General features: G+C 49.7%; 40 protein-coding genes and 2 tRNA genes (1 of these 42 cut by a window edge). 31 read left to right on the top strand and 11 right to left on the bottom strand.

Translation table 11 applies throughout. From position 1 onward, the window contains the following. From H8S75_RS08115 to H8S75_RS08105, 3 genes are all read right to left on the bottom strand, one after another. Positions 1-235 (bottom strand): hypothetical protein (locus tag H8S75_RS08115; protein ID WP_187020587.1); only part of this gene is annotated, 235 nt, incomplete at its 3' end. A 190-nt stretch (positions 236-425) separates the two neighbouring features. Next, on the bottom strand, positions 426-1,298 hold the full coding sequence (locus tag H8S75_RS08110) for a GNAT family N-acetyltransferase (protein ID WP_187020586.1): 873 nt from the start codon (positions 1,296-1,298) through the stop codon (positions 426-428). Positions 1,299-1,487: 189 nt separating this feature from the next. Next, positions 1,488-1,688: an N-acetyl-gamma-glutamyl-phosphate reductase gene (locus H8S75_RS08105; RefSeq protein WP_187020584.1), complete on the bottom strand. Its 201-nt coding sequence runs from the start codon at positions 1,686-1,688 to the stop codon at positions 1,488-1,490. A 159-nt stretch (positions 1,689-1,847) separates the two neighbouring features. On the opposite strand from H8S75_RS08105, the gene H8S75_RS08100 reads away from it, so the two are divergent. From H8S75_RS08100 to H8S75_RS08085, 4 genes are all read left to right on the top strand, one after another. Beyond that, the gene (locus H8S75_RS08100) at positions 1,848-2,102 is read left to right on the top strand and encodes a helix-turn-helix domain-containing protein (protein ID WP_055653166.1); all 255 of its coding nucleotides are present in this window, start codon (positions 1,848-1,850) and stop codon (positions 2,100-2,102) included. Between the two features lie 125 nt (positions 2,103-2,227). Further along, the gene (locus H8S75_RS08095) at positions 2,228-4,705 is read left to right on the top strand and encodes a hypothetical protein (protein ID WP_187020583.1); all 2,478 of its coding nucleotides are present in this window, start codon (positions 2,228-2,230) and stop codon (positions 4,703-4,705) included. A gap of 108 nt (positions 4,706-4,813) precedes the next feature. Then, entirely contained in the window at positions 4,814-6,106 is a 1,293-nt protein-coding gene (gene murA, locus H8S75_RS08090; protein ID WP_110321643.1) for a UDP-N-acetylglucosamine 1-carboxyvinyltransferase, read from the top strand. 157 nt (positions 6,107-6,263) lie between these two features. Beyond that, positions 6,264-6,336, top strand: a tRNA-Ala gene (locus H8S75_RS08085). A gap of 205 nt (positions 6,337-6,541) precedes the next feature. On the opposite strand, the gene H8S75_RS08080 is transcribed toward H8S75_RS08085, so the two are convergent. Next, positions 6,542-9,814 (bottom strand): DUF5107 domain-containing protein, encoded by a 3,273-nt coding sequence (locus H8S75_RS08080; RefSeq protein ID WP_187020581.1) that lies wholly within the window; start codon positions 9,812-9,814, stop codon positions 6,542-6,544. Positions 9,815-9,945: 131 nt separating this feature from the next. Here H8S75_RS08080 and H8S75_RS08075 point away from each other — a divergent pair, with 131 nt between their 5' ends. The 13 genes from H8S75_RS08075 (at position 9,946) to H8S75_RS08015 (ending at position 17,925) form a co-directional block, all read left to right on the top strand. Continuing rightward, entirely contained in the window at positions 9,946-10,827 is an 882-nt protein-coding gene (locus H8S75_RS08075) for an AraC family transcriptional regulator (RefSeq protein WP_243270199.1), read from the top strand. A 24-nt stretch (positions 10,828-10,851) separates the two neighbouring features. Beyond that, entirely contained in the window at positions 10,852-11,202 is a 351-nt protein-coding gene (locus H8S75_RS32640) for an AraC family ligand binding domain-containing protein (protein WP_349768882.1), read from the top strand. A 126-nt stretch (positions 11,203-11,328) separates the two neighbouring features. After that, the gene (locus tag H8S75_RS08065) at positions 11,329-11,544 is read left to right on the top strand and encodes a helix-turn-helix transcriptional regulator (RefSeq protein ID WP_120409313.1); all 216 of its coding nucleotides are present in this window, start codon (positions 11,329-11,331) and stop codon (positions 11,542-11,544) included. After that, entirely contained in the window at positions 11,531-11,977 is a 447-nt protein-coding gene (locus H8S75_RS08060) for a hypothetical protein (protein WP_187020579.1), read from the top strand. Before H8S75_RS08065 ends, H8S75_RS08060 begins: the two co-directional genes overlap by 14 nt. Positions 11,978-12,160: 183 nt before the next feature. Further along, a complete protein-coding gene (locus tag H8S75_RS08055; protein ID WP_187020578.1) occupies positions 12,161-12,604 on the top strand; it encodes an RNA polymerase sigma factor in 444 nt (147 codons plus the stop codon). Then, the gene (locus tag H8S75_RS08050) at positions 12,591-12,791 is read left to right on the top strand and encodes a helix-turn-helix domain-containing protein (RefSeq protein WP_187020576.1); all 201 of its coding nucleotides are present in this window, start codon (positions 12,591-12,593) and stop codon (positions 12,789-12,791) included. The genes H8S75_RS08055 and H8S75_RS08050 overlap by 14 nt, the downstream gene beginning before the upstream one ends. Positions 12,792-13,165: 374 nt before the next feature. Further along, a complete protein-coding gene (locus tag H8S75_RS08045) occupies positions 13,166-13,567 on the top strand; it encodes a plasmid mobilization protein (RefSeq protein WP_187020575.1) in 402 nt (133 codons plus the stop codon). Further along, the gene (locus tag H8S75_RS08040) at positions 13,539-15,158 is read left to right on the top strand and encodes a relaxase/mobilization nuclease domain-containing protein (protein WP_187020573.1); all 1,620 of its coding nucleotides are present in this window, start codon (positions 13,539-13,541) and stop codon (positions 15,156-15,158) included. Before H8S75_RS08045 ends, H8S75_RS08040 begins: the two co-directional genes overlap by 29 nt. 40 nt (positions 15,159-15,198) lie before the next feature. Then, a complete protein-coding gene (locus H8S75_RS08035; protein WP_187020572.1) occupies positions 15,199-15,720 on the top strand; it encodes a DUF5720 family protein in 522 nt (173 codons plus the stop codon). 210 nt (positions 15,721-15,930) lie between these two features. After that, positions 15,931-16,119, top strand: coding sequence for a hypothetical protein (locus H8S75_RS08030; RefSeq protein WP_187020570.1), 189 nt, complete (start codon positions 15,931-15,933; stop codon positions 16,117-16,119). After that, entirely contained in the window at positions 16,109-16,897 is a 789-nt protein-coding gene (locus H8S75_RS08025) for a phage replisome organizer N-terminal domain-containing protein (RefSeq protein ID WP_187020568.1), read from the top strand. The genes H8S75_RS08030 and H8S75_RS08025 overlap by 11 nt, the downstream gene beginning before the upstream one ends. Next, on the top strand, positions 16,894-17,730 hold the full coding sequence (locus H8S75_RS08020) for an ATP-binding protein (RefSeq protein WP_187020566.1): 837 nt from the start codon (positions 16,894-16,896) through the stop codon (positions 17,728-17,730). The genes H8S75_RS08025 and H8S75_RS08020 overlap by 4 nt, the downstream gene beginning before the upstream one ends. A 12-nt stretch (positions 17,731-17,742) precedes the next feature. Next, positions 17,743-17,925, top strand: a complete 183-nt coding sequence (locus H8S75_RS08015; protein ID WP_187020564.1) for a transposon-encoded TnpW family protein — start codon at positions 17,743-17,745, stop codon at positions 17,923-17,925. 76 nt (positions 17,926-18,001) lie between these two features. Here the strand turns inward: H8S75_RS08015 and H8S75_RS08010 are convergent. Both H8S75_RS08010 and H8S75_RS08005 read right to left on the bottom strand, forming a co-directional pair. Beyond that, positions 18,002-18,076, bottom strand: a tRNA-Cys gene (locus H8S75_RS08010). Between the two features lie 13 nt (positions 18,077-18,089). After that, positions 18,090-18,365, bottom strand: coding sequence for a hypothetical protein (locus H8S75_RS08005; RefSeq protein ID WP_187020563.1), 276 nt, complete (start codon positions 18,363-18,365; stop codon positions 18,090-18,092). A 202-nt stretch (positions 18,366-18,567) separates the two neighbouring features. Between H8S75_RS08005 and H8S75_RS08000 the strand changes: the two genes are divergently transcribed. The 7 genes from H8S75_RS08000 (at position 18,568) to H8S75_RS07970 (ending at position 29,438) form a co-directional block, all read left to right on the top strand. Next, a complete protein-coding gene (locus tag H8S75_RS08000; protein WP_187020561.1) occupies positions 18,568-20,184 on the top strand; it encodes a recombinase family protein in 1,617 nt (538 codons plus the stop codon). Between the two features lie 88 nt (positions 20,185-20,272). Continuing rightward, positions 20,273-20,830: an AraC family transcriptional regulator gene (locus H8S75_RS33320; RefSeq protein ID WP_349768881.1), complete on the top strand. Its 558-nt coding sequence runs from the start codon at positions 20,273-20,275 to the stop codon at positions 20,828-20,830. A gap of 131 nt (positions 20,831-20,961) precedes the next feature. After that, positions 20,962-23,787 carry a DUF8487 domain-containing protein gene (locus H8S75_RS07990; protein ID WP_187020559.1) on the top strand — a complete coding sequence of 942 codons (2,826 nt, stop codon included), beginning with the start codon at positions 20,962-20,964 and terminating at the stop codon, positions 23,785-23,787. Between the two features lie 448 nt (positions 23,788-24,235). Further along, positions 24,236-25,591: an ABC transporter substrate-binding protein gene (locus H8S75_RS07985; protein WP_187020558.1), complete on the top strand. Its 1,356-nt coding sequence runs from the start codon at positions 24,236-24,238 to the stop codon at positions 25,589-25,591. Positions 25,592-25,767: 176 nt separating this feature from the next. Next, positions 25,768-26,703, top strand: a complete 936-nt coding sequence (locus H8S75_RS07980) for a carbohydrate ABC transporter permease (RefSeq protein ID WP_002605041.1) — start codon at positions 25,768-25,770, stop codon at positions 26,701-26,703. Continuing rightward, positions 26,687-27,526 carry a carbohydrate ABC transporter permease gene (locus tag H8S75_RS07975; protein WP_187020556.1) on the top strand — a complete coding sequence of 280 codons (840 nt, stop codon included), beginning with the start codon at positions 26,687-26,689 and terminating at the stop codon, positions 27,524-27,526. The genes H8S75_RS07980 and H8S75_RS07975 overlap by 17 nt, the downstream gene beginning before the upstream one ends. Before the next feature lie 37 nt (positions 27,527-27,563). Beyond that, positions 27,564-29,438, top strand: a complete 1,875-nt coding sequence (locus H8S75_RS07970; protein ID WP_187020555.1) for a glycoside hydrolase family 2 protein — start codon at positions 27,564-27,566, stop codon at positions 29,436-29,438. Between the two features lie 75 nt (positions 29,439-29,513). Here H8S75_RS07970 and zwf read toward each other — a convergent pair whose 3' ends face one another. From zwf to H8S75_RS07955, 3 genes are all read right to left on the bottom strand, one after another. Further along, complete coding sequence (gene zwf / locus H8S75_RS07965) at positions 29,514-30,911, bottom strand: glucose-6-phosphate dehydrogenase (RefSeq protein ID WP_187020553.1); 1,398 nt, start codon at positions 30,909-30,911, stop codon at positions 29,514-29,516. Then, positions 30,901-32,352, bottom strand: coding sequence for an NADP-dependent phosphogluconate dehydrogenase (gnd, locus tag H8S75_RS07960; protein WP_187020551.1), 1,452 nt, complete (start codon positions 32,350-32,352; stop codon positions 30,901-30,903). The genes zwf and gnd overlap by 11 nt, the downstream gene beginning before the upstream one ends. 105 nt (positions 32,353-32,457) lie before the next feature. After that, positions 32,458-33,447: a lactonase family protein gene (locus H8S75_RS07955; protein WP_187020549.1), complete on the bottom strand. Its 990-nt coding sequence runs from the start codon at positions 33,445-33,447 to the stop codon at positions 32,458-32,460. Positions 33,448-33,614: 167 nt separating this feature from the next. Here H8S75_RS07955 and H8S75_RS07950 point away from each other — a divergent pair, with 167 nt between their 5' ends. The 4 genes from H8S75_RS07950 to H8S75_RS07935 are packed head-to-tail and all read left to right on the top strand — an operon-like array spanning position 33,615 to position 36,551. Further along, complete coding sequence (locus tag H8S75_RS07950) at positions 33,615-34,262, top strand: ABC transporter permease (RefSeq protein WP_117502830.1); 648 nt, start codon at positions 33,615-33,617, stop codon at positions 34,260-34,262. Continuing rightward, positions 34,259-35,161, top strand: coding sequence for a glycine betaine ABC transporter substrate-binding protein (locus H8S75_RS07945; RefSeq protein WP_002605034.1), 903 nt, complete (start codon positions 34,259-34,261; stop codon positions 35,159-35,161). The genes H8S75_RS07950 and H8S75_RS07945 overlap by 4 nt, the downstream gene beginning before the upstream one ends. A 15-nt stretch (positions 35,162-35,176) precedes the next feature. Next, entirely contained in the window at positions 35,177-35,950 is a 774-nt protein-coding gene (locus H8S75_RS07940) for an ABC transporter ATP-binding protein (protein ID WP_187020548.1), read from the top strand. After that, entirely contained in the window at positions 35,943-36,551 is a 609-nt protein-coding gene (locus tag H8S75_RS07935; RefSeq protein ID WP_002605032.1) for an ABC transporter permease, read from the top strand. The genes H8S75_RS07940 and H8S75_RS07935 overlap by 8 nt, the downstream gene beginning before the upstream one ends. 14 nt (positions 36,552-36,565) lie before the next feature. On the opposite strand, the gene H8S75_RS07930 is transcribed toward H8S75_RS07935, so the two are convergent. Continuing rightward, the gene (locus H8S75_RS07930; protein WP_002605031.1) at positions 36,566-37,504 is read right to left on the bottom strand and encodes an AraC family transcriptional regulator; all 939 of its coding nucleotides are present in this window, start codon (positions 37,502-37,504) and stop codon (positions 36,566-36,568) included. Between the two features lie 530 nt (positions 37,505-38,034). Here H8S75_RS07930 and H8S75_RS07925 point away from each other — a divergent pair. The 3 genes from H8S75_RS07925 to galE are packed head-to-tail and all read left to right on the top strand — an operon-like array spanning position 38,035 to position 41,107. Then, entirely contained in the window at positions 38,035-38,964 is a 930-nt protein-coding gene (locus H8S75_RS07925) for a nucleotidyltransferase family protein (protein ID WP_055653181.1), read from the top strand. After that, positions 38,964-40,070 (top strand): phosphotransferase enzyme family protein, encoded by a 1,107-nt coding sequence (locus tag H8S75_RS07920; RefSeq protein ID WP_187020546.1) that lies wholly within the window; start codon positions 38,964-38,966, stop codon positions 40,068-40,070. Before H8S75_RS07925 ends, H8S75_RS07920 begins: the two co-directional genes overlap by 1 nt. Before the next feature lie 20 nt (positions 40,071-40,090). Next, entirely contained in the window at positions 40,091-41,107 is a 1,017-nt protein-coding gene (gene galE, locus H8S75_RS07915) for a UDP-glucose 4-epimerase GalE (RefSeq protein ID WP_055653183.1), read from the top strand. Positions 41,108-41,159: 52 nt separating this feature from the next. Here galE and H8S75_RS07910 read toward each other — a convergent pair whose 3' ends face one another. Continuing rightward, positions 41,160-41,229: the 3' portion of a hypothetical protein gene (locus H8S75_RS07910; protein ID WP_187020545.1), read on the bottom strand. 1,373 nt of this gene lie beyond the right edge of the window; the window shows 70 of its 1,443 coding nt (coding positions 1,374-1,443); the start codon falls outside the window, past its right edge — the gene reads right to left on this strand; it ends in the stop codon at positions 41,160-41,162.

Genomic DNA, 41,229 nt, shown 5'->3' with positions numbered 1-41,229 from the left:
CCGCAGCCGCCGCGCCCGCCGCAGCCACCGCAGCCGCCGCGCCCGCCTCAGCCACCGTGGGGCCCGCCGCCATGGGGACCGCCGCCACGTCCGCCGCAGCCGCCGCGCCCGCCTCAGAATCCGGGAAATAATTGGCTGAATGATATTGTAAAGATTCTGCTTTTGAATGAGATGCATCGCAGACGGTGCCGTACAGGGTTCTGTTTTTAAAGCTTTGCTTTTCTGAAAGAGTCACATCCTGGACTGACCTTGGATAACGGACCAGGGATTATGGCAGCAGGATATGGGATAAGGCCCGGGATTTCCTTTTATTACAGGATATCCCGGGCCTTATTCCGTTTCACGTCTGGGAAGCTGGTCGCAGATCTGCTGCGCCGTCGTTGTCACTGTCACGTCTCTGGCGGAAAGCATTATTCAAACATGCTCTAAGTATGAAACAGGTGCGGGAAGGTGAGCTGCCTTCCCTTCCATATATTCTCTTTTCCTTTCAGCAAAAAGAGCGTGTCCCCCTCTTCTTCTGCGGGAACGCAGGTGTCCCCGGATACTGGCGAAAAGTCCAGATCTGCAAATGCAGTGTCTTCTTTTGCCGCCGCGGAGAGAATGGCATCCAGTTCCTGATGGGGATCGCAGAAGATATCGTAACACGTCATTACCATATCCTTATACTCCGCTATTATAACCGCATCAAATTTTTTCAAATAAAATATACAGTTTTTCATAAAACTGATAGAATAAAACATTAGAAGATCAAAATTATTTACGACTGTCAGCTGTGAAAACGGATTGGATTTCAAATAGCAGGAACGAAGCAGTTCCCTGTCGGCACTGCATTCCATATCCAGCCTTCTCATGCCGCCGGGGTTGGGAATCACCGGCCGGCGGAACTGGTACGTGGATTCCCTGATAAAGCCAAATCTGGGATAGAAGTCCAGAACGGAGTCATTGGCAAAGAGAAGCATGGCATCGCACCGGTCCTTCCAGTCTTTTAAAATCTCACTGATCAGAAAACGCGCCAGCCCTCTGCCACGGTATTCCGGATCCGTCATGACAGTCCCCAGCTGCACATACCTCCGCATTTCCCCATTCCACAGGATATCCATGGGGTTGACGGATACATTTGATATCACTTTCGTCCCGTCGCGCAGCGTGTAAGGGACGTTTTTATCAGTCCAGAACCCCTGGCGGTACCATTCTTCAAACGTAAATCCGAATGTTTTCGCCGTCAGTTCATTGTAGGACGCCCGAACCGCGTCGTTTGTCCTCACAGACTTGTCCAGTACATAACGGTCAGTCATCATCCCATCCTTTCCGCGCAGTGCAGCACAATGGCACATGCGCCGGATTAACTCGTTGTTATCAACCGCGCTTCAGAAACCAGAGTCAGTTTTTTGCTGCGGCTTTCAGACTTATAGTATAGAATCCGGATCATGTGATGTCAAATATTTTATGTAGTTGGAATGTAAAATGGCCATCCGCTGCAGAATTCACTATTTTCCAAATCTTTTTCTTAATTCCTCCCTGATTTGTGGAACAATGTTCCTTTTTTTCATCTCTTCAATTATTTTTTCGAATTCACCTTTTGGAGCAGGCGGTATCACTGAGTCACAATACCTGTCCACACGTTCAAATTCCTGCAGCAGCTCCCTTTCTTCTTTTGGTGTGAGTTCCCCCGTGTTTTTTCTTATCATGCCGTATCAATCCTTTCTATATCACTAATATATTACATAAACGGACAAAATATGACTGGATTAAAATAGTAAATGAATAATGCTCCGTATATAGAGCAATTATAGAACCAGGATAAGATAGAATCAATTGAAAATGTTCGTTATAAGGAGCAAAATGAGATGGAGCAGAAGATTAAGCAGGATATTGTAATCGGTTATAATATCAGAAAATTACGGAAACGGGCGGGGCTTACGCAGGAACAGACTGTGGCGCGGATGCAGCTGATGGAGTGCAATATAACAAGGGGAAGCTATGCGAAAATCGAAGTCGGCCTGGCAAATATCCGGGCCACGGAAATGATGGCGTTAAAACGAATATTCGGAGCTGACTACAGTGAGTTCTTTGTACCGATTCCGGATCAAAGAAAATCCTGATATTTTCGGAGAATGCCGGCTTTATCTCCCTTCCCGGCTGCAGGTTAATAAACTTTTAAGTTGTAGTTTTGTTGGATATTGTATAGAATAAAAGGGAAACATAGGGAAAATAGAGGAAGTCTGACATGAAACGATTAGGAAAAAAGATAGGAATACTATTTATTATATTTATTGCGGCGATCGCAATCTACTTTGTGTGGAATCAGAAAAGAACGGAAAAACCTGACTCCATTGTTTACACTGCCATGGATGAGGCGGCTCTTCCGGTGGTCTCGGCTACCATGTTCGGGAGAGACGTTAATTTTCTGCACGGTTATACACAGGATATGAAGCAGGCGGTGGCGAGAGATTCGCTTACCGTCCTTCCGTCTGACCGCGCGTTAAATATCAGGATCGCGGACTTTGGCGGCAGCATACGCGGGATCAGTTATGAGGTGAGAAGCTTAAATCTGGAGCGCCTTGTGGAACGCACCAGCCTGACTGAATGGGATACGGCGGATGGGAAGACGACGGCTGTGCTTCCTATTCAGAATCTTCTGTCCAAGGACAGGGAATATTTGCTGATCCTCTCTCTGGACACGGCGGAACAGGGCGAGGTCCGCTATTACACCCGTATCCTGTGGACGGACAATGAGAATGTTAAGGATATGATAGATTTCGCCGTAAACTTCACCACGAAGACCTTTGACTACGATCAGGCGAGAGAGCTGACGACGTATCTGGAGACAAATGCGACGGAGGACAACAGCTCTCTGGGTCACGTGACCATACGATCCAGCTTTTCCCAGCTTACCTGGGCCGGCCTGGACGTAAAGCCTGTTGGGGATATCCGTGTGACGCTGAAAGATTTAGACGGAATTATGTGTACTGTCCGCCTGGATTACCAGATAACGAGGACTGCGGAAAATGGAATCAACGAGCTTTACGAGGTGGAAGATGATTTCACTATGAAGTGGGACAGCAAGCGCATTTATCTGATGGATTTTGAGCGAAATACCAACCAGATTTTTTCCGGACAGCGCGATCTGTTTTCCGGCAAGCGTATTATGCTGGGGATCATGAATGACAGTGAAGTCCGGACGGAAGCGAGCCCGGATGGACGCCATATCGCATATGTGGTCAATAGAGACTTGTGGTCCTATGACCAGTCCTCCGAGAAGGCAGTCAAGATATTCTCCTTCCGCAGCGGCGACGAAGATGAGATCCGTAACGGCTACGACCAGCACGATATCAGGATTCTCTCCATCGGCGATGACGGCGATGTGAATTTTATCGTTTACGGATATATGAACCGGGGGATTCATGAGGGGGCCATGGGAATCGCCATGTACCAGTACAGCAGCGACGAGAACGCCATCAAAGAGAAATTCTTTACGCCCGTGACCCAGTCCTTTGAGATGCTGAAAGGTGATATCGATAAGCTGGCTCATCTGGGAAGCAACGGTATGCTGTATATGATGGCGGACCACGCCGTCTACGGCATCGATTTAAACAGCAACGAATACATGGTTCTGGCAGATTCCCTGACGGATGGAAGCTTCGCGGTGAGCAGAAGCGAACGGCGTTTCGCATGGCAGGAGGGCAGTGATCCCTACGGCTCCAGGGTGATCCATCTGATGGACTTAGATACGGGAAGCAAGAAGGAGATTACCGGGGAAGACGGCAGTCTCTGCCGGCCTCTGGGCTTCGTGGGCGATGATTTCATCTATGGCCTGGCGAGGGAAGGCGATATGTGGATTGAAAACGGACGCGTAAAGGATGCCCCCATGTACCGCCTGGAGATCATGGACGATACGGGAGCGATCGTCAACCAGTACGAGTATCCCGATACGTATATTGCCGATGTGGAGGTAGAGGAGAACCGGATTCGTCTGACGAAGATCGCGGGGACCGGAGACCAGTCCTATACGAAATTAAAAGATGATATTATTGTCTGCAATGAGGAGCTGAAGGAAGATCCGTTAAAGGGGATCGGCTGGTATGCATCTGAAGACCGGAGAAAGCTGTATTTTGTGCAGCTCGATAAGGAGGCTGCATCTCACGATGTGAAGGTTTCTGTACCGAAAAAGATGGCGTATGAGTCCGCCGAGGTAGTGGAGTTAAAATCAAATGCGGGGCCATCGGAAAGCCTGTTTTACGCCTATGGCGCCGGCCATTATCTGGGAAGTAGCCGGAGCTTTACGGAGGCGCTGAATCTGGCATACGATAAGATGGGCGTGGTGACGGACAAAAACCAGGAGATCGTCTGGAACCGTGTAAACCGTTCGCCAGCCCGCAGCATCAAGGATCCGGAGAACAAGGGAGCCCTGCTGATCCGCCATATGGACGAATTCAGCGGAAGCATGCATTACGATGATGGAATCCTGATGCTGGATGCCCGCGGCTGTATTTTAAATCAGGTTCTGTACTTTATCAGCAGGGGCTGTCCGGTGGCCGTCTATACGGAAAACGGCGGTTACGAGCTGATCAGCGGATACGATCAGTATAATGTAACCATTTACAGCCCAACGACAAAGGAAGCCCGTAAAATGGGCTTAAACGACGCCTCTCAGTATTTTTCAAATGTCGGAAATGACTTCGTCTGCGGCGTTTTTACGGAATAAGAAAGTGCGTTCTCTTTACAAATCCGCAGGATATGTTATAATCATTAAAGACACAAAAGAAAAACTTAATAAATTTGTAATAGATTAGATCATAATCAGAGGTGTGGAATGGAACAATATATTATGAAAGGCGGCAATCCGCTGGCTGGAGAAGTAACCATCGGCGGAGCCAAGAATGCTGCCCTGGGTATTCTTGCTGCTTCCATCATGACGGACGAAGACGTTGTTATCGAGAATCTTCCTGACGTCAGGGATATCAATGTATTACTGGAAGCCATCGAGGAAATCGGAGCTGATGTTGAGCGTATTGACAGACATACCGTCCGTATTAATGGGAAGTACATCCACGAAGTTTCCGTGGATGACGAATATATCCGTAAAATCAGAGCCTCTTATTATTTTATTGGGGCTATGCTGGGCAAGTATAAGAGCGCTCAGGTGCCGCTTCCGGGCGGCTGCAACATTGGCAGCAGGCCGATCGACCAGCATTTAAAGGGCTTTCGCGCGTTAGGTGCGGAAGTGAAGATCGAGCGCGGTGCGGTGATTGCGCATGCCATTGATTTAGTTGCCAGCCATATCTATCTGGATGTGGTCTCTGTGGGTGCGACCATTAATATCATGATGGCGGCAACCCTTGCAGAAGGACAGACCATATTGGAGAATGTGGCTAAGGAACCCCATGTGGTTGACGTGGCGAACTTCTTAAACAGTATGGGCGCCAACATCAAGGGAGCCGGTACGGATACCATCCGTATTAAGGGTGTAAGAAAGCTTCACGGCACGGAGTATTCCATTATTCCGGACCAGATCGAGGCGGGCACCTTTATGTGCGCTGCGGCGATTACCCGCGGTGACGTTACCGTAAAGAATGTGATACCGAAGCATTTGGAGGCTATTTCAGCCAAGCTTCTTGAGATGGGCTGTGAAGTGGTGGAATTTGACGACGCGGTGCGCGTGGTAGGCAAGACCCTTCAGAGACATACCGATATCAAGACACTGCCGTATCCTGGATTTCCAACCGATATGCAGCCGCAGATGACGGTAACGCTTGCGCTTGCGGAAGGAGCCAGTGTTGTAACCGAGAGTATCTTTGAGAATCGTTTCCGCTACGTAGATGAACTGTCCCGTATGGGCGGCAACGTAAAAGTAGAAGGCAACGTAGCCGTTATCGACGGCGTCAAGAAGCTTACCGGTGCATCTGTAAACGCGCCTGATCTGCGTGCGGGAGCCGCGCTTGTGATCGCGGGACTCGCGGCGGATGGCTATACAATTGTGGAAGAGATCGGATATATACAGCGTGGTTACGAGTGCTTTGAAGAGAAGCTTCAGGGGCTCGGCGCGATGATTGAAAAAGTGGATTCCGAAAAAGACGCGAAGAAATTCAAATTGAAGGTCGGATGAGTGAGTTAAAACAGCAGTAAGGGAAAAGGGAGGAGCGCTGTGTTGAAAACAGGTCATTGGATTTTCAATACGGCCGCTCTTGTTATGAATCGATATAAAAATCGTGCAGAAACAGGATTGCAAAATTTGGATAATCGTGCTATACTGTGCAAGGTAAGGGGCATTGGCGCAGCTGGGAGCGCGTTCGCTTCGCATGTGAAAGGTCGTGGGTTCGAATCCCATATGCTCCACGGTAAAGGTCTGGTAGATACCAGGCCTTTTATTTTTGTGCTGAACTTTTTAACAGTAGGTTCGGATTTTGCTTTTTCTGCTTTACGTGAAATGGTCCAATTTTTCTTGCCTGTGCAGAAAGCTATACGTGGAAATGCCTTTCTGTGCATTGCAATAAAGAGAGTGTCACATCAGCCGATATCGTTGACGTGACACTCTTTTTGTCTACTCCACTCTGGCAAGCAGGGCCAGTGCGCCCTGATAGTCGGCCTGTTTCTCCAGCAGCTCCCGGAAGAGTCCGGCTGCTTTCTCCTTTTCACCCAGTCCCAGAGCTCCGAGCGCCCGCAGATAATTGCAGTACTGCGTGCTGCGCAGCTGAATATCATCCTGGAAAACCTCAATTTCAGGAAGGGAAACGGCAAAAAAGTCATAGGCTGCCTCATCAAATAAATGTTTTTCTCCATAAAAGATCAGCTGATGGAATGCTTTTCTGGCTGCTTCGGGCCGTCCCAGTTCCAGATTTGCCAGACCCTGATAGAAAATAAAGTCTGAAGGCTGATCGTTATAGTATAGTACGCTTCCCGGTTCTGAAGGACCCGAGGCGGCCAGGAGAAAATACTCAGTGGCTTTTTCTTCTTCTTTCATTTGACGGTAAGCGATTCCCATGTAATAGTGGGCTTCATTGTCAGGCACGTTGGGCAGCTTTCCCTCACCCAGGTTTTCCGGATAGGAGAGTGTCGCCGTCAAACAGGTCAGGGCATCGTGAGGGCGTCCTGCCTCCAGCTCACGCTGAGCCAGCCGGATCAGCGCATAGCGATACTGAGCGCTTGCCTTGCCTTCTCCGCCTTCCCATGGATGGAAACGGTGGGTGCAGAGCGCATCCAGGGCAGCCTCCCATTTTCCGGTGCAGTTCAGCAGGGTAATATAGCGCAGATACAAATCGTCCCGGTCATGGACCAGATCAGGGTGGGACTCCAGCCGTTCCAGCCTCTCTGGGTTAGACTGGTTCAGTCTGGCCGCCAGCTGGTCGTATTCCAACAGAAAACGCGGATAGTCAGGATCAATGGCGCAGGCCCTTTTCATCTCCTTTAAAGCCCTGGCCCCATCCTGCAGCTTGTTATAGCAGGCAATGGCCAGATTCCGGTGGGCTAAGGCTAAACCGTCTTTCTGTTCCACGGCTTTCTCCCAGTGTGCGATCGCGGATTCATACTGTTTCTTATCGTATAACAGGTTTCCAAGGTAGTAGTGAGCCATGGGCGCCTCAGGCAGTAACCCGACCGCTGTTTCCAGAATACGTATTTCCTCCACACGATTGGGGAAACAGTAGTCCGGCGAGGCCGCTTCCGCCTGGGTGAAGCAGGATATGGCTTTATCCGGATCGTTCAGTCTGGTATAGATATAGCCCTGATAGTACTGACACATGGGATTGCTGTCTTTGCAGGCATTGAGAACACAGAGCGCATCCTCATAGAAGCCGGCATTTACATAGTCCAGGGAGACCTCCAGGTAATTGTGGGATTCTCCGCGCATCTTTTCTTTCCAGTAGTCAAAGCGGCCGTCGTATACAGCCTGTTCATAAAGGCAGCTCATATAAAGCGGATCAATCCCAAGACTTTCCTTTAACAGGGTGGAGGGATCCAGCCCGAGCCTACGGAGGAGAGCCGCTTTTAAGGATCGGGCCTTCATATTATGCCAGTTTCTAAGCATGGACTTAGAGGCAAAATCCAGTGCATCCTCGTACGCGCCCCTCTCCGAGGCCAGACAGGCCAGCCAGTAAAAGGCGGAGCTTTGTGTTTCCGCGCTCCAGGTGGCCTTATAGAAGGCATCGTAAGCCTCTTCCTTCTGACCGTCGGCCATCAGGGCCAGACCCAGGTTAAACCAGCACTCTCCATAATACGGATTCGGATTCTTCCACGTCTGCTTTTTAATGGCAGCCCGGAAATAAGGGATGCTGTCTTTGATATGCCCTCTCTTATAGAGCAGAAGGCCGTAGCTGTTATTCAGACGGATATCCGTGGAATCCCTTTTCAGCCCCTCCAGATAATAATCCGCAGGTTCAAAGGTGGCGTGACGGTACTGCTCCAAATGAGTCCCGGCCAGATACAGCTCTTCCGTGGACTTCATATCCTCCGGGGATTTCATCGGTTCCGCTGGCTCTGGTATCGGCTCGGGCTGTTTCTCATAGACGGTGTATTCCACTAATACTTTATTCCCACAGGAAACCGTCACGGTGCAGCCGCTCAGCCTGTCCGGCGCGGGGAAGGAAGCTGCGTAGCTTGTTTCCGGGCTTAAGTCCACGGTGTTCTCATAAAGAAGGGCCCGGGGATTTTTCTGTGTAACCTGGATTTTTGCCTGTTCATATACACCAGTCGTGTAAACTTTTAGAACGGCAGTCCCATCCGTGCCTTCAGACAGGCTTACGGCTGCCTCTCTGGTGGCGTTTCCTACCCGTCCCACCCCTTTATAGGGCATGAAATACTGTACAAAAGTCTTTTCCTCGTGAGGCTTCAGCCATGTAAAATCAGGCTGATTGTCGGTGAATACGCCGGTCATCAGCTCAATATAGGGTCCGTCGGTTTCCGTTAAATTCCTGTCCCAGGTACGGCCGAAGTCGCCGTTTCCCCAGGTCCACTGTTTTTTGCCCGGAGAGACATGGTGATCCGCGACGTGGAGCAGTCCCGCTTCCAGATTCTCATCGTAATTTCCGATAAAATCATAATCGGAGTGAGCGGCCATATAGGATGTCGGAACCTTTACATTCTTATAGCGGGAGATGTCCACGCCTGCGGAATAGTCGCATTTGTAATACTCACCGGTGGCGATGGGAAATGTGGAAACAGCCCGTTTTCCATGGTCCATGACGGCATGAACATCCGGAGGAAAGACAGAAAACGTATCATCATTAACCGGAACCGCGGGATTTGCCCACCACAAAAAGGTCTGGGGAAGATCCGTATGATTATAAAGCTGGCCTTTGATTTCAATATAGGCCTTTCCCGGATAAAGAGAGATAGCGGCCATCCCTTTTGTGCCATACATCTTGTCCGTCTCACCGACATATATGGTGCAGGAACCGTCGTCATTGGAGGTAAATGTATAATCGACTGGAGAGTAGGTGGATGGCCTGTGATGCTGGGGCCAGTTAAATTCGATTCCGCCGGAGATCCATGGTCCGGTGAGCCCGACGAGGGCGGGTTTGATCACATGATTGTAATAGACAAAATCGTATCCGTTCGTCTTATCGTAGGCCCTTTGGATCCTGCCGCCCAGTTCAGGAAGCACACAGACCTTTAGATATTCGTTTTCCAGATATACGGCACGATAGGATACATCCTTTTTATCGTCCAATACTTTCTCAGTGACAGGAAGGGGATATACCTTGCCCGTGCTTCCCTGATAAGCTCTTTTTTCAATAAATAAAGGACTTTTTTCCGGAGGAGCCATCGAATAGGTAGGGATGATACAATCCTCCTCCCAGATTCTTACATGTTTTGCCATAATAAATCCCTCTTTCTACTTTAATTATAACGCTATTTTATCATGGCAAAAATAGAAATAGAAATGCCTTATCATGAATAAAGATGGACAATATTCCGCAAATATGATATTCTCCATTCATGGATAATTTTATGGGATGGAAAAGAGACGGGTTTAAGGGAGAGCGGATGTTTGTGCTTCCTACGGAATCCTTCCGGGATTATGTGGAGCATCCTCAGGTAAGAAGAATGTATCTGACCGATGTGGGATTTTTCCCCTGTGCGGCGCACCATTACCGGGAGAGAAGAGATGGAATTGAAGAATTTATCTTCATTTACTGCATGGAGGGCAGTGGTACCATTGAAGCAGCAGGCAGCAAATATGTGCTCCATGAAAATGAGGCGTTCTGTATTCCGCAGTTTACGGGACACCGTTACTATGCGTGTGAGGAAGATCCATGGAGTATATTGTGGGTGCATTTTAAGGGAGAGGACGTCCGGTATTTCCCCCTTATGGAGTATCGTGTGGTAAAACTGAACTCTCAGAATGCCACCAACCGTATGCTGTTTCTGTTTGAGCTGCTGTTCCGGGTTCTGGAGGCGAACTATACTCTGGGCAATTTCATCTATATTTCACAGGTTCTGTCCCTGATTCTGGCGGAGACCTACGACCGTGAAAAGCACAATTCGACCCAGGAGCAGAACCGGCACGTGACCAATGTGATCCGGTATATGTACAAGCATTTAAATGAAAATCTTACGCTTAAGATGATCGTGGATGAATTTGAGCTGTCCAGGAGTTACCTGAATTCTATTTTTCAGAAATATACCCGCCATGCGCCTCTGGACTTCTTTATACATCTGAAGATGAAAAAGGCGTGCGCCATGCTGCGCACCACCGACATGTACATCTATGAAGTGGCTCAGAATCTGGGGTACTCAGACCAGTATTATTTTTCCCGTGTATTTAAAAATGTGGTGGGGATGTCGCCGAAGGAATATAAAAACAGCGACTATTTTCATTATAAAGAATGACGGGCCTGGAGGGAGGAATGCTGCGTGAAAGTAAACGAAAACCGGATCGCGCCGGAATCGGAATATTTTGTTTATTCTCCCAGTGCGGTGGCACGAAATACATTTTTCTATCCAATATGCACCGGACACTTTATTTATGACCCCCATTATGAGCTGCGCAGGACCTCTTACGACAGCTATTTGCTGATGTACGTACAAAAAGGGCAGTTTATACTGGAATGTGAGGGGAAAAAGCAGACGGCCGGTATGGGCAGTTTTGTCCTCCTGGACTGTTACCGCCCTCATGCCTATTACTCAGACACGGGATGGGAGAGCATCTGGTGTCATTTTGACGGGCAAATGCTCATGTGCGATAAAGTAACACAAAAATTTTGATAGGTAGCTACCCACTATTCCGTGCAACTTATAAGAAAAACTTTTGTAAAGGAAACTTGACAAAACCGTCTTATCATACTATAATGAAAATGTAAAGGAACCTTGTCAAAGCGGAGGTGATATTATTTGGAAAACAGGGTTGAAGAATTAAGGAAAAGATTAGGCATGAATCAAGAAGATTTTGCAAAAGCACTTAAAGTTTCAAGGCAAACCGTCAGTTCAATAGAAACGGGGAAATATAATCCCTCTTTAGAATTAGCTTTTGTAATATCAGATTTTTTCGGTAAACAAATTGAAGAAATTTTTATTCATGAAAGGAGTTGCAAAGATGAAAAAAGGTAATTTATTAGAGGGTATTTTGTTTATTTCGGGAGGCATTGTTCTTTTGGGGGTAGCACTGCTAACTGATAGTGTGCTGGACAGTTTGCTTATCGGTTTTGCTGCCGGAGCCATTTGTTCTGGTACTGTTATGACTTATAAATATTTTTATTGGAATACACCTAAAAACAAAGAACGGTATCAAGAAAAAATAGAAAATGAAAAAATCGAACTTCACGATGAATTAAAATCAAAGTTAAGAGATAAATCCGGGCGCTATGCGTATGCTATCGGGCTTATGACAGTTAGTATTTCAATAATCATCTTCTCCATATTGGGAAAACTTGAAGTCATTGATAATTCACGCTTAATAGTGCTATATCTGGGCGGCTATTTAATTTTTCAAATTGTAATAGGTATCGTAATATTTAAACAGTTATTAAAAAAGTATGAATAGCAAAACCAGCCGAGCCAGTCAACGGTCAAGATGAACGGGCTTCGCCCGCCGTTGACAGCCCCGTTTGTTTTCGCAGTTGAGTAGACAAGGGGCAACAGCAAAAAATGCTGTCGCCCTTTATCATCATAAAAATGCAACTGTAGACCATGCACTGCCCCATGTGGGAGAAAGGAGGAAATTTCTATGACCTGCACAGAAGCATACAAGGAACACATCATGTATTCTTTCAACGGCTTTTGCATAGTCGTTATCCGCTATGCCGCTATCAACGCATGGCGCGACAGGAACAGGCGGCGGCAAAGAGAAATATCCTTTGAATACCTCACAGAAGAAAAATTCTATCCTCTAAACACATCAGATGAAGCTCTCAAATCACCCTACGAACAATACCCCGTTACAATCTGCGGTCAGACAATCACCCTCACCAATGGGGAGCTTGCCGCCGCGCTGCTATCCCTGCCGGAGAAAAAGAGGGAAGTCATTTACCTTTACTTTTTTGGGAATTATACACAGCGGGAAATCGGGGAAATATACGGGAATGGGAAAAGTACGGTATGGCACCATTTACACAGTGCCTTGCAGATGTTGCAGGAGGAAATGGAGGTGCTTTTGCATGGGGAACCCTAACCTTGTACCCTATGAAACGATTGTCCGGGCAACCAGCGGCGACCCGGAAGCCGTGGACGAGGTTTTACGGCATTACAGCAAGAGAATCCGGCTTGCCGCCCTTGAGAACGGGCATATCAACATAGACACAGAGGACAGCATAAAACAGCGGCTTATCACTGCCCTGTTCCAGTTCCGCTTTGACTGAAAAAGAGCCGGACAAGCCTACATAATTCTTTGGGAAACCACAACAGGATAACCGCCGTTACTGGCGAAGATACGAAACAGGAAATCGAGAAAAAGGTTTCCTGTTTTTTTGCGCCCTTTTCGGGTATTCCCCGCCATGCCCCGGAAGAAAATACCGCCGCATAAGCCGGGAATATCCCCGCCCCGTCTGCCGAGGGAATCGGAAAAAAGCAGTATAACGGAATCCGTCAGTTTCTAAGAGCAAGTATCGACCAGTGTACCAAATTCCGCTTTCGCTCCATTTGTTACCCCGGTCTTACTTGTTGGGGAGTGCCTTCCCCAAGCCCTGCTATTACGCCCTAACGGGCAGAAAAATGAAAGGAGTGATACTCTACCATGAAACAAAAAACTTACCGCACACCTAAAAGGCATTGCGTGATAAAAACCCGGCTGACAGAAGCCGAGCGAGCCGACTTTGAAGAACGCTGTTCCACCCTCTCCATGAGCCAGTCCGAGTATATCCGGCAAGCCATTTTTTACAGCCGCATTACCCCCGTTATCCGGGTAAGCCAGAACAGCGAGGAACTTCTTACTTCCGTTTCCTCTCTTGTGGCACAGTACGGGAAAATCGGCAGCAACCTAAACCAGATAGCACGGTATCTGAATGAGGGCAGCCCACCCTATCAGGGGCTTTCCAAAGAACTAAGGGAAGCCGCCGCCGACCTTGCCGCCCTGAAATTTGACGTTCTAAAAGTGATTGGGGAAGCCTATGGCAACGATAAAACATATCAGTTCTAAGAACGCCGACTATGGGGCAGCCGAACAATACCTTACATTTGAGCATGACGAGTTTACCATGAAGCCCGTCCTTGATGAAAACGGGCGGCTTATCCCCCGCACCGATTACTACATGGAAACCCTGAATTGCGGGAATGAGGATTTTGCACTCTCCTGCATACGGGCGAATATGAAATACGGCAAGAACAACCAGAGGGAGGATATAAAAAGCCACCACTACATTATCAGCTTTGACCCCCGTGATGTGCCGGACAACGGCTTGACCGTAGATAAAGCACAGCAGTTGGGGCTTGCCTACTGCAAGGAACATTTCCCCGGACATCAGGCGATTGTCTGCACCCACCCGGACGGGCATAACCATTCCGGCAACATTCATGTGCATATCGTGATTAACTCTTTACGGATTGCCGAGGTGGAACGCAAGCCCTACATGGACAGACCAAGCGATACCAGAGCCGGGGCAAAGCACCGCTGCACCGCCGCCGCTTTCCGTTACTTCCGAAGCGAAGTCATGGAGATGTGCCACCGGGCGGGCTTGCACCAGATAGATTTACTTTCCGGCAGCAAGGACAAAGTGACCGAGCGTGAGTATTGGGCGAAAAAACAGGGGCAAAGACAGCTTGACAAGGAGATTGCAGCCGCAGCCGCCACAGGCAAAACACCGCCCCGGCAGACCAAGTTTGAAACCGATAAAGACCGTTTACGCCAGTCAGTCCGGGCGGCACTTACAAAAGCAAAATCCTTTGAGGAATTTTCTTCCGTTCTCATGCAGGAATATGGAATTGAAGTCAAGGAGAGCCGGGGCAGATACAGCTATCTTACACCAGACCGAACCAAGCCCATCACAGCCCGGAAGTTGGGAACGGACTTTGACAAGACTGCCGCCCTTGCCGCTTTTGCTGAAAACGCCGCCAGAGCCACCCAAACAGAAAAAGGCAGACAGGAATACCCGGACAGTATTTCAGCCCGCTTACAGCGGCACAAAGCCGCTATAAGCACCCCGAAACGTGACGCTATTCAAGGCATGGTTGATTTTCAAAAGAAGATGTCCGAGGGCAAAGGCAAGGGGTATGAAAATTGGGCGAAAATCTACAATCTGAAACAGGCGGCAAAGACCGTGAATTTTTTAAGCGAGCATGGCTTTACTTCCCCGGAGGAACTGGAAGCCGCCTTGCAGGAAGCCGCTGCCGCCTTTGACACCGCAGGAAGCCGCCTGAAAGAACTGGAACGCCGGATTGCGGTCAACCGAGAACTGATACGCCAGATAACCGTTTACCGCCAGACCAAGCCCGCCCATGACGGGCTGAAAGCAGCAAAGAAGCCGGAGCAGTACTGGGAGCAGCACCGCCCCGACCTTGCCCGCCATGAAGCGGCAGTACGGTATTTCAGGGAGCATGGCATAAAGAAGCTGCCCGCCGTTCCCAAGCTGCAAGCAGAAAATGAAGCCCTGATTTCCGAGAAGAACGCCATTTATGGCACTTACCGGGAACAGAAAGCCAAAATCACAGAACTGCAAAAGGTAAAGTCCAATCTCTCCACCATTTTTCATCAGGAGCAGACAAAGGAGAAAAGACAGGAGTTTGACCGCTGAACCCATAAAAACAGAGCCATATCCAAAAGGAGGACACCTCATGAAATTTACAAACAGTGAGCTTGAAATGATTTACCAGTACGCCGCCCCCACCAAAGAGGAAACCCTTACCGGGCTGAAAGAGATTGTACCAGTAATCAAAGATACCCTGACACGGGTAATCGTGGAGAACACCATAGACAAACTGAAAAAGATACCAGAGCCGGAATGTTCCCGGTTCATTGCCGACACAAAGGCGTATTTTCTGGAAAAGCGGGATAACTCTATCAGGCGGCGGCTTGCCGAAGCAAAGGCACAGGTAAAAGAGCCGCCTATACAGGGGCATGACCTGACAGGGGTTGAGCGTTTCATGCAAGAAACCCGCCACATGATAATGCTTGACGTTCTGAACAATGACAGCCCCGTAGGGTATAAAGGGGAACGCTACCGCTTTTTCCTCTCTGACGAGGGCTACAAGAACGCCAAAAAGAGCGAACAGCGGGGGGAAATTAAAATCAAGAGCCATGCCGCCGTAGCCGCCGGAAAGCTGTACCCGGATAAAAAGCCGGAAATTGACCGCTGAAAAACTATCCGGATTGATACCGAAACGCTACAAATCAGCCATGCCACCCTTGCACTATCCGTAATACCAACCGCTGATTTTAAGCCGCTTACAGAGGGAAAAAACAGCCAAAATGACACCGAAACCATACGCAAAATGCCGCCTATCCATGTCATACCGTAGGAATGACATTTTACACCCATAGGAACGGCAGAAAGGAGCAGCCACACCATGCCAAGAATGAGCAAAAAACGGAAATTAGAATGGGCGTTCTTCCTGAATGACCGAAACCGTATTACCTACAATCCCCTCTGCCGCCAGTGCCGCCGCACCTGCAAGCAGAGTTTCCGGGCGGTAATCATTGACTGCCCGCCCTTTATATCCAAACGAGCCAGAAAGGAGCCGGAACATGGCAGATAACCGAAAATACTATTACCTGAAACTGAAAGAAAGCTACTTTGACGAGGACAGCATCATACTTCTGGAGAGTATGCAGGACGGCGTAATTTATTCCAATATCCTGCTGAAGCTGTACTTAAAATCCCTGAAGAATGGCGGGAAATTGCAGCTTGACGAGCATATCCCCTACACCGCCCAGATGATTGCCACCATTACCCGCCACCAAGTCGGCACAGTGGAACGGGCGTTACAGATTTTCCAGAAATTAGGGCTTGTCGAGCCGTTGGAGAACGGAACACTTTACATGAGCAACATTGAACTGCTGATAGGACAGTCCTCTACCGAGGGAGAACGGAAACGCCGGGCAAGGCTTGAAATACAGGCAAAAAAGGCACTTCCAGAGTGTGCGGGGAACAGCGGCGGACAAATGTCCGGGAGTATCGTGGACATTTGTCCACCAGAGATAGAGATAGAGAGAGAATTAGAGATAGAGAAAGAAATAGAGAGAGAGAAACAGCAAACTGCTGTCGATAACGGACAACCCGCCCCCGCCGCCTATGGCAAATACAAAAATGTTTTACTGACAAAGCAGGAGCATGACGAACTGAAAGCCGATTTCCCGACAGAATACAAGGACTACATAGAACGGCTGTCACAGTACATTGCGTCAAGCGGAAAGAGATACTTAAGCCACGCCGCCACGATCCGTTACTGGATTACCACTGACTGGGCAAAGACGGGGAAAAAGAAAGGCGGCGGTCTACCGGATTACAGCTATAAGGAGGGGGAAAGCTTATGAACAACGCTTTTGATGATATGATTTTGAACGTGACCGACACTACAACCGAGCCAGAGGACTATGCAGGCAAGGACGGGCTTTTGTATTGCGGGAAATGCCACAAGCCCAAGGAAGCCTATTTCCCGGAGGGCAAGACGCTTTTCGGGCGTGACCGCCACCCGGCAGAATGTGAGTGCCAGAGGGCGAGCCGGGAGGAACGGGAAAAAGCCATACGCCACAGGGAGCATTTACAGACCGTAGACCGCCTGAAAGAAAAAGGCTTTACTGACCGCAGCATGAGGGCATGGACTTTTGAAAATGACAACGGCAGAACCCCACAAATGAAGTACGCCCGGCATTACGTGGAGCATTGGGAGGAAATGAAAGCCGACAACACCGGGTATCTGCTATGGGGCGGCGTAGGCACAGGGAAAAGCTACTTTGCGGGCTGCATTGCCAACGCCCTTATGGAGAAAGAAATTTCCGTCTGCATGACAAACTTTTCAGCTATCTTAAACGACCTGAAAAGCGGCTTTGACGATAAGAACGCCTATATCGGGCAGCTATGCCGCTATCCTCTCCTGATTATCGACGATTTCGGCATGGAGCGTGACACTTCCTACGGACTGGAACAGCTTTACAACGTCATTGACAGCCGCTACCGCAGCAGAAAGCCCCTGATTGTCACCACAAACCTGACCTTGCAGGAATTACAGAACCCGGAGGACACCGCCCATTCCCGGATTTATGACCGTGTGCTTGAAATGTGTGTGCCTGTCCACTTTTCCGGCGAAAGCTACCGAAAGGAACAGGCACAGGCAAGGATAGAAAAATTCAGGGAAAGGCTGCAATAAGGAGGGCAACGCATGGAAGAAAACAAAATGACCGTTACCGTCAGAGAAACAAAAGCCGCCGATTGTGTGACGCAAATCCGCATGGGTAACACTGTCCTTGTAGTCAACGGATTTTTCAAGAAGAACGCCACGGAAACCGCCGAGGATAAAATGGCAAGGGTGCTTGCCGCCGAGGGGAGAATGATACAGAAATAAAGGCAGAGAAAAAGCGGTCATGCCGGATAAAGGGTGTGACCGCTGATAAGAGTATGTGATTGACAAGCATACTTCCTAGGGGTGGTGAGAATTGAACTCACAATCGCCGAGAAACTTGCTCCCGACCGCTTTACCTTTACGCCACACCCCTGACAAGATAAAAGTTATAATTGCCTTATGTGCAATTTTAGAGCATTTAAAAAACTCATTTCATAATCATAATACTTCCACAAAATATCATTGTTGTACTCATTGATTAAAGAATTCACTATTTTTAACAGAACATTTTTATCATTAGTACTTTCAAAATATTTATTTGCTATTTCGAGGCAAGAGTTTATATAATCCTGCAACCCAAATTCACCAAATTTTCCACCCGTTTCTATGAGCATTCCATCTACCAACAAGATTTTATTTTCGAATTCTTTTAAATAGTCCATATCTGTCTCCTTGCGTCTACCCCAACTTGTGGAAAGTGACAAATTCACCATTGAGGATATTGTATCACAGACCTATGGATATAACTACAGTAACCGCCAGCACTCCCGGATATTTCACAAAATCCGGCTATACAGGCAGTCAATTCTTTGCTATACTGAAAGTACGGAATAGTGGGATTGGCTGCCGGAAACGGAGGAATTTATGAACAGACAGTCAGCCCAGAACTTAATTACCGCCCTTTATCCGAGGTTATCCAGAGATGATGAACTACAAGGCGAAAGCAACAGCATTGTAAACCAAAAAAAGATTTTAGAGGACTATGCCAGAAAGAACGGCTATTCCAATCTTCGGTTTTACACAGATGACGGTTACTCAGGTGTCAGCTTTGACAGACCGGGTTTTCAGGAAATGCTTGCAGACATTGAAGCCGGGAAAGTCGGCACTGTCATTGTCAAGGATATGAGCCGGTTAGGACGGAACTACCTGCAAGTGGGATTTTATACGGAAATGCTCTTTCCTCAAAAGGGTGTGCGTTTTATCGCTATCAACGATAACGTGGACAGCCATAACGAGGGCATGGACAATGATTTTACACCGCTGCGGAATTTATTCAATGAATGGTTGGTGAGGGATACGAGCAAGAAAATACGAGCTGTGAAAAAGGCAAAGGGCATGAGTGGGAAGCCCGTCACAAGCCGCCCGGTATACGGCTATCTTATGGGCGAGGACGAGCGTTTCATCATTGATGAAGAAGCCGCCCCCATAGTAAGGCAGATATACAGCCTTTGCCTTGCCGGGAATGGTCCAACAAAGATTGCCCGTATGCTGACCGAGCAGCAGATACCCACACCGGGAACGCTTGATTATATGCGTACCGGGAACACAAACCGCTACTATCCTGATTATCCTTACAAATGGGCTACAAACACAGTGGTACATATCCTTGAACGCCGGGAATACACAGGCTGCCTTGTGAATTTCAAGACCACCATGCAATCCTACAAGGTACATAAGATTGTCTACAACAACGAGGAAGATTGGGCGGTATTTGAGAACGCCCACGAGCCTATCATTGACCGGGAAACATGGGAACGGGTGCAGGAACTACGCAAGCAGCGGAAACGCCCCAACCGCTATGATGAAGTTGGCTTATTTTCCGGTTTACTCTTTTGTGCGGATTGCGGCAGCGTCCTTTATCAGCAGAGATACCAGACCGAGAAACGGAAACAGGATTGCTATATTTGCGGCAGCTACAAGAAACGGACAAAGGACTGTACCTCCCATTTTATCCGCACTGACCTATTAACGGCGGGCGTTATCCAGAACTTACAGAAAGTCACAAGCTATGCCGCCAACCATGAAGCCCGGTTTGTGAAGCTGATAACCTCACAGAATGAAGCCGGGAGCAAGCGGAAAGCCGCTGCCATGAAAAAGAACATGGAGGAAATGCAGAGCCGGATTGCTGACCTGAACAAAATCATTAAGCGGCTTTATGAGGATAACGTGTTAGGAAAAATCACAGACGCACGTTTTATGGAACTGTCACAGGACTATGAAGCCGAGCAAGCGGAACTGAAAGAACGGCTTGCCGCCATGCAGACGGAGCAGGAACAGGCAAAGGCAGCGAGTGAGGGCGCGGAAAAGTTTATGACCGTTGTACGGCGGCATATGAATTTTGAAGAACTGACACATACCCTTTTGCGTGAGTTTGTGGAGAAAATCGTAGTCCATGAAGCCGAGGACACAGGCAGCGGCAGGAAACAGCAGATTGATATTTATTACAGCTTTATCGGCAAGGTTGACTTGCCGGAAGAATAGCCCGCCTTATCCGGTGTAATAGCTAAACGCCGGATAGGAACGGCAAAATTTTTTACACTTCTTTTACTTCTTTATCGCACATCAGCAAATGGCCAGGGCGTATTACGACCTGACGGTATCTTATCTGGGCAATATTTTTACGCTTGTCGATGATTATCCTGTGCTGAATAAGATGACAGCCATTTATCAGACCTTTGCAGAGGGAAGGCCCATACGTGAGGCGCTGTTGTCCAAGCAGCTGACCGACATCTGGACCGCCCTTCTCCTGGATCAGGCGGAGCGGCCCGGATCCAGGAAGATCGGGAGAGTCTCCGTGTGGGACGGGGATTCCATTGGAATGGAAAATGTAATTTCTTATATTAATGAGCATTTTACCGGAAAAATTACGATTCAGACGCTGGCCGAACAGGCGATGCTCAGCCAGTACCACTTTATCCGCATGTTTAAGAGCTATACCAGTTTTACGCCTCACGAATACATCGTAAATATCAGAATCAGCGCGGCAAAGTATATGCTGAAGAACACCGGCCTTTCGGTAAAGGATATTAGCCTGGACGCGGGATTTCCCAGTGAGAGCGCGTTCTGCACGGCTTTTAAGAAGAAAATGGGGATTACACCTACGGAGTACCGCAACAGCATGGCGTAGGGAATAACCGCATTTTTTTGAAACAAATTCCGCAACATTAGGAAATACTTCTGTTTTTGTTTATAGTATAGTAAAAACAGTTGCAGCAGTTACAGAAAAAGGCTTAAGTATTTCAGCAGAAGGAGCGGGACATGTATTATTCATTAGAGGGGAATTGGAAAGCGGTTTTAAGTGACGGAACAGAGGGGGATATCAGACTGCCGGGAACGTTGGATGAAAACAGGCTGGGGCATAAGGATCTGGGGCTGAATCAGTGGCATTCTGACGCAGAGAATGGAGGCGAAGGGTTTAATCCCGATGCGCCCATAGCCACGCGTTTTACCAGAAAGTATACGTATGAAGGAGAGGCGCTTTTTTCCCGCAGAATATCCTTTAAACAGGAGGAGGGGGAACGGGTCTTTCTGGAGGCGGAGCGCTCACGCTGCCTGAAATTGCTGGTGGATGGCAATGAGGTGCCTCATTTTATTCCGGCCTCCATCAATACGCCTCAGGTGTTTGAGGTGACGGGAATGCTGGGTGAGGATACAGAGCTGACCCTTGTTTCGGATAACAGCTATCCCGGACTGCCCCATGATGCCATTGTATTTTCCTCGGCGGCCACGGACGAGACACAGACAAACTGGAACGGAGTTCTGGGATACGTGAGGCTCCGCACAGAAAAAGAGGTCTTTTTATCGTCGCTGCGGGTATACCCTGTGCAGCAGACCCTTACGGTGGCAGCTGATCTGTCTGTGAGCGGAAAGGGGCTGAGGGCTGGCACGGGAATGGAGGATGGTTCCGGTACGGCAGACTGCTCGGGAATGGCGGACTGTTCCAGCACGGCGAACGGTGCCGGTATGCCGGAGGCGGACGGTGCATGGCATGGGACACTGACGATTCGTTCGGAAGCTCTGGCCGAGACGTGTATTACCACTCCCGTCACGCTATCGGAGGGCATGAATGAGATCAGAATAGAGGGACTTCCCCTCGCTGAACATGTAAAACGCTGGGATGAATATGAAGGAAACTTATATGAACTGTCGGCACTGCTGACCGGAGATGAAGAAAAAAGGGTGACCTTTGGTGTGCGGGATTTTGGAGATAATGGAAAGGGAAGACTCGCTCTGAATGGGAGAACCATTTTCCTGCGAAGCGAGGCAAACTGCGCGGAATTCCCGGAAACCGGATATACGCCTATGACGGAAAATGAATGGACGGACATTCTGAATACTTACAAGGCTTATGGAATTAACTGCGTCCGTTTCCACTCTCACTGCCCATCGGAAGCCGCGTTTGCGGCGGCTGACCGGCTCGGTATGATGATGCAGCCGGAACTGTCCCACTGGAATCCCAATGACGCCTTTGAGTCCGGGGAGAGCTTTTCCTATTACCAGCAGGAGCTTGCCCTTACGATCCGATGGCTGGCCAATCATCCCTCTTTTGTCATGCTTACCTTTGGCAATGAGCTTTGTACCGGCGAGACGGGACGTGAGCGGATGAGCCATATGCTGGAGCAGGCGCGCGCTCTGGACAGCACGCGGCTGTACGCGAACGGATCCAACGTACATTATGGAAGAATTGGCTGTGATCCGGACAGCGGCTTCTATACATCCCAGTCCTATTTTGAGGCGCCTCTGCGCGGAACCTTTGCAGGAGAAGCAGAGCCGCAGAAGAAGACCGGGCGTATCCGCGGATATATTAATAATCAGTACCCCAATACCAGAACTAATTATGACGCTTCGATGGAGAAACTGCGGCAGACATTCCAAAAGCCTGTATTCAGCTTTGAGGTGGGACAGTTTGAGGTCCTTCCGGATTTTGAGGAGCTGACTGCTTTCCAGGGAATTTCTGATCCGGCAAATTTCCGTATAATCCAGGAAAAAGCGGACATGCTGGGGCTTTCCCCTGTGTGGAAACGGTACGTGGAGGCATCGGGAGAGCTTTCCCGCATTGGATACCGGGAGGAGATAGAAGCAGCCATGCGCACGAAAGAGCTGTCCGGGATTTCGCTCCTGGGGCTTCAGGACTTCCCGGGACAGGGGACGGCGCTTGTAGGCATGATGAATTCCCATATGCAGCCCAAGCCATATCCCTTTGCCAGACCGGAGCTGTTCCAGTCCTTCTTCAGAGACCAGCTTCCTCTGGTACAGATGGAAAAATATACATACTGCGCGGACGAAGTGCTGAAGGCGGACATTCTGGCGGCAAATTTCGGCAAAAAGGATGTCTGTGAAAGACCGGTGTATGAGTTAAAAGGAAGCGGAATCTCAGTAGAAGGGACTTTGCCCGAGGCTGACTGCCGGATGGGAGAGCTGAGCCATGCCGGGACATTGGAAATTCCGCTGAATATGGTTAAAAAAGCAGCCCGCCTCGATTTGACCGTAAGAATCGGAGAGATGAGCAATACATATCCGGTATGGGTTTATCCTGCCGAAAATCCAGTGTGTCCTGAATCCGTCTATGAGACAGAGCGTCTGGACAGCAGGGCGAAAGAAGTTCTGGAGGCAGGCGGGCGTGTGTACTTAACACCGCCTTCCAGAGAAGAGAATCTACCCCACTCCATTCGGGCTCAGTTTACTACAGACTTCTGGTCTGTCGGTAATTTCGCCGCTCAGGAGGGCGGCATGGGGCAGCTTATAGATGAGAAACACCCTCTATTTGAGGAATTTCCTACGGAATTTCATACAAACTGGCAGTGGTGGCCGATGGCCGGCCAGCGGGCGGTCATTCTGCCTCAGCCGATGAAGGCGATTATCACGGAGATGGACAGCTATGCCTATATGCGTCCCATGATCCAGCTGATGGAATGCCGCTGCGGGAACGGAAAACTGATGCTTTCTTCTCTGGGACTGCAGGAGCTGCAGCAGTACCCTGAAGCGAGGGCGCTTCTGTCTGTCATTTACCATTATATGGACTCAGAAAGATTTGATCCTGAACAGAGTATGGAGGCGGAGATCATTGAGAAACTGGTAAGATAAATATAGTACGCGGTATTTAGAGGAAAAGGGCTGTCTCCCGTATTATGGGAGATGGCCCTTTTCTGAGTGTGGTGACTCGTGCAAAGAGGGGGAACGTGATCATTTACAATGCTGAAATAGTAAGAAAAAATATCTTGTAAATAAGCAGAATGACGAACAAATGACACTTTTAAAAAACGGAGCAGTGTAAAATAATCCATCAAAAGGAAATATACATCATTTCTGTTGTGCATAAATGATGATATACTTGTTTTATTAAAAGCAGGCAGGAACCTTCAGGGGTTCAGCAAAAATTTAAAAAAAATGGTAACTGTTGACAGGCTTTACAAGCCGCTGCACTAAGCGTCCAAAGGACGCCTGAAGAGTGACAGTGGCATGTATCGCACGTAAGAGACCAGAATGCGGCCTCTAAGTGCTCGTAACGAGGAGAAGGAAAGGAGTAATTGTTATGAAGAAAAGAATGTTTGCTATTTTGCTTACAGCGGCCATGGTGATGACGTCTCTCAGCGGCTGCAAAAGCTCTGACAGTGGTGACAGTAAAAAAACGACGGCTGCGGAAGAAAGTACATTATCTGATACCGGGGGCGGAGACGGGGAGGAAGTGACTCTGACTATCTGGGACTGGGACGAAGCTCATCTGACTCATATGACGGAGTGGTATCATGAGCGCCATCCGAATGTAAATTTTGATACACTGGTAGTCTCGACAGACGATTACTTCCAGAAACTGCAGAGCGCTCTGGCCAGCGGAAGCGGCGCCCCCGACATTATATTGAGTGAGATCGGTTACAGAGGCAAAGTGTTCGATTTAGGTATTCTGGAGGACCTCTATAAAGAACCGTACAATGTAAAAGCGGATGAGATGTTTGACTTTGTCACCCAGCTGGGAGCAGGGCCAAACGGTGAACTGTACGGCGTGGAACAGCAGATCTGCCCGAGCGGTTTTGCATACCGCAGGGATCTGGCCAAAGAATATTTGGGAACGGATGATCCGGACGAAATAAGCGCCATGATTTCCGACTGGGACAAGGTATTTGAAGTTGGTGAGCAGATCAGGGAAAAGAGCGGCGGCAAGGTAACGATATTCCCTGGAATGACGATTTTTCTGAATGGTATTTTAGTGAATCAGAATGTAAGCAATTATATTGATGGAGATACGGTGGACCTTACAGGACGGTATCAATCCGTTCTGGAAACGGCAGCCCGGTTTAACCAGGCGGGACTTCTGGGAAAGCAGGAGGATAATACACCGGCATACAATAACAGCTATTCATCGGGAGAGATTATGTTCTACCCCTGTGCTCCATGGAGTGTAAAATGGGGAATTGCCAGCAACGATCCCAATGGTTCCGGCAACTGGGGACTGACCAAGGCTCCGGGAAATGGATATACATACGGCGGCACATCGGTAAGTATTTATTCAGGAAGTAAAAATAAAGAAGCTGCATGGGAGTATATCCAGGAAGTCTACTGTACGGGAGACGGTGTGAAGGAAGCATACGAGCAGTATGGCTTCATGACAGGCTTTAAGGCGCCATATGAAGATGAGAATTCCTATTTCTTCTCAGAAAAAGGACAGTATGATGAGTTCTTCGGCGGTCAGAAGCTGGCTGATTACTTTATCAATACAATCGCCGTTACGACTCAGGGCCAGGTTCAGACCAGGCATGAGGCGAATGTGAAGACCGCTCTGAGAAGTGTGGCTGCCCAGATGACTGCCAATTCATCCATGACAGCGGATCAGGCTCTGGAAATACTGAAAACAGAGACCCAGACACTGATTCCGGGCGCGACCTTAAAATAGAACGATTAAGGGAAAGCTGCCGGTAATGGCAGCTTTCCTGATTATCACGGCGACTCATACCAGTACTGCTTTGCATGAATCCTACAGTAACGGCACTCGCTATTCACGTCTGCAAAGCTGTACTGGCAATCGTTCGAACAGGAGCAAGATGTAAAATGCACAGATTGGAGCCAATCATGAATAAAAAGAAAAAAAGCGCCCTGCATAAAGCGGGTAAATGGCCTTATCTATTTTGCCTTCCCTTTCTGTCTGCCTATTTTCTGTTTAGCATGTTTCCCATGCTGTATTCTCTGAAAATCAGCTTTTATGACTGGAATGGTTTCGGGGCAAAGACCTTTGTGGGAATAAAGAATTACCTGGATCTGTTTACCAAAGACCCTCTGTTTCTCAAATCTCTTGGAAATACGATTATTTTAATGGCGTTTTCCACTCCCATTACCGTGCTGCTTGGTTTAGGCGTTGCCTATCTGCTCTTTGATATTGGGCGGGGCAAGAGAATCTATCAAACCGTAAACTTTTTCCCGTATATTACAACGCCTGTGGCAATCGGCTTCATCTTTTCTTACTTATTCGACTGGCAGTCGGGATACGTAAATAAGCTGTTGATCTGGCTGGGGGCTTTAAACGAACCGTTTTTCTGGCTTGGAAGTGAGATCGCTTCTAAAGTAATTATAGTGATCATGATTGTGTGGCGGTATCTGGGATACTACATGACCATTTATCTGGCGGCGATGACGTCCATTTCGTCAGAGGTATACGAGGCCGCGGCTGTAGACGGAGCCAGTAATTTTAAGATATTTACGAAGATTACCGTGCCCATGCTGCGCAATACGACCAGATTCTTAATTATCACATCCCTGATCGGCGGTCTGCAGATGTTTGAGGAACCAAAGCTTTTATTCAGCGGCTGGGCTTCTCTGGGGAACGGGCAGACCGGAGGCCCTGGCCACACGGCTCTTACTACCGTATGGAAATTCTTTAACGATGCATTCAGTCAGGATTCCAGACTGGGTTACGGTTCCGCCATGGCCTACACACTGTTTGTCATAATCATGCTGTTTTCTGTGGTTGGCTTCAGACTCAGCAGGGGAAAGGATGGAAAAGGTGAATAATAAAGCAAGAAGACGTATAGGTTCCGTTGTAAAACAGCTCCTTCTGATTTTTATGACACTGATCATGTTTTTCCCGCTCTACATCGTATTTATCATGGGTACCTATTACAGTGAAGATATATTTAAGGCAATGCCGATCCTGCCGAGCAGCTATCTGTTGAATAATCTTCGCATGGTCATTTCGAAGGGGTATTTTCAGGCGTATTTAAACTCTATCATCGTTTCTGTCTGTTCGGTAGCGATCAGTGTGCTCATCTCCACGATGATTGGCTTCGCCCTCGCAAAGTATAATTTCAAAGGGAAAAAAATCATCTTTGGGTTTGTCATGGCTATTATGATGATACCAGGACAGATTTCACTGATCGGCTACATGCTGGAAATGAGAACGCTGCGGCTTTCCAGTACGCTGCTTCCTCTGATCTTCGCATGGGCGGCTCATCCGCTGGGCGTGTTTCTCATGACTCAGTTTATCAGTGACGGAGTACCTGATGAACTTCTGGAATCGGGACGGCTGGACGGCTGTTCAGAGCCGGGCATCTTTTTCAGGCTCGTTGTTCCCTGTGTGAAGCCGGGGATTCTTACACTCTCCACACTGGTATTTCTATGGTCTTGGAACAATTACGTGCTGCCTGTTATCATGATTAACAAACAGGAACTCTTCACGATTCCGCTGATGGTAAATAACCTGTCCAATTCTTTCAGAAGCGACTATGGCGCCATCATGTGCGCTCTGGCGCTGTCTGTTCTGCCTATGATCGTGATCTTCAGTCTCTGTTCCAAAACATTTATCAAAGGAATAGCGGCAGGCGCGGTAAAAGGGTAGGCGTGTCCAGAACATTATAATATAAGGAGCAAAAATTATGGCATTGGAAAGAATAAGCTTGAACAACTGGAAATTCAATCTGGGAGAAGAAATGATCTGTCCGGAACAGGCGGCAGAAGTGTCGGTTCCCCATACGTGGAATGTGGAGGAAGGGACAGAGGATTACTGGGGGACAGGGTGGTATGGTTATACCTTTATCCCGGAAGAAGACTGGAAGAATAAGAGAGTACAGATTCTGTTTCACGCGGTCTATCATGACGCCTGTGTCTGGCTGAACGGCGAGGAAGTGGTCTGTCACCAGAACTCCGGTTATACGCCGTTTGCGGCAGAGCTTACGGATTATCTGAAGTTTGGGGAGGAGAATCTGCTTTCGGTGAAGGCGGACAATCGTTTCTCTCCTGACATGCTCCCTTATGAGAGGAGCTTCGACTGGGCAAATGACGGAGGTCTGATCCGGCCGGTGGAACTGCTGGTTACGGGCGGAAGTTTTCTGACCACTCCCCAGGTGACGGCCAGGCCTGTGATTACGGTAAGTGACGGCCGCCAGGACGGAGGCAGCGCCGTATTCGGCTTAAAGGCCGGAATCAATGGGAGTACGTCTGAGCAGCATACTCTGGAATGGAAGCTGTACGAGGGCTGCGATGGTGCAGAGACCCTGAAGACCGAAGGCTGCGAGGTATGCAGGGGAAGCCAGGCAGAGATTTCCGGGCGACTTCTGGATTCTATAAGATTTTGGCATTTCGACAGTCCCAGCCTCTATACGCTGAAGCTGGTGCTGAAGGCGGAGGGCACTGTTACAGACCGGCAGTCCATTGTCTTCGGTTTCCGGGACATTCATGTGAGGGGCAGCCAGATTATACTGAATGGAGAGCCGGTCCGTCTCACCGGTACAGAGTGGATGCCGGGCTCAGATCCGGAATGCGGAATGGCAGAATCCAAAGAAGCGCTTGAAAAAATGCTGCTCTGTCTGAAGGAATCCAACAGTATACTTACCCGTTTTCACTGGCAGCAGGATGATTGGGTGTATGACTGGTGTGACCGGCATGGTATGCTGGTGCAGGAGGAGGTTCCCTTCTGGGGGGCGACCCCTTCCGTAGCAGGGGAGCAGCAGTGGAAAATATTTAAGGAACAGCTTCAGGAAATGGTAAGTGCTCACCGGAATCATCCCTCTGTTTTTGCGTGGGGTGTCGGAAATGAGCTGGATGGCCAGGCGGAGGAAACGATCCAGTACATCAAGGATGCAGTGGCTTATACCCACCGTATGGATCCGGACAGGCCGGCAAACTACGTCTCTAACTCGATTTTCAAAGATCCCGCGCTGGACGGAACTGCACACGGGGATATCATGATGGTCAATGATTACATCGGAACCTGGCACGGATATCTGGATCAGTATGGAGAATGGGACCGTATTGCTGCTGCCAATCCGGATAAACCGGTCATACCGTCTGAGTTTGGCCTGTGCGAACCAGCCTTTTCGGGGGGAGACAAACGAAGAGAAGAGATTTTCCTGGAAAAATTAAAGTGCTATAGGAGCTATCCGAATATTGCAGGAACCATTTATTTCTGCCTGAATGACTACCGGACCCAGATGGGGGAAGACGGTGAAGGAAAATGGAAGAAGCGGGTTCATGGTTCCGCCGGGCTTAAGGGAGAGGCGAAGCCTTCCTATTACGCGGTGCAAAGAGAGTATGCTCCGGTAGAGGTATCCGTCCAGGAGGGTGAGATTACTCTGACATGCCGGGATACTCTTCCCTGCTATGAGGTAAAAGGATACCGGATGAGAATCGGGACAGAGATGCTTGATATTCCGGATCTGAAGCCGGGAGACCGGTGGTGTGTGCCTTCGAAAGGCATCGGGGCAGAAGAAAGAATTGAAATATTCCGGCCAAATGGCGAACGGGTTAAGTAAGGGGAAATGGAGAAAGAGGCCATCTGATGGCTTCTTTCTCCATTTCTTCTTTTGTAAACTGTACCATGGCACTCCTTATTCCAGCCAGTGGTGGCCAAAGGTGTTTAAGAGCGTTTCCGCCTCCCTGGGGCCGCGGGTTCCGGGAAGATAGGGGTGCAGCGGCAGATTCCGGGAGGCCGCAAGCAGTTTTAACTGTTCAATGTAGTTCCAGCTGATCTCGATCTGATCCCACTGGGAAAACCAGGAACGCTCGCCTTCGATGCAGGCGGTGAGGAGCCGTTCGTAGGCCTCAGGTGTATTGACCTGATTTTCTAAAATACAGTTCTGACAGAAGTCCATGCTGGCGGTCACCACCTCTTCCGAATCGCCCGGACGTTTGATGTTAAAACGGAGATAGATGCCTTCCGTCGGCTGAATCTTGATCAGAAGAATATCGGGCTCTGTTTCGGGATCGGGGCGGCGGAAGATGACTGACACCTCGGTTTCACGCAGGCCGGTCCTCTTGCCGGTGCGGATATAGAAGGGCGTCCCGTTCCAGCGGTCATTGTCGATAAAGAGACGCATACAGGCATAGGTTTCCGTACCGGATTCCGGGGATACCAGAGGTTCGCTTCGGTAGCCGTCGTACTGTCCCAGGATGAGGGACTGCTCCAAATCTTCCGGCGCCACCGGCTTAAGTGCCCTTAAGACCTCCAGCTGGCGCGCGTGCATCTCCTCGCTTGTAAATGCGCCGGGCCGTTCCATTGCCAGGATGGACAGTATCTGAAACAGATGGTTCTGCACCATGTCCTTGAGGGCCCCGCTGGCATCGTAATAGCCGCCGCGGTTTTCTACCCCCACGTCCTCCAGTGCGGAGATTTCCACTGCCTCGATCATTTCCCCGTTCCAGGCATTTGCGAAGACCGGGTTGGAAAAACGGATTGTCTGTATGTTTCGTATCATTTCTTTGCCGAGATAATGGTCGATGCGGTAGATGTTTTCCGGGCCAAAGCACGATTCCAACTGCTGGTTTAACTCTTTTGCTGAGGAAAGCGTTTCTCCGAACGGCTTTTCAATGATGATTTTTCCTTCTTTTAAATTGGAAATCGTCTTCAGACCCGCCGCAATGACGGAAAAAAAGCGGGGGGCGACGGCAAGATAGAAGATATGGGACGCAGCCTGCAGTGCCTCATACGCTTGTCCCAGTCCTTCATAGGCTGTCCCGTCGGAAAAATCCATACGGTAATACTCCAGATGCCCGGCAAAGTCTGCAAAGGACTCCTCCGAATAGGGGAGGCGGGAGAATCTGCGGATCCAGTCCCGGGCCAGGGCGGTATAGGAGGCGGTATCGTAATCACGGCGGCCGATCAGAAGGATTTTGCTGCGGGCGGGCAGCTTTCTGGTCCGGCTCATGGTATACAGAGCCGGAAGCAGCTTGCGAAAGGTCAAATCGCCGGTTCCGCCGAAGATGGTAATGCAGGTGTCATACTTCATGGCCGGCCCTCCATTCGTGATGGAATATGCCTTTCCTGTCAGTGCGCTCAAATGTATGTGCGCCGAAGAAGTCGCGCTGCGCCTGAATCAAATTGGCTCCGGACGCTTTCGCGCGGAAGCTGTCTAAATACGAAACTGCGTTAAAGAATGCCGGAACAGGCAGACCCGAGGAGACAGCCAGGCCTGTGGTCTTCCTTAAATTCTCCTGGTACCGGTTGATGCGGGATAAGAAGAAATCGTCAAAGATCAGACTCTCCAGCTCCGGATACTTTAAAAAGGCTTTGGTAATGTCGTTTAAAAACTCGGCCTGAATAATGCAGCCGGCGCGGAAGATGGAAGCGATGGTGCCGAGATCTAAATTCCAGCCAAAACGGTGGGAGGCATCCTGCATCAGCGAGAATCCCTGGGCGTATGCGATGATTTTACCCGTATAGAGCGCCTCGCGGACCATTTCTGCAAAAGCCTGCTTGTCTTCGACGGCCGTGACTGCCGGGGCATGGATGAGGGAAGATGCCTTTTGACGCCGCTCCAGATGGTTTGACATGACGCGGGCATTGCAGGCAGCGGTGATCATGGAGATATCGACGCCCTGTTTCAGGGATTCGATGCTGGCCCAGCGGCCCGTTCCCTTCTGTCCCGCACTGTCGAGAATATGATCGATGATATCCCCGTCAGCCATGTCGTCGGCTTCGAGGAAAATGTCGGCGGTGATTCCGATGAGATAGCTGTGCAGTTCTCCCTTGTTCCAGGTGCGGTATATGTCCGCCAGCTCCCGGTTGGTAAAGCCGCCGGCGTACTTGAGCAGGAGGCAGGATTCGGCGATCAGCTGCATGTCGGCATATTCGATGCCGTTATGAACCATTTTTACGTAATGTCCGGCGCCCTCAGGGCCGATATAGGCGCAGCAGGGTTCATTTTTTGTCTTAGCTGCAATGGTTTCAAGGATCTGCTGAACCGATTCATAGGCTTCACGGGAACCGCCGGGCATGATGGAAGGGCCGAACCGCGCGCCTTCCTCCCCTCCGGATATACCGACGCCGAGGTAGCGCAGCCCCTTTTCTTTCAGCAGCGCCGCACGGCGGTTCGTGTCTCCAAAGTAGGAATTACCGCCGTCCATGATAAAATCACCTTCATCCAGAAGCGGAATCAGCTGATCGATCACGGCATCCACGGGCGCGCCGGCCTGAATCATCAGCATGATCTTTCGGGGCCTTCGAAGGGCGGAAACCAGTTCGGGCAGACTGAAAAATGGGATCAGATTATGATGCGGATGTTCTTCCATGACCTTCTGCGTGACTTCAGGACTGCGGTTATAGCCCGCCACCTGGAAGCCGTGATCAGCCATGTTCAGGGCGAGGCTGCGCCCCATGACGGACAGGCCGATCAGGCCGATATCCAAAAGCTCGGGAGTGGGTTCTGTCTTCTTTAAATTTTCTTTCATAGGTTGTACGTTCCTTTCTTTAAAAGCTGTCAACAATGGGTGAGCGATTCGTTTAGACCGCCAGGGCCTCGACCTCAGGAGCCGGGACTACGGCCGGGGGAGAACCTAGGCCTCAGGAGCCAGGACCACGGACACGGCCTCGGGAGCCGGGACTCTGGAACACAGTTCGGTAAGCATGCCGGTGTCAGGATCCAGCCGGAAGCTTACCAGGCCGCCTTCATAGCGGTTGACTGCGAGCAGAAATTTACTGTCACCGGTGATTATGAAATCTCTGGGATAGCTGCCGCCGCTTTCCGTCTGCTGAATCATTTCCGCCTCAAAGCCATGCAGCCGGTAAACGGTGATGAGGTCCGCGTGCCGGGTTGACAGATAGAGAAAGCGTTCATCGGGAGAGAGGCGGATGGCCGCGGATATGGCGGCCGGAGACCAGACTCTGCCCTCCGGAAGCAGCTTTTGTACGCTCTTTAATGTGAACTGGGGGCCGTCTCCGGCCTCGTACAGGAACAATTCATTGGAGAGTTCGCTGACGAGGAAAAAACGTTTGTGGGCCTGGTCGAAGACGCCGTGTCTTGGGCCGGTGCCCTTCGGGAACGTGATGGAACCGGCTTCTGCAAAGTCGCGGTCCATATCGAACAGCAGGATCCGGTCACGAAGAAGGCAGGGAACCATCATAATGCGGCCATGAAACAGAATCTGGTGACAGCCGGCTTTATATCCGGTCTCTATGCGTTTGTAAAGGGTGATGCCGCCAGGTTCTTTCTGGTAAATGAGGATGCTGCCCTCATGGTAATTAGCCGTATAGATAAATGCGTCATCCTGAATGACGTAACAGGCGCTTCCTGTCTCCTCGAATAATTCGCCTGTCAGCCGCGGGCACTCTCCTGCGGTATCAATAAGGCAGACACCAGCTTTCCCGTCTTTTACGATGGGGGAGGCGAGCTGCCCGTGATATAGGGACAGGTATTTGGAATCGGGTGCTGTATAATACAATTCCGGTCCGGTTATGATACCCGTATCAGAATCAAACTGAAAACGGTAAATACCGTCACTTTGCGCAGAGAAGTATGTTCCGAGATAACCATTTTGTACTTGCAAACTTTTGCCTCCTGACTTATAATAAAATATGTAATAAAAATAGTTACAGTTTCTGACTGTTATTATAATGATTACAGTTAAGGATGTCAATGGTTTTTCCTATAATATCTATAGGAAAGGAGGAGATTAATACGATATCACTCATTTGGGAGTATTTTGGCAGTCATATGGGAGACTATCTTACCGTGCTCCGGGAGCACGTGGTGATCAGTCTCATGGCGCTGGCCATATCCGTGCTTCTGGGAATATCCATAGGATATGTCTGTGTCCGCACTCCAAAGCTGGAAAAATGGCTGGTTGGGACATTTCAGACCCTGCGTATCGTTCCCAGCCTGGCGATCCTGATTCTGCTGATTCCATTGCTGGGAACAGGAGTGAAACCGGCTCTGGCAGCTTTGGTATTGCTGGCGGTTCCGCCCATACTGCTCAATACAGTTACAGGGTTGACGGAAGTGCCGGATTTTATGCTGGAAACGGCGAGAGGATTGGGAATGACAGAAAAGCAGGTGATGTTCCGCGTGAAGTTTCCGATGGCATTTCCCCTCATCATGACCGGTGTGAAGACCGCCATGATCGAGATCGTGGCCAGTGCCGCCCTTGCGGCTAAGATCGGAGCGGGCGGGCTTGGCGGCCTGATATTTACTGGCCTGGGCTTAAACCGCCTGGATCTGCTTCTGGTGGGAGGCATCTCCGTGGCTCTGCTGTCCCTTGCATCGGGAGCGATTCTGGATGGAATCGAAAAAATGCTGACGCCGTATCTTAGGACGGCGCCGCGCAGAAGGAATATAAGAGAGAGAAAGAGAGGAATCATATGAAAACACAGAATAGAATCAAGAAAATAGCTGCCCTGGCTCTTGCCGGCGTGATGGCGGCAGGACTGACCGCGTGCGGGGGATCCGCTTCCGGAGGGGAGACCATCCGGGTGGGCTCCAAAGATTTCACTGAGAGCCTGGTGGTCTCGGAAATCTATGCGCTGGCCCTGGAGAATGCCGGTTATAAGGTGGAAAGAAAACAGGATATCGCGGGATCGGTCGTTCATACATCTCTGATTAATAATGAGATTGATCTGTATCCGGAGTACACGGGAACTGGTCTGCTTTCGATTTTACAGATGGACATGATAACGGATCCGGAGGAAGTATACCGGACGGTTAAGGATGAATATGAGAAGCGTTTCAGCGTGACATGGCTGGATTATTCGAAGGCGAACGACGGACAGGGACTGGTGATCCGGACGGATGTGGCAAAACAGCTGGGGATCAGCACCATTTCTGATTTACAGGAGCATGCTCCGGAACTGCGCTTCGCCTCTCAGGGTGAATTTGATGCGAGAGAGGATGGCCTCCCGGCGCTGGAAAATAAGTACGGCACTTTTGACTGGAAATCCAGCCGTGTATATGACGGCGGCTTGAAGTATGAGGTGCTTTTAAATGGAGAAGCCGATGTGGCGCCTGCCTATACGACCGAAGGGCAGCTGGCAGAGAAGGACAAGTTTATGCTTTTGGAAGACGACAAACAGGTGTGGCCTCCGTATAATCTGGCTCCGGTGGTCCGTGACGACACACTCGCAAAGAATCCCGAGATTGCGGATATCTTAAATAAGATCAGCGCATCTCTGGACACGGATACGGTTACCGCGCTGAATGCAGAGGTAGATGTGGACAAACGGGAGTATGAGGAAGTCGCCCGGGAATATTACGATACGATTAAGTAAGGAGAGGAGGGACTCATGTCTCAGACTGCCATTGAATTTCAGAATGTAACGAAACAATTTGACAATGCCGCTTTTCCTTCGGTGGATCAGGTCAGCCTGACCATCGAAGAGGGCGAGTTTATAACGATTCTCGGATCATCTGGAAGCGGAAAAACCACTCTTCTGAAGATGGTAAACCGCTTATATGAGCCGACAGGCGGAAAGATATTTCTGTTTGGCGAGGACATATCCACGGTGGATGTGGTAAAGGTGCGCAGACGGATCGGTTACGTCATACAGCAGATCGGTCTTTTTCCTCACATGACCATAGCGGATAACATCTCCGTGGTTCCCAAACTGCTCAACTGGGATAAGAAACAGACCGACGAGCGGGTGGATGAGCTCCTTAACCTGGTGGGACTCCTTCCGGAGGAGTTCAAATACCGGTATCCATCCCAGATGTCCGGCGGCCAGCAGCAGCGTGTGGGGCTGGCCCGGGCGCTGGCGGTAAATCCGAAGATTATGCTTCTGGATGAGCCGTTTGGAGCGATCGACGCGATCACGCGCATGAAGCTGCAGGATGAGCTTCTTCGAATCCACGGAGGGCTTAAGAGGACCTTCCTGTTCGTGACTCACGATATCAACGAGGCGTTCAAGCTGGGAAGCCGCGTGATTGTGATGAATGAGGGAACGGTCAGGCAGTTCGATACTCCCGCCCGTATCGTGAAGAATCCGGCGGATGACTTTGTGGCCTCCCTGATCCGATCGGCCAGGGAGCAGGAAGAATTCTGGAGGATGACCATTGATTGAATATGCGTTAAAATATCCCGAGAAACTGTATGGGGCGCTGGGCCAGCATCTGGTACTGGTCGGCGTCACGCTGGTGCTTTCTCTGGTGCTGGCGGCCGTGCTGACCGTCTGCGCCATGTATTATAAGACCGTGTCGAATGCCCTGGTCCATCTGTTTTCCGTAGTCTATTCGATCCCGAGTCTGGCCATGTTCGCCATGCTGATTCCCGTGACAGGGCTGGGAACAAAAACGGCTTTGATTGTACTTACGCTTTATAACCAGTACCTGCTCCTGCGCAATTTTACGGCAGGCTTAAACGGCGTCGATTCCGCCATCATCGAGGCGGCCGCAGGAATGGGGATGACGACCATGCAGATCCTGTTAAAGATCCGCCTGCCTCTGGCAAAACGGTCCATCTTTACAGGAATCCGCCTCGCCATTGTCTCGACTACCGGAATCGCCACGATCGCGGCTACCATCAACGCCGGCGGCCTGGGCACAATCCTTTTTGACGGCCTCCGGACGCTGAACGTGGTGAAAATACTCTGGGGAACCGTGCTGTCCGCAGGGCTGGCCATCGCGCTAAATGCAGGGCTGGAGCGGATTGAGAGGAGACTTTAGACGGCGGCGTGCGGTCAGCTGTTCACGCCGTCATCCGGTTGGCTCCGGCTCCCGAACGAACTGTATTCCGACAGGCGTCGTATGGAGGTGGCGTACTCGGAAGGCGTCATCCCCGTCAGCTTCTTAAACTGTCTGGAAAAGTAGTGTACCGAGGTATAGCCGAGCCGGTCTGATATCTCAGTAAAATTCAAGTGATTGTCGCGGATCAGCTGTTTGGCTGTTTCGATCTTCATGGAAGAGAAATAGTCGATCACCCCGCACCCGTGCGCCTCCCGGAAAATCTTCTGGAGCTGGGAACGCCCTGTCAGCGTATCGTGGCAGATGGTATCGATGGAGAGACGCTCTCCGATGTGTTCCTCCATGTAGCGCACGATCCGGCTGTAGGCGTCGCTCTTAATGCGGACCTCCGGCTGCCGCCGGGGCCCGAACTGTCCCGGATTCTCAAAATATCTGCGGTAGAGATGAATGATCAGTTCCTCCAGATAATTGGCGATCATCTGCTCCGCCCCGAATGCCGGAGGGGCGGACTGCCGTACCAGTTCTTCCTGATAAGGGTCGTCCATCCGGCCGGAAAATGCGTTGCGGGCTTCTATAATAATTCTCGCCAGCAGTTCCCGTTCCGTCTCTGAAACGGTGAGCATTTTCCCTTCAAACGCCTTCATGCAGGGGGAATGACACTCAAATCCAATAACCACCAGGTTCGGCGCCACTTCTCCGTTAGTAATGATGTTATGGAATTCACCCGGTTTGTGGAAGATAATATTTCCACGTTTCAGAGGGACTCTTTTTTCTCCGGCCATTACGTCAATCACGCCCTTGTCCACACAGACAAATTCCCAAAAATCATGACTCTCACCCGGAAATGAGAAATTACTCATATATTCGAAATAGTGTATGGAAATGACTTTGCGCACAACGGCGCTGGTCCGGAGCACCGTACTCTTGTATTCCATGAACGCCTCCTTTCAGACTGTACGTACCATTCACAGCCCGCGCCACCCCCTGTTTCCCGCCCTGTCCCGGCTGGCTCATGCTCCGTTTCCTGTGACTTTGCAGGGGATTAGCAATTCTTAACGCGCAGGATTTTTCGTTCAGGGGAAATACCCACCTGTTTGAGCGCAGCGAGTTTGGGTATTTTCCCTGGCTTTTAGAAAAATTCTGCACGTTTAGAAGTGCTTATCCCCGAAACCGGAACTGGAAACGGAGCATGAGCCAGCCGGGACAGGGCGGGAAACAGGGGGTGGCGCGGGCTGTGAACGGCAACGGCTGTACCTGTGTGAAATGTGAAACGACTCCGTTTCGTGTTTACAGTATATCATATTCTGTGGTAAAATAGTAAAATGTGTACGATAATGCAAATAAAATAGCAGATAGTGCAAATATATTTTCCTGTGTATTCACTATACTGGAGTTAGTAAAACGTGTTCGGCAATCAAGTCACTACGGACTGCCGGGGCGAGTTGAAAATAAGGAGGTAGTTGCGATGACTAAGAAACCAGTTCTGGTAATTATGGCAGCAGGGATGGGGAGCCGTTACGGCGGTCTTAAGCAGATTGACCCGGTAGACCCATACGGTAACAAGATCATTGACTTTTCTATTTACGATGCGGTGGAAGCCGGATTCGAGAAGGTGGTATTCATTATTAAGAAGGCCATCGAAAAAGAGTTTAAGGAGCAGATCGGAGACCGCATGGCGAAATACGTGCAGGTGGAATACGTGTTCCAGGAGCTTGATAAGCTGCCGGAGGGCTACAGCGTACCGGAAGGCCGTGTGAAGCCATGGGGAACGGCTCATGCGATCCTGTGCTGCAAGGATGCGGTAGACGGACCGTTTGCAGTGATCAATGCCGATGATTACTATGGCAAGAGCGCATTTAAATCCATTTATGACCAGCTGGTTGAATATTCAGACAACGAAAAGTATCAGTACACAATGGTGGGCTACAAGCTTTATAACACTCTGACAGAGAACGGACATGTGGCGCGCGGCGTCTGCACCACGGACGAGAGCAGCCATCTGGTGGATATCCACGAGAGAACCAGAATTGAAAAGCACGGTGACATCGCGGAATTTACAGAGGATGACGGAGCGACCTGGACGGAACTTCCGGAGGAGACCATCGTTTCCATGAATATGTGGGGCTTTACGGCCAGTGTCTTAAAGGAGATCGATGCCAGATTTGCCGCCTTCTTGGATCGTGAACTGCCAAAGAATCCGATTAAATGCGAATATTTCCTGCCATTTGTGGTAGATGAACTGTTAAAAGAGGGGAAAGCCGACGTGACGGTGCTGAAGAGCATTGACCGCTGGTATGGAGTTACTTATAAAGAGGACAAGGAAACGGTTGTAAACGCCATAAAGGGGCTCAAGGAAGCCGGATTCTATCCTGAAAAATTATGGGAGGAAGCGTGATGGGAGACGCACAGTGTGGTAAAATCAGAGAGGCCATCGGCCTTTTAAGCTTTGAAGGGGAACCGATTTCCTGGGAACGCTACGGAAGCGGTCACATCAATGACACGTTTCGGCTGGTATGCAGAGACGGGGAGAAGGAGCATTTATACATACTCCAGAGAATCAACCATGAAATCTTTACCGATCCGGTGTCTCTGATGAGAAACATCGCCGGCGTCACTTCCTTCCTGCGTGAGAAAATCATCGCACAGGGCGGTGATCCGTACCGTGAGACATTAAACATCGTAAAGTCCAGAGACGGCAAAGATTACGTGACAGACAGCGACGGAAATTACTGGAGAGGTTACTTATTTATCTCTGGCGCCACCTGCTTTGACAAGGTGCGCAATCCAGACGACTTCTACCAGAGCGGTAAGGCGTTCGGCCATTTCCAGCGTCAGCTGGCCGAATATCCGGCTGAAGAGCTGACGGAGACAATCGTAAATTTCCATAACACACCGGTCCGTCTGGAGACATTTAAGAAGGCGGTGGAAGAGGATGTGTGCGGACGCGCTCATCTGGTGGAAGAGGAGATCAAGTTTGTCATGGACCGCGCCGATGAGGCCGGAGCTGCCATGAACATGCTGAAGGAGGGAACGCTTCCGCTCCGCGTAACCCATAACGATACGAAGTTAAACAATATCATGATTGACGATGTTACGGGTGAGGCCCTGTGCATCATCGATCTGGATACCATTATGCCGGGACTGTCTATTTTCGATTTCGGGGACTCCATCCGTTTCGGCGCCAATACAGCCGATGAGGATGAGCCGGATGTCAGTCTTGTTTCGCTGTCCCTTCCGCTGTATGAAATCTATACAAAGGGATTCCTGGAGGGATGCCAGGGCAGCTTAACCCAGGCGGAGCGCAATATGCTCCCTATGGGTGCAAAACTCATGACCTTTGAATGCGGTGTGCGTTTCCTGACTGATTTCCTGCAGGGTGACACGTATTTCCGTATCAGCCGTGAGAATCATAACCTGGACAGAACCAGAACCCAGTTCGCTCTCGTCGCCGACATGGAGAAGAAGTGGGCCGATATGGAAGCGATCGTGTGTAAATATTAAGGATATCAGGAGGAAAATAAATGAGAATTTTAGTGACCGGAGGCGCCGGATATATCGGAAGCCATACATGTGTGGAACTGCTGAATCAGGGACAGGAAGTCGTTGTTGTCGATAATTTATGCAACTCTTCAGAGGAATCCTTAAACCGGGTAAAACAGATTACAGGAAAAGATGTGACCTTTTATAAGGCAGATTTACTTGATAAGGCTGCTATGGAGGAGATCTTCAGCAAAGAGACAATCGATGCGGTGATCCATTTCGCCGGCTTAAAGGCAGTAGGCGAATCCGTGGCAAAGCCGCTGGAATATTACCATAACAATATTACCGGCACGCTCGTTCTGTGTGACGTGATGAGAAACCATGGCGTGAAGAAGATCATTTTCAGCTCCTCAGCTACCGTATACGGAGACCCGGCGTTCGTTCCGATTACCGAGGACTGCCCGAAGGGAAAGATTACCAATCCATACGGCCAGACGAAGAGTATGCTGGAGCAGATTTTGACTGATTTACATACCGCGGATCCGGAATGGAGCGTGATTTTACTCCGTTACTTCAATCCGGTGGGAGCTCATAAGAGCGGTCTGATCGGAGAAGATCCGGCAGGTATTCCGAACAATTTAACTCCATACATCACCCAGGTTGCCGTAGGCAAACTGAAGGAAGTGGGCGTATTCGGCAATGACTACGATACACCGGATGGAACGGGTGTCCGTGACTACATTCACGTCGTGGATCTGGCCATCGGCCACGTAAAAGCAGTCGATAAACTGGCTCAGTCCGAGCCGGACGTACGCATCTACAATCTGGGAACCGGCAAGGGCTTCAGCGTGCTTCAGATGATCGAGGCATTCTCCAAAGCCTGCGGTAAACAGATTCCATACGCAATCAAGCCAAGAAGACCTGGCGATATCGCCGAGTGCTACGCGGATGCGGCGCTTGCTAAGAAGGAACTGGGCTGGGAAGCAGAAAGAGGAATTGACGAGATGTGCGAGGATTCCTGGAGATGGCAGTCCAATAATCCGAACGGATACAGATAAGATTGATCCCGGGAAGAAGAGATTCTTCCCGGGATATTTATTTCCGCGAGGGTCAAGGTGACTCGTGGGCAGAGCTTGCGGGTGATCGTGACGGATTTTTCAGGCTGTCATACCACGCCTCC

This window comes from Hungatella hominis, assembly GCF_014288005.1.
GTDB lineage: Bacteria > Bacillota > Clostridia > Lachnospirales > Lachnospiraceae > Hungatella > Hungatella effluvii.
The sequence above is the reverse complement of the archived record's forward strand: the minus strand, read 5'-3'. Positions and strand labels throughout refer to the sequence as shown.

Bases quoted from the DNA above. Each gene is read 5' to 3' on its own strand.
- H8S75_RS08110 (WP_187020586.1), bottom strand. From the start codon at position 1,298: ATGATGACTGACCGTTATGTACTGGACAAGTCTGTGAGGACAAACGAC.
- H8S75_RS08105 (WP_187020584.1), bottom strand. From the start codon at position 1,688: ATGATAAGAAAAAACACGGGGGAACTCACACCAAAAGAAGAAAGGGAG.
- H8S75_RS08100 (WP_055653166.1), top strand. From the start codon at position 1,848: ATGGAGCAGAAGATTAAGCAGGATATTGTAATCGGTTATAATATCAGA.
- H8S75_RS08095 (WP_187020583.1), top strand. From the start codon at position 2,228: ATGAAACGATTAGGAAAAAAGATAGGAATACTATTTATTATATTTATT.
- murA (WP_110321643.1), top strand. From the start codon at position 4,814: ATGGAACAATATATTATGAAAGGCGGCAATCCGCTGGCTGGAGAAGTA.
- H8S75_RS08080 (WP_187020581.1), bottom strand. From the start codon at position 9,814: ATGGCAAAACATGTAAGAATCTGGGAGGAGGATTGTATCATCCCTACC.
- H8S75_RS08075 (WP_243270199.1), top strand. From the start codon at position 9,946: ATGGGATGGAAAAGAGACGGGTTTAAGGGAGAGCGGATGTTTGTGCTT.
- H8S75_RS08060 (WP_187020579.1), top strand. From the start codon at position 11,531: ATGAAAAAAGGTAATTTATTAGAGGGTATTTTGTTTATTTCGGGAGGC.
- H8S75_RS08055 (WP_187020578.1), top strand. From the start codon at position 12,161: ATGACCTGCACAGAAGCATACAAGGAACACATCATGTATTCTTTCAAC.
- H8S75_RS08050 (WP_187020576.1), top strand. From the start codon at position 12,591: ATGGGGAACCCTAACCTTGTACCCTATGAAACGATTGTCCGGGCAACC.
- H8S75_RS08045 (WP_187020575.1), top strand. From the start codon at position 13,166: ATGAAACAAAAAACTTACCGCACACCTAAAAGGCATTGCGTGATAAAA.
- H8S75_RS08040 (WP_187020573.1), top strand. From the start codon at position 13,539: ATGGCAACGATAAAACATATCAGTTCTAAGAACGCCGACTATGGGGCA.
- H8S75_RS08035 (WP_187020572.1), top strand. From the start codon at position 15,199: ATGAAATTTACAAACAGTGAGCTTGAAATGATTTACCAGTACGCCGCC.
- H8S75_RS08030 (WP_187020570.1), top strand. From the start codon at position 15,931: ATGCCAAGAATGAGCAAAAAACGGAAATTAGAATGGGCGTTCTTCCTG.
- H8S75_RS08025 (WP_187020568.1), top strand. From the start codon at position 16,109: ATGGCAGATAACCGAAAATACTATTACCTGAAACTGAAAGAAAGCTAC.
- H8S75_RS08020 (WP_187020566.1), top strand. From the start codon at position 16,894: ATGAACAACGCTTTTGATGATATGATTTTGAACGTGACCGACACTACA.
- H8S75_RS08015 (WP_187020564.1), top strand. From the start codon at position 17,743: ATGGAAGAAAACAAAATGACCGTTACCGTCAGAGAAACAAAAGCCGCC.
- H8S75_RS08005 (WP_187020563.1), bottom strand. From the start codon at position 18,365: ATGGACTATTTAAAAGAATTCGAAAATAAAATCTTGTTGGTAGATGGA.
- H8S75_RS08000 (WP_187020561.1), top strand. From the start codon at position 18,568: ATGAACAGACAGTCAGCCCAGAACTTAATTACCGCCCTTTATCCGAGG.
- H8S75_RS33320 (WP_349768881.1), top strand. From the start codon at position 20,273: ATGGCCAGGGCGTATTACGACCTGACGGTATCTTATCTGGGCAATATT.
- H8S75_RS07990 (WP_187020559.1), top strand. From the start codon at position 20,962: ATGTATTATTCATTAGAGGGGAATTGGAAAGCGGTTTTAAGTGACGGA.
- H8S75_RS07985 (WP_187020558.1), top strand. From the start codon at position 24,236: ATGAAGAAAAGAATGTTTGCTATTTTGCTTACAGCGGCCATGGTGATG.
- H8S75_RS07980 (WP_002605041.1), top strand. From the start codon at position 25,768: ATGAATAAAAAGAAAAAAAGCGCCCTGCATAAAGCGGGTAAATGGCCT.
- H8S75_RS07975 (WP_187020556.1), top strand. From the start codon at position 26,687: ATGGAAAAGGTGAATAATAAAGCAAGAAGACGTATAGGTTCCGTTGTA.
- H8S75_RS07970 (WP_187020555.1), top strand. From the start codon at position 27,564: ATGGCATTGGAAAGAATAAGCTTGAACAACTGGAAATTCAATCTGGGA.
- zwf (WP_187020553.1), bottom strand. From the start codon at position 30,911: ATGAAGTATGACACCTGCATTACCATCTTCGGCGGAACCGGCGATTTG.
- gnd (WP_187020551.1), bottom strand. From the start codon at position 32,352: ATGAAAGAAAATTTAAAGAAGACAGAACCCACTCCCGAGCTTTTGGAT.
- H8S75_RS07950 (WP_117502830.1), top strand. From the start codon at position 33,615: ATGGGAGACTATCTTACCGTGCTCCGGGAGCACGTGGTGATCAGTCTC.
- H8S75_RS07945 (WP_002605034.1), top strand. From the start codon at position 34,259: ATGAAAACACAGAATAGAATCAAGAAAATAGCTGCCCTGGCTCTTGCC.
- H8S75_RS07940 (WP_187020548.1), top strand. From the start codon at position 35,177: ATGTCTCAGACTGCCATTGAATTTCAGAATGTAACGAAACAATTTGAC.
- H8S75_RS07930 (WP_002605031.1), bottom strand. From the start codon at position 37,504: ATGGAATACAAGAGTACGGTGCTCCGGACCAGCGCCGTTGTGCGCAAA.
- H8S75_RS07925 (WP_055653181.1), top strand. From the start codon at position 38,035: ATGACTAAGAAACCAGTTCTGGTAATTATGGCAGCAGGGATGGGGAGC.
- H8S75_RS07920 (WP_187020546.1), top strand. From the start codon at position 38,964: ATGGGAGACGCACAGTGTGGTAAAATCAGAGAGGCCATCGGCCTTTTA.
- galE (WP_055653183.1), top strand. From the start codon at position 40,091: ATGAGAATTTTAGTGACCGGAGGCGCCGGATATATCGGAAGCCATACA.